The sequence below is a fragment of the Bradyrhizobium oligotrophicum genome (assembly GCF_051168495.1).
GTDB lineage: Bacteria > Pseudomonadota > Alphaproteobacteria > Rhizobiales > Xanthobacteraceae > Bradyrhizobium > Bradyrhizobium oligotrophicum_A.
In genome coordinates, this window is record NZ_JBNPVB010000014.1 from 1 (window position 1) to 56,084 (window position 56,084).

53 protein-coding genes and 2 pseudogenes (1 of these 55 running past the window's edge) are annotated in these 56,084 nt (G+C 66.0%); 38 read left to right on the forward strand and 17 right to left on the reverse strand.

All coding sequences use genetic code 11. The annotated features are described in order from the left end of the window. The first annotated feature begins 433 nt into the window (after positions 1-433). From ACQR1B_RS24110 to ACQR1B_RS24125, 4 genes are all read left to right on the forward strand, one after another. Positions 434-1,042, forward strand: coding sequence for a nuclear transport factor 2 family protein (locus ACQR1B_RS24110; protein WP_434836460.1), 609 nt, complete (start codon positions 434-436; stop codon positions 1,040-1,042). 192 nt (positions 1,043-1,234) lie between these two features. After that, on the forward strand, positions 1,235-2,278 hold the full coding sequence (locus ACQR1B_RS24115; protein WP_434836459.1) for a Rieske 2Fe-2S domain-containing protein: 1,044 nt from the start codon (positions 1,235-1,237) through the stop codon (positions 2,276-2,278). A gap of 5 nt (positions 2,279-2,283) precedes the next feature. After that, the gene (locus tag ACQR1B_RS24120; RefSeq protein WP_434836458.1) at positions 2,284-3,039 is read left to right on the forward strand and encodes a GntR family transcriptional regulator; all 756 of its coding nucleotides are present in this window, start codon (positions 2,284-2,286) and stop codon (positions 3,037-3,039) included. Between the two features lie 11 nt (positions 3,040-3,050). After that, positions 3,051-4,031: a PDR/VanB family oxidoreductase gene (locus ACQR1B_RS24125; RefSeq protein WP_434836457.1), complete on the forward strand. Its 981-nt coding sequence runs from the start codon at positions 3,051-3,053 to the stop codon at positions 4,029-4,031. Positions 4,032-4,043: 12 nt separating this feature from the next. On the opposite strand, the gene ACQR1B_RS24130 is transcribed toward ACQR1B_RS24125, so the two are convergent. Further along, complete coding sequence (locus tag ACQR1B_RS24130) at positions 4,044-4,676, reverse strand: hypothetical protein (RefSeq protein WP_434836456.1); 633 nt, start codon at positions 4,674-4,676, stop codon at positions 4,044-4,046. Positions 4,677-4,815: 139 nt separating this feature from the next. Beyond that, positions 4,816-5,850, reverse strand: a complete 1,035-nt coding sequence (locus ACQR1B_RS24135; RefSeq protein ID WP_434836473.1) for a 5-methyltetrahydropteroyltriglutamate--homocysteine methyltransferase — start codon at positions 5,848-5,850, stop codon at positions 4,816-4,818. A gap of 254 nt (positions 5,851-6,104) precedes the next feature. On the opposite strand from ACQR1B_RS24135, the gene ACQR1B_RS24140 reads away from it, so the two are divergent. The 3 genes from ACQR1B_RS24140 to hemC all read left to right on the forward strand — a co-directional run bounded on the left by ACQR1B_RS24140 (position 6,105) and on the right by hemC (position 10,010). Next, the gene (locus tag ACQR1B_RS24140; RefSeq protein ID WP_434836455.1) at positions 6,105-7,298 is read left to right on the forward strand and encodes an acetate/propionate family kinase; all 1,194 of its coding nucleotides are present in this window, start codon (positions 6,105-6,107) and stop codon (positions 7,296-7,298) included. Positions 7,299-7,391: 93 nt separating this feature from the next. Next, positions 7,392-9,017 carry a GMC family oxidoreductase gene (locus ACQR1B_RS24145; RefSeq protein ID WP_434836454.1) on the forward strand — a complete coding sequence of 542 codons (1,626 nt, stop codon included), beginning with the start codon at positions 7,392-7,394 and terminating at the stop codon, positions 9,015-9,017. Positions 9,018-9,032: 15 nt separating this feature from the next. Then, on the forward strand, positions 9,033-10,010 hold the full coding sequence (gene hemC, locus ACQR1B_RS24150) for a hydroxymethylbilane synthase (protein ID WP_434836453.1): 978 nt from the start codon (positions 9,033-9,035) through the stop codon (positions 10,008-10,010). Here the strand turns inward: hemC and hemE are convergent. Beyond that, positions 10,007-11,038: a uroporphyrinogen decarboxylase gene (gene hemE, locus ACQR1B_RS24155; protein ID WP_434836452.1), complete on the reverse strand. Its 1,032-nt coding sequence runs from the start codon at positions 11,036-11,038 to the stop codon at positions 10,007-10,009. The genes hemC and hemE overlap by 4 nt on opposite strands. Before the next feature lie 196 nt (positions 11,039-11,234). Between hemE and ACQR1B_RS24160 the strand changes: the two genes are divergently transcribed. Together ACQR1B_RS24160 and ACQR1B_RS24165 are read left to right on the forward strand one after the other, a co-directional pair. After that, entirely contained in the window at positions 11,235-11,471 is a 237-nt protein-coding gene (locus ACQR1B_RS24160; RefSeq protein ID WP_434836451.1) for a hypothetical protein, read from the forward strand. Positions 11,472-11,632: 161 nt separating this feature from the next. After that, entirely contained in the window at positions 11,633-13,543 is a 1,911-nt protein-coding gene (locus ACQR1B_RS24165) for a diguanylate cyclase (RefSeq protein WP_434836450.1), read from the forward strand. A gap of 13 nt (positions 13,544-13,556) precedes the next feature. On the opposite strand, the gene ACQR1B_RS24170 is transcribed toward ACQR1B_RS24165, so the two are convergent. Together ACQR1B_RS24170 and ACQR1B_RS24175 are read right to left on the reverse strand one after the other, a co-directional pair. Continuing rightward, on the reverse strand, positions 13,557-13,784 hold the full coding sequence (locus tag ACQR1B_RS24170) for a SlyX family protein (RefSeq protein ID WP_434836449.1): 228 nt from the start codon (positions 13,782-13,784) through the stop codon (positions 13,557-13,559). Next, complete coding sequence (locus tag ACQR1B_RS24175; protein ID WP_434836448.1) at positions 13,771-14,550, reverse strand: rhodanese-related sulfurtransferase; 780 nt, start codon at positions 14,548-14,550, stop codon at positions 13,771-13,773. The genes ACQR1B_RS24170 and ACQR1B_RS24175 overlap by 14 nt, the downstream gene beginning before the upstream one ends. 132 nt (positions 14,551-14,682) lie before the next feature. On the opposite strand from ACQR1B_RS24175, the gene ggt reads away from it, so the two are divergent. The 3 genes and pseudogenes from ggt to ACQR1B_RS24190 all read left to right on the forward strand — a co-directional run bounded on the left by ggt (position 14,683) and on the right by ACQR1B_RS24190 (position 18,186). Next, complete coding sequence (gene ggt, locus ACQR1B_RS24180) at positions 14,683-16,269, forward strand: gamma-glutamyltransferase (protein ID WP_434836447.1); 1,587 nt, start codon at positions 14,683-14,685, stop codon at positions 16,267-16,269. A 948-nt stretch (positions 16,270-17,217) separates the two neighbouring features. Next, positions 17,218-17,642: pseudogene (locus ACQR1B_RS24185) on the forward strand (molybdopterin cofactor-binding domain-containing protein); the annotation flags it as partial. Positions 17,643-17,709: 67 nt separating this feature from the next. Next, complete coding sequence (locus ACQR1B_RS24190) at positions 17,710-18,186, forward strand: FKBP-type peptidyl-prolyl cis-trans isomerase (protein ID WP_434836446.1); 477 nt, start codon at positions 17,710-17,712, stop codon at positions 18,184-18,186. 269 nt (positions 18,187-18,455) lie between these two features. On the opposite strand, the gene ACQR1B_RS24195 is transcribed toward ACQR1B_RS24190, so the two are convergent. After that, a complete protein-coding gene (locus tag ACQR1B_RS24195; RefSeq protein ID WP_434836472.1) occupies positions 18,456-18,671 on the reverse strand; it encodes a CsbD family protein in 216 nt (71 codons plus the stop codon). A gap of 148 nt (positions 18,672-18,819) precedes the next feature. Here ACQR1B_RS24195 and ACQR1B_RS24200 point away from each other — a divergent pair, with 148 nt between their 5' ends. Continuing rightward, positions 18,820-19,338, forward strand: coding sequence for a cupin domain-containing protein (locus ACQR1B_RS24200; RefSeq protein ID WP_434836445.1), 519 nt, complete (start codon positions 18,820-18,822; stop codon positions 19,336-19,338). Between the two features lie 147 nt (positions 19,339-19,485). On the opposite strand, the gene zigA is transcribed toward ACQR1B_RS24200, so the two are convergent. The 7 genes from zigA to ACQR1B_RS24235 all read right to left on the reverse strand — a co-directional run bounded on the left by zigA (position 19,486) and on the right by ACQR1B_RS24235 (position 26,809). Continuing rightward, positions 19,486-20,691 (reverse strand): zinc metallochaperone GTPase ZigA, encoded by a 1,206-nt coding sequence (gene zigA / locus ACQR1B_RS24205; protein WP_434836444.1) that lies wholly within the window; start codon positions 20,689-20,691, stop codon positions 19,486-19,488. Positions 20,692-21,150: 459 nt separating this feature from the next. Beyond that, the gene (locus ACQR1B_RS24210; protein ID WP_434836443.1) at positions 21,151-22,377 is read right to left on the reverse strand and encodes a pilus assembly protein TadG-related protein; all 1,227 of its coding nucleotides are present in this window, start codon (positions 22,375-22,377) and stop codon (positions 21,151-21,153) included. 299 nt (positions 22,378-22,676) lie between these two features. Further along, a complete protein-coding gene (locus ACQR1B_RS24215; RefSeq protein ID WP_434836471.1) occupies positions 22,677-24,119 on the reverse strand; it encodes an MATE family efflux transporter in 1,443 nt (480 codons plus the stop codon). 132 nt (positions 24,120-24,251) lie between these two features. Beyond that, the gene (locus ACQR1B_RS24220; protein ID WP_434871377.1) at positions 24,252-24,680 is read right to left on the reverse strand and encodes a DsbA family protein; all 429 of its coding nucleotides are present in this window, start codon (positions 24,678-24,680) and stop codon (positions 24,252-24,254) included. After that, positions 24,616-24,870: a hypothetical protein gene (locus ACQR1B_RS24225; protein WP_434871378.1), complete on the reverse strand. Its 255-nt coding sequence runs from the start codon at positions 24,868-24,870 to the stop codon at positions 24,616-24,618. The genes ACQR1B_RS24220 and ACQR1B_RS24225 overlap by 65 nt, the downstream gene beginning before the upstream one ends. 89 nt (positions 24,871-24,959) lie before the next feature. Then, complete coding sequence (locus ACQR1B_RS24230) at positions 24,960-26,108, reverse strand: hypothetical protein (RefSeq protein WP_434836441.1); 1,149 nt, start codon at positions 26,106-26,108, stop codon at positions 24,960-24,962. Continuing rightward, positions 26,108-26,809, reverse strand: a complete 702-nt coding sequence (locus tag ACQR1B_RS24235; protein ID WP_434836440.1) for a FecR family protein — start codon at positions 26,807-26,809, stop codon at positions 26,108-26,110. Before ACQR1B_RS24235 ends, ACQR1B_RS24230 begins: the two co-directional genes overlap by 1 nt. A gap of 132 nt (positions 26,810-26,941) precedes the next feature. Between ACQR1B_RS24235 and ACQR1B_RS24240 the strand changes: the two genes are divergently transcribed. Together ACQR1B_RS24240 and ACQR1B_RS24245 are read left to right on the forward strand one after the other, a co-directional pair. Continuing rightward, positions 26,942-28,276, forward strand: a complete 1,335-nt coding sequence (locus tag ACQR1B_RS24240; protein ID WP_434836439.1) for a phospholipid carrier-dependent glycosyltransferase — start codon at positions 26,942-26,944, stop codon at positions 28,274-28,276. Between the two features lie 118 nt (positions 28,277-28,394). Continuing rightward, positions 28,395-29,992, forward strand: a pseudogene (locus ACQR1B_RS24245) (ATP-binding protein). A gap of 3 nt (positions 29,993-29,995) precedes the next feature. Here ACQR1B_RS24245 and ACQR1B_RS24250 read toward each other — a convergent pair. Then, on the reverse strand, positions 29,996-30,649 hold the full coding sequence (locus tag ACQR1B_RS24250; RefSeq protein ID WP_434836438.1) for an OmpA family protein: 654 nt from the start codon (positions 30,647-30,649) through the stop codon (positions 29,996-29,998). Between the two features lie 371 nt (positions 30,650-31,020). On the opposite strand from ACQR1B_RS24250, the gene ACQR1B_RS24255 reads away from it, so the two are divergent. The 4 genes from ACQR1B_RS24255 (at position 31,021) to ACQR1B_RS24270 (ending at position 34,182) form a co-directional block, all read left to right on the forward strand. Then, the gene (locus ACQR1B_RS24255) at positions 31,021-31,251 is read left to right on the forward strand and encodes a hypothetical protein (RefSeq protein ID WP_434836437.1); all 231 of its coding nucleotides are present in this window, start codon (positions 31,021-31,023) and stop codon (positions 31,249-31,251) included. 71 nt (positions 31,252-31,322) lie between these two features. After that, positions 31,323-32,495: a winged helix-turn-helix domain-containing protein gene (locus ACQR1B_RS24260; RefSeq protein WP_434836436.1), complete on the forward strand. Its 1,173-nt coding sequence runs from the start codon at positions 31,323-31,325 to the stop codon at positions 32,493-32,495. Positions 32,496-32,621: 126 nt separating this feature from the next. Beyond that, positions 32,622-33,179 carry a TetR/AcrR family transcriptional regulator gene (locus ACQR1B_RS24265; RefSeq protein WP_434836435.1) on the forward strand — a complete coding sequence of 186 codons (558 nt, stop codon included), beginning with the start codon at positions 32,622-32,624 and terminating at the stop codon, positions 33,177-33,179. 49 nt (positions 33,180-33,228) lie between these two features. After that, the gene (locus ACQR1B_RS24270) at positions 33,229-34,182 is read left to right on the forward strand and encodes an alpha/beta fold hydrolase (protein ID WP_434836434.1); all 954 of its coding nucleotides are present in this window, start codon (positions 33,229-33,231) and stop codon (positions 34,180-34,182) included. A 36-nt stretch (positions 34,183-34,218) separates the two neighbouring features. Here the strand turns inward: ACQR1B_RS24270 and ACQR1B_RS24275 are convergent, their stop codons facing one another. After that, complete coding sequence (locus ACQR1B_RS24275) at positions 34,219-34,656, reverse strand: DUF2809 domain-containing protein (RefSeq protein WP_434836433.1); 438 nt, start codon at positions 34,654-34,656, stop codon at positions 34,219-34,221. Positions 34,657-34,783: 127 nt separating this feature from the next. Here ACQR1B_RS24275 and ACQR1B_RS24280 point away from each other — a divergent pair, with 127 nt between their 5' ends. The 19 genes from ACQR1B_RS24280 to ACQR1B_RS24370 all read left to right on the forward strand — a co-directional run bounded on the left by ACQR1B_RS24280 (position 34,784) and on the right by ACQR1B_RS24370 (position 55,224). Next, positions 34,784-36,115 carry an MFS transporter gene (locus ACQR1B_RS24280; protein WP_434836432.1) on the forward strand — a complete coding sequence of 444 codons (1,332 nt, stop codon included), beginning with the start codon at positions 34,784-34,786 and terminating at the stop codon, positions 36,113-36,115. Between the two features lie 257 nt (positions 36,116-36,372). After that, complete coding sequence (locus ACQR1B_RS24285) at positions 36,373-37,479, forward strand: efflux RND transporter periplasmic adaptor subunit (protein ID WP_434836431.1); 1,107 nt, start codon at positions 36,373-36,375, stop codon at positions 37,477-37,479. A 151-nt stretch (positions 37,480-37,630) separates the two neighbouring features. Next, positions 37,631-40,771, forward strand: a complete 3,141-nt coding sequence (locus tag ACQR1B_RS24290) for an efflux RND transporter permease subunit (RefSeq protein ID WP_434836430.1) — start codon at positions 37,631-37,633, stop codon at positions 40,769-40,771. A 30-nt stretch (positions 40,772-40,801) separates the two neighbouring features. Then, the gene (locus ACQR1B_RS24295; protein WP_434836429.1) at positions 40,802-41,410 is read left to right on the forward strand and encodes a TetR/AcrR family transcriptional regulator; all 609 of its coding nucleotides are present in this window, start codon (positions 40,802-40,804) and stop codon (positions 41,408-41,410) included. 40 nt (positions 41,411-41,450) lie between these two features. Next, positions 41,451-42,074 (forward strand): flavin reductase family protein, encoded by a 624-nt coding sequence (locus ACQR1B_RS24300; RefSeq protein WP_434836428.1) that lies wholly within the window; start codon positions 41,451-41,453, stop codon positions 42,072-42,074. Positions 42,075-42,123: 49 nt separating this feature from the next. Further along, positions 42,124-42,543 carry an acyl-CoA thioesterase gene (locus ACQR1B_RS24305; RefSeq protein ID WP_434836427.1) on the forward strand — a complete coding sequence of 140 codons (420 nt, stop codon included), beginning with the start codon at positions 42,124-42,126 and terminating at the stop codon, positions 42,541-42,543. 390 nt (positions 42,544-42,933) lie between these two features. After that, on the forward strand, positions 42,934-43,176 hold the full coding sequence (locus tag ACQR1B_RS24310) for a hypothetical protein (RefSeq protein WP_434836426.1): 243 nt from the start codon (positions 42,934-42,936) through the stop codon (positions 43,174-43,176). 247 nt (positions 43,177-43,423) lie between these two features. Further along, on the forward strand, positions 43,424-43,615 hold the full coding sequence (locus tag ACQR1B_RS24315; RefSeq protein ID WP_434836425.1) for a hypothetical protein: 192 nt from the start codon (positions 43,424-43,426) through the stop codon (positions 43,613-43,615). Positions 43,616-43,761: 146 nt separating this feature from the next. Further along, the gene (locus ACQR1B_RS24320) at positions 43,762-44,595 is read left to right on the forward strand and encodes a DeoR/GlpR family DNA-binding transcription regulator (RefSeq protein WP_434836424.1); all 834 of its coding nucleotides are present in this window, start codon (positions 43,762-43,764) and stop codon (positions 44,593-44,595) included. Positions 44,596-44,748: 153 nt separating this feature from the next. Then, positions 44,749-46,302 carry a glycerol-3-phosphate dehydrogenase gene (gene glpD / locus ACQR1B_RS24325; RefSeq protein ID WP_434836423.1) on the forward strand — a complete coding sequence of 518 codons (1,554 nt, stop codon included), beginning with the start codon at positions 44,749-44,751 and terminating at the stop codon, positions 46,300-46,302. Beyond that, positions 46,299-47,384, forward strand: coding sequence for an ABC transporter ATP-binding protein (locus ACQR1B_RS24330; RefSeq protein WP_434836422.1), 1,086 nt, complete (start codon positions 46,299-46,301; stop codon positions 47,382-47,384). Before glpD ends, ACQR1B_RS24330 begins: the two co-directional genes overlap by 4 nt. Positions 47,385-47,396: 12 nt before the next feature. Continuing rightward, positions 47,397-48,479 (forward strand): ABC transporter ATP-binding protein, encoded by a 1,083-nt coding sequence (locus ACQR1B_RS24335; RefSeq protein WP_434836421.1) that lies wholly within the window; start codon positions 47,397-47,399, stop codon positions 48,477-48,479. 3 nt (positions 48,480-48,482) lie between these two features. Further along, on the forward strand, positions 48,483-49,385 hold the full coding sequence (locus ACQR1B_RS24340; RefSeq protein WP_434836420.1) for a carbohydrate ABC transporter permease: 903 nt from the start codon (positions 48,483-48,485) through the stop codon (positions 49,383-49,385). Then, positions 49,385-50,191, forward strand: coding sequence for a carbohydrate ABC transporter permease (locus ACQR1B_RS24345; protein WP_434836419.1), 807 nt, complete (start codon positions 49,385-49,387; stop codon positions 50,189-50,191). Before ACQR1B_RS24340 ends, ACQR1B_RS24345 begins: the two co-directional genes overlap by 1 nt. Before the next feature lie 190 nt (positions 50,192-50,381). Beyond that, positions 50,382-50,711 carry a DUF2160 domain-containing protein gene (locus ACQR1B_RS24350; RefSeq protein WP_434836418.1) on the forward strand — a complete coding sequence of 110 codons (330 nt, stop codon included), beginning with the start codon at positions 50,382-50,384 and terminating at the stop codon, positions 50,709-50,711. 121 nt (positions 50,712-50,832) lie between these two features. Next, a complete protein-coding gene (locus tag ACQR1B_RS24355) occupies positions 50,833-52,575 on the forward strand; it encodes an ABC transporter substrate-binding protein (RefSeq protein WP_434836470.1) in 1,743 nt (580 codons plus the stop codon). 481 nt (positions 52,576-53,056) lie between these two features. Next, positions 53,057-53,833, forward strand: coding sequence for a tonB-system energizer ExbB (gene exbB / locus ACQR1B_RS24360; protein ID WP_434836417.1), 777 nt, complete (start codon positions 53,057-53,059; stop codon positions 53,831-53,833). A gap of 3 nt (positions 53,834-53,836) precedes the next feature. After that, positions 53,837-54,262 (forward strand): TonB system transport protein ExbD, encoded by a 426-nt coding sequence (gene exbD / locus ACQR1B_RS24365; protein ID WP_434836416.1) that lies wholly within the window; start codon positions 53,837-53,839, stop codon positions 54,260-54,262. Then, entirely contained in the window at positions 54,259-55,224 is a 966-nt protein-coding gene (locus ACQR1B_RS24370; protein ID WP_434836415.1) for a TonB family protein, read from the forward strand. The genes exbD and ACQR1B_RS24370 overlap by 4 nt, the downstream gene beginning before the upstream one ends. Positions 55,225-55,252: 28 nt before the next feature. Here ACQR1B_RS24370 and ACQR1B_RS24375 read toward each other — a convergent pair whose 3' ends face one another. Together ACQR1B_RS24375 and ACQR1B_RS24380 are read right to left on the reverse strand one after the other, a co-directional pair. Continuing rightward, positions 55,253-55,594: a hypothetical protein gene (locus tag ACQR1B_RS24375; RefSeq protein ID WP_434836414.1), complete on the reverse strand. Its 342-nt coding sequence runs from the start codon at positions 55,592-55,594 to the stop codon at positions 55,253-55,255. 56 nt (positions 55,595-55,650) lie between these two features. After that, positions 55,651-56,084, reverse strand: partial view of a hypothetical protein gene (locus ACQR1B_RS24380; protein WP_434836413.1) — the end only. Its footprint extends 466 nt past the window's final position; 434 of the gene's 900 nt are visible here — the last part of the coding sequence; the start codon falls outside the window, past its right edge — the gene reads right to left on this strand; it ends in the stop codon at positions 55,651-55,653.

Below are 56,084 nucleotides of genomic sequence, written 5' to 3' on the forward strand. Positions count from 1 at the left end.
TGCCGCCTGCATTCTTTTGAGCAGGCGGGCCACGGGCCTCAGTCGAGGTCCGGCCTTCCTCGCGCCCTCTCGTATTTTCAAGAGGGACATGACGAACGCATCACCCGGGCATCACCTGCCGCGGGACCGTGAAAGCATGTCTCGATGAGGAAGACCCCACCCACAATCTCGGATGTCGTCCCGGGCAAGCCGAAGCCGCACTCGCGCGGCATCGGCGCCGACCCGGGACCCATACCCCCAGGGAGACGTGCGAGGCACGATGTCAACCATCTTCGCCCAGCCACATCCGCCGCCAACGTGCGCGCGTCGGCAGGCTTGCCCGGGACGACAGCGAATGTGTGGCGCGCTTGAAGCGCTATCGGCAGCAACGGGAGTTTTGCCGCGCTCGCTCGATCGATGTATCCAGCAGCTCTGCAACGAAAGGGAAATGCGCATGACCAGGACCGCCGCCGAGATCGAGGACGATCGTGTGATCCGCGAACTGCTGCAGAACTGGGCGATCTGGCGCGACGCCGGCGACTGGGAGCGCTTCCGCACCGTGTGGCATCCGGACGGACGGATGATGGCGACATGGACGCAAGGCACCGGCGACGAGTTCATCGAGATCAGCAAGAAGGCCTGGGCGAAGGGCGTCAACATCCTGCACTTTCTCGGCGGCATCTCCGTCGATCTCGCAGGGGACCGTGCGATCTCGCAGACCAAGATGACGATCTCGCAGCGGGCCGAGGTCGAAGGCGTTGTTTGCGACGTGCTCTGCACCGGCCGCTTCTACGACTTTCTCGAAAAGCGCGCGGGCCGATGGGGCATCGTGCTGCGCCAGCCGATCTACGAGAAGGACCGCATGGATCCGGTGACGCCCGGCGCCGTGCCGGCGCTCGACCGCGCGCTGCTGGAGCAGTTTCCCGTGGGGTATCGGCATCTCGCCTATTTGCAGACCCGGATCGGCTACACGGTCAAACGCGACATGCCGGGTCTGAAAGGGCCGGAGGTCGAGGCGCTCTATGCTCGCGGCGCAACATGGCTGCGCGGCGAGCCGCTGTGAGCCAGGTTTCATCCGCCGGAATACTGGATTCAGGAATTCGCGATGTTGGACGGAATAAATAGAGGCGGGGTTGGTCTGTATACAGGAAATTTAATCCGATGCCGAAACATCGGGATCTTGCGCTCCTAGTGCCCAGCGTTGTATACATTTTTTGCAGATAAGTATACCAATGAATTGCTGCGAGGACACGCCATGGTTGCTGCCTTTCCGATGAGCGCTTGGTATGCCGCCGCATGGGATGCCGAAGTCAGGCAGGCTCTGTTACCTCGGACCATCTGCGGCAAACACGTCGTGATGTATCGCAAGGCCGACGGCACGATCGCCGCGCTGGAGGATGCCTGTTGGCACCGGCTGGTGCCGCTGTCCAAGGGCCGGCTCGAAGGCGATACCGTGGTGTGCGGCTATCACGGGCTGAAGTTCAATCCGCAGGGCCGCTGCACCTTCATGCCCTCGCAGGAGACCATCAACCCCTCCGCCTGCGTGCGCGCCTATCCGGCGGTCGAGCGCCATAGGTTCATCTGGCTGTGGATGGGCGATCCGGCGCTGGCCGATCCCGCCACCATTCCGGACATGCACTGGAATCACGATCCGGCCTGGGCCGGCGACGGCAAGACCATTCACGTCAAATGCGATTACCGGCTGGTGGTCGACAATCTGATGGACCTGACGCACGAGACCTTCGTGCACGGTTCGTCGATCGGCAATGATGCGGTGGCGGAAGCGCCGTTCGACGTCACTCATGGCGAGCGCACCGCGACGGTGACGCGCTGGATGCGCGGCATCGAGCCGCCGCCGTTCTGGGCCAGGCAGCTCGGAAAGGAGGGGCTGGTCGACCGCTGGCAGATCATCCGCTTCGAGGCGCCGTGCACGGTGACGATCGACGTCGGCGTCGCGCCGGCAGGAACCGGCGCGACGGAAGGCGACCGCTCGCAGGGCGTCAACGGCATGGTGCTCAACACCATCACGCCCGAGACCGACAAGACCTGTCACTATTTCTGGGCCTTCGCCCGCAACTACAAGCTCTCCGAGCAGCGGCTGACGACCGAGATCCGCGAGGGTGTGTCGGGAATCTTCCGCGAGGATGAGTTGATCCTGGAAGCGCAGCAGCGCGCGATGGACGAGAACCCGGGACGCGTTTTCTACAATCTCAACATCGATGCAGGCGCAATGTGGGCGCGGCGGATCATCGACCGGATGATCGCACGCGAAACCCCGCTGCGCGAAGCTGCGGAGTAGGGGCAATGGCGGAGCGTGACGGCGATCGCTCGATCTCGCAGACGGTGCGGGCGCAGCTCACTCTGCGCGACCTGATCCTGACCGGCGGCCTACGGCCGGGCGAGCGGATTTCGGAGCTGCAGGCCGTGGAGGCGGCCGGCGTTTCGCGCACGCCGGTGCGCATGGCGCTGGTGCGGCTGGAGGAGGAAGGTCTGCTGGAGGCCATTCCCTCCGGCGGCTTCATGGTGAAGTCGTTCTCCGAGCGTGACGTGCTCGATTCCATCGAGGTCCGCGGCACGCTGGAAGGCCTGGCGGCGCGGCTCGCGGCCGAGCGCGGCGTCTCCGTGCGCGACACCGAGCCGATGCGGGAATGCCTCGCCCAGATCGACGACCTGATCGCGCCGGCCGAACTGTCCTTCGACGGGTTCTCGGCCTATGTTGCGCTCAATGCGCGCTTCCACGCCCTGCTCGCCGAGCTGTCGCGCAGCCCGCCGGTGATCCGCCAGGTCGATCGTGCCAGCGCGCTGCCGTTCGCCTCGCCGAGCGGCTTCGTGATGGCGCAGTCGGCCCTTCCCGAGGCGCGGCACATCCTGGTGATCGCGCAGGAGCATCATCGCATCGTCATCGACGCCATCGAGAACCGCGAGGGCGCGCGTGCCGAGGGGATCATGCGCGAACATGCCCGCCTCGCCGCCCGCAATCTGCGGCTGGCGGTCAGGGCGCGCGGTCCGATGGATCTCGTGCCGGCTGCCGTGCTGATCAAATCGCCGATCGTGAACTGACGGAGACGATCATGCGTTTTCTGGACCATTGGTCGCCTGCGACGCTGGTGTCGACGCGCGATCTCGCGCCGGGAATTCGCGAGTTCATGCTGCGCCCCGACGACTATGTGTGTACGCCCTACGCGGTCGGCAGCCACATCAAGGTGAGCGTTCTGATCGGCGGTCAGCCGGACGTGCGCTCCTATTCGCTGGTCGGCGAGGCGGACCCGCGGGGCTATCGGATCGCCGTGCGCTTCGCCGAGGAGTCACGCGGCGGCTCGCGCTATCTGTGGTCGCTGCAACCGGGCGCGCGGCTCGACGTCGCCAGTCCGACTTCGCTGCTGCAGGTCGACTGGCAGTATCAGCATTATTGTCTGGTCGCCGGCGGCATCGGTATCACGCCGCTGGTCGGCGCGGCGCAGGCGCTGCTCCGCAAGACACCGAACGTGTCGCTGCATTATGCGGTGCGGTCGCGGGACGATGCGGCCTATGTCGCCGAGCTCTCGGCGCTGCTCGGCGACCGGCTTGTCGTCTATGCCGCCGACCAGGCGCAGCGCCTCGATCTGTCGAGCCTCTTTGCCACGCTGCCGGCGGGAGCGGCGGTGCTGTTCTGCGGCCCGATGCGGATGCTGGATGCGGCACGCAGCGCGTGGGCGGCATGTGGCCGTCAACCTGCCGATCTCAGCTACGAGACGTTCGGATCATCTGGCCGGCTGACCACTGAGCCGTTCAAGGTCCGCCTGCGCGGCAGCGGCGAGGAGATCGTCGTGCCGCGCGATCGCTCGATGCTGGATGTGCTGAACGCCGCCGGCCACGAAGTGATGGCCGATTGCCGGCGTGGCGAGTGCGGCGTCTGCGCGATCGATGTGGTCGAGGTCGAGGGCGAGATCGATCATCGCGACGTGTTCTTCAGCGCCGAGCAGAAGCACGACAGCCGCAAGCTCTGCGCCTGCGTTTCGCGCGTTCATGGCGTGGTCACGATCGATACGATGGAGCGCGCCGACGCGCTATGAGGTGAGGGCAGGCTATTTGTCGGCGACGCTCACCGGCATCGGTGCCTGCGGTCTCGCCGACGACCTCCTGGCGGTCTGCTCGGCCGCAGCTGCCTCCCGCGCGGCATTCAGCCGTGCATCGGCGTCCTTGTCGGCTAGCAGCGCGTCGGTGAGGTTCGCTTCGGCCTCGTGGGCGGCTTCGGCCGCTGCCTTGGCCGCTGCGATGTTGGCTGGCGTGGGATTGGCTTTCGCCTGCGCCTCCGCGGCGCCCCGGTCGGACACCGCCTTCTCGTTGGCCGCCAGCGCGGCATCGAGATTGGCATCGGCGATGGTCTCGGCGGCGGTGGCCGTGGCCAGTGCCGCGGCCACCGGGCTGAGCGGCGGCCGGGTCTTTGCCGCCCGCTCCGGAGCAGGCGGCCTCGTGCTCGGCTGCGGAACGGGGCGCGCCGCGGTGGGCTGCGGCTGCGGGATGGGGGGCGGCTGAAGCGATGGCATGGCCGGTACCAGCTCCAGCGGCACCATGCGCGCAAACGAGCTGCGCGCGTCGCGGAGAAGACCGCCCATGACGTCCTCGATGGGATCGGCGCATGCTGTCCCGCTCAAAGCCGTGCAGCCGAGCAGCGCGATCGCGCCGCCGACATTCTTCGAGGTGATGCAAACGGCCATCGCAGCCTCCCTCCCGACACGATCGGCCCAGCCGATCCTCGGCGTTCACCCGCCTGCCTTATTCCGGGAATGGGGTCGCAGGGTGGCGCCGCCGTGGATGCGGCCGCCCGACATGCGCCGCGTCCGCCACATTTGTCCTTCAGGCGAGTTCCTCGCGCACCCGCGCCGCCGCCGCGCACATCGCCTTCAGCTTGCCGAAGGCGGTCGCGCGCGGCAGATATTTCATGCCGCAATCCGGCGCGACGACGAGCCGCTCCGGCGCCACGACTTTGAGGCCGTTGCGAATGCGCTCCGTGACGACCGCGACCGGCTCGACCTCGGGATCGCCGAGATCGAGGACGCCGAGCACGATGGTCTTGGCCGAGAGATCCTTGAGAATGCCGAGGTCCAGCCGCGGCTGCGCCGCCTCGATCGCGATCTGGGTCGCGATGCAGTCGGCGAGTTCGGTCAGAAAGGCGTAGCCGCTCGGCTTGCTCGCGCCCGGCACGATGGCAGCATAGCCGAAGCAGACGTGTACGATGGTCGGCACCGTGATATGATGGAGCGCGCGGTTGATCGCCTTCACGGCATGGCGCCGCGCCGCCTGCGGATTGTTGCGCAGCCAGGGTTCGTCGAGTTGGATGACGTCGGCGCCCGCCCGCTGCAGGTCGCGGGCCTCGGCATTGACGACCTCGGCGAAGGCCATCGCGAGCGCCTCGTCATCGCGGTAGTAGTCGTCCTGCGCCTGCTGGCTCAGGGTGAACGGTCCCGGCAGGGTGATCTTGGCTGCGCGTCGCGTGTTGCGGCGGAGGAACTCCATGTCGCGCAGCTCGATCGGATGCTTTCGCCTGATCGGGCCGACGACGCGCGGCACCGGCGTCTTGATGCCGGAGGGCGAAACGACGATCGAGGGATTGTCGGCATCGATGCCGTCGAGCGCGGTGGCGAAGCGGTTGGAGTAGCTCTCGCGGCGGATCTCGCCATCGGACACGATGTCGATGCCGGCCTGCTCCATGTCGTGGATCGCGACGATCGTGGCATCGTCCTGGGCCTCGTCGAGCAGCGGCCGCTGGATCCGCCACATGCCCTGCAGCCGAATGCGCGGAACGGATTTGGCGAGCATGGCGCGGTCGACCAGCCAGTCCGGCTGCGGATAGCTTCCGACAACGGTGGTCGGCAGGAGATGTCGAGGCATGTTCACCGCAATGGTCCTCCCGCGATCCGACTCGGACCTGATCGTATCCCAGCAGGCGACGTCGCGCAGGCCGCGCGAAAGAATTTCGCCGACATATCTGGTTGCCAGCGGCCTGTGTGCGTGTGCATCTTCTTCGCCATAGCGCGGTCATCGGCATAGCCGAAACGAGGCTAGCGTTTCGCGCGTCTTCGGATCGTCATGAAAATGCGTCGTATTTTCTACAGTTTGCAAGTTCGTCATCGTCACGAGGCAGCATGAACGTGCAACACATCCTGACGCTGAATGCCGGCTCGTCCTCGATCAAGTTTGCACTGTTCGAAGCGGATGCGGATCTGATCGAGACCATGCGTGGACAGATCGAGGGGCTCGGCAGCGCGGCGCCACATCTCGAAGCCAAGCTGCGCGGCGACACGCTTGCCGACGAGCGGCTTGGCTCCGCGAGGGCCGCCGATCACGAGACGGCGCTCGACGTGGTGCTCGAACTCCTGCAACGCGCCATCGGTCGGACCGCGGTCGACGCCGTCGGTCACCGCATCGTTCATGGTGGACTGGAATTCGCTCGGCCAGCCATCATCGATGAGGATGTCGTCAGGCGGCTGGAGGCGCTCGATCCGTTGGCGCCGCTGCACCAGCCGCACAATCTTTCCGGCGTTCGCGCTGCCCACCGCGCCTTTCCTGCTGCGCTTCAGGTCGCGTGCTTCGATACCGCATTCCATCGCGCGCATCCCTGGGTGAACGATACCTATGCCTTGCCGCGCGCGTTCTACGACCAGGGTGTGCGACGCTACGGCTTTCACGGCCTGTCCTACGAGTACGTGATCTCGCGATTGAAGGAGATCGCGCCGCAGGACGAGAAGGGCAGGGTGGTCGTCATGCATCTCGGCAACGGCGCCTCGATGTGTGCGATCCGCGACGGACGCAGCATCGGTTCGTCGATGGGATTCACCGCGCTCGATGGCCTGCCGATGGGGACGCGCTGCGGTCAGTTGGATCCTGGCGTCGTTCTCTATCTGCTGCAGCAGAAACGGATGACGGCCGAGGCGGTCACGGATCTCCTGTACAATCATTCCGGCCTCAAGGGCCTGTCGGGGCTGTCGCAGGACATCCGTGAACTGGAGGCTGCCGCCACGCCGGAGGCCCGGAAGGCGATCGACTATTTCGTCGACCGCATCAGGCGCGAGCTCGGCGCCATGGCCGCGATCCTCTCGGGCATCGACACGATCGTGTTCTGCGGCGGCATCGGCGAGCACGCCTGGCGCATCCGTGAACGTGTCTGCCAAGACTTCGACTGGCTCGGCATCGCGCTGGACGGCAGCAGGAATCGCGCAAGCGAGTCCGTGATCTCTGCGGACGACTCCCGCGTCTGCGTGCGCGTCATCAACACCGATGAAGAAATGATGATCGCGCGGCACACGGCACGGCTGCTGGCCGAGCGCGGCAACGACTGACACGGCCGGCCAGGCCTGCGGATTTGCGGCTTGCATGTCCACGCGTTTTGGTATCTCCAGGATGCAAGAACGAGAGAACCAGACGGGGAAACGATGGAAGGCAGTGTGGCGTTGCGTGATCCAGATTTGGAGTTCGACTACGTCGTGGTCGGTGCCGGCTCGGCCGGCTGCGTTCTCGCCAATCGGCTCAGCAGCGACGGCAAGCACAAGGTGCTGCTGCTGGAAGCGGGTCCGAAGGATACCAACATCTGGATCCACGTCCCGCTCGGCTACGGCAAGCTGTTCAAGGAAAAAACCGTCAACTGGATGTACCAGACCGAGCCGGAGCCCGGGCTCGACGGGCGCTCGGTGTTCCAGCCGCGCGGCAAGGTGCTGGGAGGCTCGAGCTCGATCAACGGCCTGCTCTACGTCCGCGGTCAGCACGAGGACTATGACCGCTGGCGGCAGCGCGGCAATGTCGGCTGGGGCCATGACGACGTGCTGCCCTATTTCAAGCGCGCGGAAAATCAGGCCCGCGGCGCCGATGACTATCATGGCGTTGGCGGCCCGCTGCCGGTGTCCGACTGGCGGCACGAGGATCCCCTGTCCGAAGCCTTCGTCGCGGCGGCGGTCGAGGCCGGACTGCCGTTCAATGCCGACTTCAACGGCGCGAGCCAGGAAGGCGCAGGCTTCTTCCAGACCACGACGCACCGTGGCCGGCGCGCCAGCAGCGCGGTGTCCTATCTGAGGCCGGCGCTCGGCCGCAGCGGTCTTCATGTCGAGACCGATGCGCTGGCCCAGCGCATCCTGTTCGAGGGACGTCGCGCGTGCGGTGTCACGTTCAGCCAGCGCGGCCGGCTGCGGACCGCGCGCGCCCGCAAGGAAATCCTGGTGTCGAGCGGGGCCTACAATTCGCCGCAGCTTCTGCAGCTCTCCGGTGTCGGTCCGGGTGACCTGCTCAAGCAGCATGGCCTGGATGTGGTGCTCGATGCGCCCGGCGTCGGAAGCGACCTGCAGGACCATCTGCAGGTGCGCATCGTGATGCGCTGCAGCCAGCGCATCACGCTCAACGACATCGTCAATCATCCCGTGCGCAGGGTGCTCGCAGGCGCGCGTTACGCCGCCTTGCGCAACGGCCCGCTGACGATCGCGGCCGGCACGGCCGGCGCGTTCTTCAGGACCGATCCGCGGCTCGCGAGCCCGGATATCCAGATCCATTTCATCCCGTTCTCGACCGACAAGATGGGCGAGAAGCTGCATTCCTTTTCCGGCTTCACCGCCTCGGTCTGCCAGCTCAGGCCCGAAAGCCGCGGCTCGCTCCGCATCAGGAGCGCCGACCCGGCGGTGCCGCCGGAAATCCGCATCAATTATCTCGCCAGCGAAACCGACCGGCGCGCCAATGTCGACGGGCTCCGGATCCTGCGGAAAATCCTGGCGGCACCGGCCTTGAAGCCGTATGTCTCGGATGAAGCCTATCCGGGGTCCAAGATCGTGAGTGACGACGACATCCTGGCCTATTGCCGGCAGACCGGCAGCACGATCTATCATCCGACCTCGACCTGCCGGATGGGGACCGACGCGCTGGCCGTGGTCGATCAACGCCTGCGCGTCCGCGGTATCGACGGCCTGCGGGTGGTCGATGCCTCGATCATGCCGGATCTGGTTTCGGGCAACACCAATGCGCCGGTCATCATGATCGCGGAGAAGGCCTCCGACATGATCTTGCAGGACGCGCGCTGACGCAGGAATGAGCTCGTGACACGTTTCCGGATCGGCACCCGCAAGAGCACGATGGCCCTGGCCCAGACGGAGGAGATCGCGCGCCGTCTGCAGGCCGCCAGACCGTCGCTGGACATCGAGATCGTCAAGTTCGAGACGACGGGGGATTCCGACCAGACCAGCAAACTGCTGACCCACGGCGGCAAGGGCGGGGCGTTCGTCGCCGAGATCCGCCGCGCCATGCTGGACGGAAAGCTGCATGCGGCGATGCACTCACTGAAGGACATGCCGGGCAACGAGGAGACGCCCGGCCTCGTGATTGCGGCGCTGCTGTCGCGCGATCCGCCCGGGGACGTGCTGGTGCTGCGGCGGGGGCTGGCGCTGGAGGATTTCCGCAACGATAGCGGGCGCGGCTTCAAGATCGGCACCAATGCCGTACGCCGGGCGGCCTATGCCCGTCGGCTGTTTCCGCATGCGGAGCTGATCCATTTCCGCGGCGCGGCCGACACCCGTATCCGCAAGCTCGACAATGGCGAGCTGCAGCGGCTGCCGGGCGGCGGCGCGGTGGGACCGGCCGATGCGCTGATCATGGCGCGGTCCGGGCTGGAGCGGGTCGGCCTGTCCGACCGCGCCTCGTTCGATTTTCCGGTCGCCGACATGCTGCCGGCGGTCGGGCAGGGCATCGTGGCCGTCGAATGCCCGGCAGCCGATTTCGACACAAGGCGCATCCTGGCGACCATCGACGACGCCGCGGCGCGGGCCTGCGCCGACGCCGAGCGCGAGGTGCTGTGGGTGCTCAACGGCCACTGCAACTCGCCGATCGCCGGCTTTTCGACCATCGACGGCGGGCAGATGACCTTGACCGCCGCGGTGCTCGACGAGGACGGCGGCCGGTTCATAGAGGCGCAGCGCACTGCGTCCGCGGATCGGCCGCGCGAGCTCGGCCGGGCGGTCGGACTCGAACTGCTGGCCAACGGCGCGGCCGCACTGATCGAGCGCAGCCGGCCGCGTTAGCCGGTGTAGGCGCGCACGCGCGCCAGCATCTGCTCGACATGGGCGATCGGGGTTTCCGGCAGAATGCCGTGGCCGAGATTGAAGATGTGCCGCCCGCCGGCATAGCTCGCCAGCACGTCGTCGACCGCCTGGTCGAGCGCCGCGCCGCCGGTGATCAGCGCCAGCGGATCGAGATTGCCCTGAACCGCGACTTTGCTCTGCACCCGCTCGCGCACCAGTCCAGGCTCCGCCGTCCAGTCGATGCTGACGGCATCGACGCCGGTTTCGGTCACATAGCCTGGCAGCAACGCGCCGGCGCCGCGCGGGAAACCGATGATCCTGGCATCCGGCCGCACCTTGCGCACGCCCTCGACGATGCGCTTCGTCGGTGCGACCGACCAGCGCGCGAACTCGCGCGGGGACAGCACGCCGGCCCAGGTGTCGAAGATCTGCAAGGCGTCGGCGCCGGCCTCGAGCTGCTTCAAGAGATAGGCGATCGAGCTCTCGACCAGCGCGTCGATGATCTTGCTGAACGCTTGGGGATGGCGATAGGCGAGCAGCCGCGCCGGCGCCTGGTCCGGCGTGCCTTGGCCCGCAACCATGTAGGTCGCGACCGTCCACGGTGCGCCGCAAAAGCCGATCAGCGCGGTGCTCTGCGGCAACTCGCTGCGCACGCGGCGCAGCGCCTCGAACACCGCATCGAGCTTGGAGAGATCTGCCTGCCCGGACAGCGTTGCGATCTTCTCGGGCGTATCCATCGGATCGAGCCGCGGCCCTTCGCCGACCTCGAAGCGCACGCTGCGGCCGAGCGCATGCGGGATCACCAGAATATCGGAGAAGATGATCGCCGCATCGAAGCCGAAGCGCCGGATCGGCTGCAGCGTTACTTCCGCCGCCAGCTCCGGGTTGAAGCAGAGATCGAGAAAGCCGCCGGCCTTGGCGCGCACCTCGCGATATTCCGGCAGGTAGCGGCCGGCCTGCCGCATCATCCAGATCGGAGGCACGCTCTGCAGCTGTCCGGCCAGCACGTCGATGAAAGGCTTGTTCACGGCAGTCTCTCTCACGCTCGGGGCTCCGTCCGGTCGGGAACGGCTTACCGCCCGTGATACATGGCGAAGCGGTTCCGGCCAAGATCATATCGGCTTCCGCGCTGCGATCGAAGCAAAGCGCGATGGGCTGCTGCCGATCAAGGCCAACGGAACCGGTGTTCCTTCACCGCGTTGACACCCCACAGGGAGACAGACCATGGCCGACAAATTCAATCCCGCGCCCCACGACAAGCACGCGGCCGACCCGCGTGAAGCCTCTCGCCTCGACCGCGAGACGGCGACCCGGCTCGACGAGGGACTGATGGACACGTTTCCCGCGTCGGATCCGTTGAGCATCCAACAGCCCTCGACCACGCGCGTGAAGGCCGGCGCGGATGACGACCAGCATGCATCATCGCTGTGGCAGAAGGTGCGATCGGTCTTCGCGCGCTGAGCAACTAATAGCTTCGCGCGTCGCGCAGGCAGGTGATGTCCGTAGGAATACGGTCTCTGCCGTAGTCTTACGGGGCCCTCCAAGCAACGGCGAACGGCCGTCATTTCAGAGATAAATAAGATGTCCGTGTGAAGCTTTCCGCGTCCGGAGAGTCCCGCGGAATGGACGTTGGTGCGACCAGAATTGATCGAAGCCGCCCGCCGACGTGGGCGGCTATTGTTCTTACGATCGTGTGCGGCGCCATTCTCGCTTTCAGCGGCTGGGGCGAATGGACATCGCGCAATGCGGAGATTCAGAATGTCGAAATCGATCTCGGCAATCTCGCGCATTCCCTGACGCAACACGTCGAGGATACATTCGAACTTGCCGATTCCCTCATTCGCGGCGTGGTGACCGCGCTCGAAACGGACGATGGCAAGCCCGAAGCCTTCGCGCGTCTGCGGACGATTCTGAAAGCGAGAAAGGCGAGCCTCGGCCGCATCAGGGGCATATTCGCCTACGACGAGAGAGGCGACTGGCTCGCGACGACGGAGGACGTCGTTCTCTCCAACTACAACAACGCCGATCGCGACTACTTCTCCCATCACAGGAATTCGGCCGACCGTTCGTTGCTGATCGGGCGTCCCGTGCAGAGCAAGGCCGGTGGCCAATGGGTGATCACTCTGTCGCGGCGCTGGAATCATGCCGACGGCCGTTTCGGCGGCGTGGTCGTGGCCACCATCGACGTCGCCTATTTCGCCCAGTTCTACCGGCAGTTCGACGTCGGCCCGGGCGGCACGATCAGCCTCATGAGCCGCGACGGGGCCGTGCTCGCCGACAATGCCGAGCCGGGTCCGCGGGCGGTGGGACGCCCGATCCTCGACGCGATACCCTATCATCCGACGTCGGGCGCGATGCATTTTCGCCGTGACGGCGAGGCGTACGACCGGATCGGATTCTATCAGCATGCCCCGCGCTATCCGTTTCTCGTGCTGGCAACGCGGACGGAGACGGACATTCTGGCGGCGTGGAAGCGCGATGCGTTCGTCCGCATCACGGTGCTGGTCGGTCTCGTCGCACTCGTGATCGCGATCGGCATCTTCCTGGTGAAGCAGTTGCTGCAGCGGCAGCAACTGGCCTTGGCGCTGGCGGCCAAGGAAGAAAACTTCCGGCTGCTGGCCGAAGGCTCCAGCGATATCGTGACGCGCGTCGAGCTCGACGAGTGCATCGGCTACGTCTCGCCGTCGACGATGCGCGTGCTGGGCTGGCATCCGTCGCAGCTGCTCGGCAAGCGCGCGCTCTCCGGCGTGCATCCGCTCGATCGTCCGCAGCTTCAGGAAATCCTCGATCAGCTCAGGAAGGGCATCGTGGACGAGGCGCGCGCGACCTATCGCATGCGCCGCCGCGACAAATCCGAAATCTGGGTCGAGGCCACCATCCGCTCCACCCGCAGGCCGGATGGCGAACTCGACGGCTTCGTCGCGGTGACGCGTGACGTCACGCAGCAGAAGACGCTGCAGGGCCGGCTGGAGACGCTGGCGATCGAGGACGGGCTCACCGGGCTTGCCAACCGCCGCCGTTTCGACGAGCGGCTGTTGGAGGAGTGGGGCAGGGCCTATCGCGAGCGGACCTCGCTGGCGCTGCTGATGATCGACATCGATCACTTCAAGTCGTTCAACGACAGCTATGGCCATCCGGCGGGCGACGAGTGCCTGCACACCGTCGCCGGCATCCTGGCCGACGAGGCGCAGCGCAGCTCCGACCTTGCCGCCCGCTACGGCGGCGAGGAGTTCGCCATCCTGCTGCCCAACACCGACTCTGCAGGATGCACGCGGCTCGGCGAGCGGATCATGCGCGCGCTTCGCAAGGCCGGCATCGCCCACGAGCACAACCCGCCGGGCATCGTCACGGCGAGCATCGGCGGCGCCGTCTGCCGTCCCGGCTTCGAGCGCTCCGCCGGTCCGGCCTCGCTGATCGAGGCGGCCGACCGTGCGCTCTATGCCGCCAAGGACGGCGGCCGCGACCGCATGGTGATGGCGGGCGAAGTGATCGACCTGCCGGCCGGCAAGGCACCGGCGACCGTTCCGGCCTGAGATCGCCGCGCGCTCAGTAGTGCGGCGGCGGCTCATGGCGCGGCCCCTCGGTGTTGCCTTGCACGTCCGCGAGCCGCTCGATGAGCAGGGCGATCTGCCGCTTGAGCGCATCGATCTCGCGCCACTGCGCCGTGATGGTCTGGTTCAGCGTCTCGATCGTGTCGTCCTGGAACGTCAGGCGCATCTCCAGCGCGTCGATGCGGTCGCTCAGGTCCTGGTTCGACTGGTCAGAGCTGCTCATCGTTGCCGTCCTCCGCGCTGTCCCGGCGCGCCGCGCCGGCGTGCTCCCGCAATCCGTGACCAAGCGCCACACGGTCGTCGAACACGAAACAGCCGCCGCGCCAGCGGCTCTCGGCTGCCGGAATCTCCTCGAGATATTTCAGGATGCCGCCCTTGAGGTGATAGACCTCGGAGAAGCCGCGGGTGAGCAGCAGCGCGCTTGCCTTTTCGCAGCGGATGCCGCCGGTGCAGAACATCGCGATCCGCTTGTTCCTGGCCGGGTCGAGCGCCCGTGCGGCAAAATCCTTGAACTGCCCGAAGCTCCGCAGGCCGGGATCGACGGCGCCTTCGAACGTGCCCATCGCGACCTCGAACGCATTGCGGGTATCGAGCAGGAGCGTATCCGGCGAGGCGATCAGCGCGTTCCAATCGGCGGGACTGACATAGGTTCCGACCTGCCGGGTCGGGTCGGCGGCGGCATCGCCGAGCGTCACGATCTCCCGTTTCAGCCTGACCTTGAGGCGCTGGAACGGCATGGCGGCCGCCTGCGAAAATTTCAGCTCCAGATTGTCCAGCCGGCCCGAGAACAGCGGTCCCCGGCGAAACGCCTCCACCAGCGCGGCGATCGCCTGCGCGGTGCCGGCGACGGTGCCGTTGATGCCCTCCTCGGCGAGGAGAATGCTCCCTTTGATACCGCGCTCCGCGCAGAAGCTCTTGAGCGGCGCGCGCAGGTCGCGGAAGTCGGGCAGTGCAACGAACTGATAGAAGGCGGCGACGGTCAGGGGCATGCGGCCGTTTAGCAGCAGACCTGACCATAGAAAAGCTGGTATCCCCGGGCATTGCCGAGCCGGGAAGGAATGTGCCATGTAGCCGGCCAGCGAGGGCATTCCGGCCTCCACGAGATCACGCAGCGAGCAACGATGAGAAGCTTCCATTTCCCCGGCAGGTCCACCGTCCACGCCCAGAACGGAATGATCGCCACCTCGCATCCGCAGGCCGCGCTGGCCGGCATCGAGGTGCTGCGCGCCGGCGGCACCGCGGCGGACGCGGCGGTGGCCGCCTGTGCCCTGCTCGGGGTGATCGAGCCGCAATCGACCGGCATCGGCGGCGACTGTTTCGCGCTGGTACAGCCCAAGGGTGAGGGCCGGATCACGGCCTACAACGGCTCCGGCCGGGCCCCGGCCGCCGCCAATGTCGATTGGTATCTCGAGCGCAAGATCCATTCGGTGCCGCTGACCTCCGCGCACGCCGTCTCGGTGCCCGGCGCCATCGACGCCTGGGACCGTATCCTGCGCGACCACGGCCGGCTCGGCCTCGACCGCCTGCTGCAGCCCGCGATCCGCGCCGCCGAGGACGGCTACGTGGTGGCGCCGCGTGTTGCGTTCGACTGGAACAACCAGTTCGAGAAGCTCAAGAACGGCACCAACACGGCGCGCTACTTCCTGCCGCGCGGCAAGGCGGCCGTCGCCGGCGACGTGATCCGCCAGCCGGAACTGGCGCAGACCTTGCGGGTCATCGCCAAGGAGGGCCCGAAGGGCTTCTACACCGGCGCCGTCGCCGAGGACATGGTGCAGACCCTGCGCGGCATCGGCGGCCTGCACACGCTGGAGGATTTCGCCAACCACCAGACCGACGTCACGGCGCCGATCGGCACCACCTACAAGGACCACGACGTCTGGCAGTGCCCGCCGAACGGCCCGGGCATCACCATGCTGGTGATGCTCAACATCCTGTCGCGCTTCGACCTGACCCGGATCGCGCCGCTCAGCATCGAACGCTTCCATCTCGAGGCCGAGGCGGCGCGTATCGCCTACATGATGCGCGAGCAGCACATCGGCGATCCCGCGCACATGACGACCGAAGTCGCGACCATCCTCGCCAAGGAGTTCGCCGACGAGTACATCTCGCAGATCAGCCTCGACAAGCTGCTCGATCTGCCCAACGTCGCGCCGCCGATGAATCCGGAGACCGTGTACATCACGGTGGTCGACCGCGACCGCAACGTCTGCTCCTTCATCAACTCGATCGCGCATTCGTTCGGCTCGGCGATCGTCTCCAACGAGACCGGCGTGCTGCTGCAGAACCGCGCCGGCGGCTTCCGCATCCAGCCCGGACATCCGAACTGCATCGCCCCTAGCAAGCGTCCGCTGCACACCATCATCCCGGCACTCGCCACCAAGGCCGGCCGCGCCCAGATGTCGTTCGGCGTGATGGGCGGCCAGTACCAGCCGGTCGGCCAGACCCGCGTGCTGACAAACATCCTGGACTATGGCTGCGACGTGCAGGAAGCGATCGATATGGCCAGGGGTCTGCACTACGAGGGCGTCTATCAACTCGAGGACGGCGTGCCGGCCGAGGTGGTCGAAGGGCTGCAGAAGATCGGCCACAAGACCACCAAGCTGGTGTCCCCGCTCGGCGGCGGCCAGGCGATCTGGATCGACTGGGACAAGGGCACGCTCACCGGCGGCTCCGACCCGCGCAAGGACGGCTGCGCGCTGGGCTACTGAGGCGGGAGTAGCGCGCCGACCTGTAGGGTGGGCAAAGGCGCGCCACGATCTATCAGTTTTGACTTGCTCTCTCCCGCGCCGTGCCCACCATCCGTACGGCTTGCTCGCCGACAGACGGTGGGCACGCAGCCGCCCCGCGGGCGTCCGCTTTGCCCACCCTACGGCAGCTCCACACTCCGCTGTCGTGTTGTGGGCGTCACTTGTTTTTGGCGTGACTTGCATCGACACACTCTGGCGTCGTCCCCGCGAACGCGGGGACCCATACCCCCAGGGAGCGGTTTGAGGCGGGCTGGTCATTGGCTCTTGTGCCCTTCACGACTGCTGCGGCGTATGGGTCCCGGATCGGCGCATCGCCGCGCTGGCGCGCGTCGATGCTTGTCCGGGACGACGGCGGTGGTTTTGGCGGCGATACGGGTCGAGCAGCGATGAGCATGGCATCACGTTCTCGCAGCGCATCGCGCCCGAGGCCTGCCATCAGTCCGTCCCTCGCAATCATGCAGAGGGCGCAGGGAATGCCGGGTGACAGCCTCACCCATGGCCCGCCTGCGTGAAAGAATGCAGGCGGCAGGTACCACAGGCAAAGCCGAAACACTCCGGCATTCCCTGCGCGATGGTCTTCACGCTTATACGCAGTCTCCCTGGTGCGCCGGCTTGTTGGCCACCATCCCCAGCGCGATCATGGCGCCAGGTTGACACCAGCGACGGGGTGTCAGGACGCTGCGACTTCACGTCCGCAAGCGATCGTTCGTCCGCGCCCTCGTCAAGAAGACGCTGCGACCTCTCGCGGCCATCGCATCCCCGCCTCGCGTGTCGTGACGATCGCGCGCAACGCCCCTTCTGCGGTGAGGCGGGATGACCGTAGACAACCATGAATTCCGAAAAATAGCAAGTGAATTATTTTTTTCGGAAGTGTGAGGGCCGGCGCGGCCGATGACCTTCGCCACCGCGTCGGCGTTCGTCGAGGTGCGGATCAACTGCTTCACGCGCGAAATTCGTGCGCCGCGCCTCGTCGGCAGCCCTCGCTGCCGGGCGCATCATGAACCCGCGCACGGCGCGCAGACAGCTGATGGGCGGCCTGATCTGAGGCATGTCGTCGGCGCTGCTCGAGGCCACCGAAATCGATCCGCGCAATGCGCGCTACACCAACCAACGACCACCTCGCCGACGATCTGATGCCGGTCAATGCCGATGGGCCACAGGTCGAGATCATCCTGCTGTCCGAACAGGACGATCAGATCAATTTCGCTGGTATCAAGGGCCTCGGCGAGCTCGGCAATGTCGGCACCAATGCGGCGATCTGCAACGCCATCTTCCACGCCACGGGGCAGCGCATCCGCCGGCTCCCGGTGCGTCTCGAAGATCTGGCGATCTGACCGGCTGGAAACCGGCGCGGCGTTGGGCTAAAGAGGCCGCCTCTCGAACCAGCGAAGGCAGCCAAGGATGCAGCGTCTCAGCACTGCGAAGATCATGATGACGGCGGCGGCGCTCGTGCTTGCGGGCACGGCCATCGCGTCGCTGTCTCGTCCGGCCTTGGCCCAGAGCAGCTCAGCCAAACCGACAGGAAAAACCATGACCACGGCATCCGGACTGCAGATCATCGACACCCAGGAAGGCACCGGCGCGTCGCCGGCGCGCGGTCAGACCTGCGTGATGCACTACACGGGCTGGCTCTATGAGAACGGCCAGAAGGGCAAGAAATTCGACTCGTCGGTCGATCGCAACGAGCCGTTCGAATTCCCGATCGGCATGAAGCGCGTCATCGCCGGCTGGGACGAGGGCGTCGCCACCATGAAGGTCGGCGGCAAGCGCACGCTGATCATTCCGCCGGAACTCGGCTACGGCGCGCGTGGCGCCGGCGGCGTCATCCCGCCGAACGCGACCTTGATGTTCGACGTCGAACTGCTGGGCGTGAAGTAGGCGGCATGTGAGCAGTCGCGACCACCGGCTTTGTCCTGGTAGACGACTGCGATGCGCATGATGCGCACTCTCCCGCAAGGAGGCTATATTGAACGGCATTGCTCGGCTGATGGCCGAAAATATGCTGCGCTTTTCAGAAGTGCTCACAATCGTGCTCAGAAAATTGCGTGCTCAGATAACTAACAGACACGACAAAACCGGCCCCGTGAGGGGCCGGTCCTGCCTAATGGTCGTCGCGTGATCGGCAGTGCCGTATCGACGGCGCGCGCTCAGAGATTCTTGTTGGCGGCGCCGGCGGCGGTGTTCACCGCGTCCTTGGTCGCCTGCTTGGCATCGCCGAGCGCCTTCTGGCCCTTGCCCTTGATTTCCTGCGCGACGCCTTCGCCCTCAAGGCGCTCGGAACCGGTGGCTTCGCCGATGCCCTGCTTCGCCTTGCCGATGATCTCGTTGGCGGTGCCCTTGATCTTGTCCGTGGTTGCACCCATGACTTCATCCTCCGTTGTGAATTTTGACGCGTGGACAACGCGGTCGATGGGAAAAGGTTCGTTGGAACCCGCGTGGCATCGCCAGGGCATTTGCACTAAGGTCGCTGCCGGTTCCCTCCCGAGATAGCAATCCGAGAAGACGAAAATCATGTCAGGTTCTCACGATCACGCGCACGGCCACTCCCATGATGATGCCGGTCAGCGCTGGAAGCACGATGGCGTGCGGGTCATCCCCGGCAATCAGCTCGATTCCAACGTGCCGTCGACACCCGGCATGGACCGCAAGGCCGCGATCAATTTCGCGCGCGTCGGCGCCCAGAAGCTGTGGGCCGGCACGGTGACGATCAGGCCGGATGCCAAGACCGGCGCGCATCATCACGGCCATCTCGAAAGCGTGATCTATGTCGTGAAGGGCAAGGCGCGGATGCGGTGGGGCGAGCAGTTGCAGTTCACCGCCGAAGCCGGCCCCGGCGACTTCATCTTCGTGCCGCCCTACGTGCCGCACCAGGAGATCAACGCCAGCCCCGACGAGGTGCTGGAATGCGTGCTGGTGCGCAGCGACGGCGAGGCGGTCGCGATCAACATCGACATCGAGCCGGTCGAGAAGCCGGAGACCGTGCTGTGGATCGACCCGGTGCACCGCGATCCGGCGGAGACGAAGTCCTGACCTCGCTGCGACCGTCAGAAAATGGCGAGGCCATCGTGCGACGGCCTCGCCATGGCGGGAGCGGCTATACCGCCCCCTCGGCGCGTGCGGCAGGGGCGACCGTCGCGCGCGCTGTTCGTCAGCCACGGCTGCGGCCGTGTTCTCGTCTCAAGCCGCCTCGTCGCCACGCCGCCAGACCGGAAACGGATCGGACAGCCGGGCCCATGCGGCGACATCCATCGCAGGCTTGCCCGGCAGCAGACACGCGTCGAGCCGCGCGCGCAGGCCGGCCTCTTCCATGTTGCTGCCGATGAACACGATCTCCTGGCGGCGGTCGCCATAGATCTCGTCCCAGCGCTCGACCATGCGCGCGCGCCAGGCCGGGTCCTCCGGCCACAGCTTGTGCGGCACCGCCACCCACCAGAAGCCGAGCGCGCTGGTACGCACCAGGGCGCCGGCCTGGCTGATCTCGCCGAGCCATTGCGGCCGCGTCGCCAGCCAGAAATGGCCCTTGGCGCGGATCACGCCCGGCCATGGCTCGCGCAGGAACTGGTCGAAACGAGCCGGAATGAACGGACGCCTGGCGCGATAGACGAAGCTCGTCACGCCATAGGCCTCGGTCTCCGGCGCATGATCGGCGAAGCCGTAGAGCTCGTTGTACCACAGCGGGTGCTGCTGGGCGCGTTCGAAGTCGAAGCGGCCGGTGGCGAGCACGCGGTCCAGCGGCACGCGGCTGTGGCTGGTCTCGACGATTTCGGCATCGGGGTTGAGCGAGCGGATGATTTTTCGCGCGGCATCGCGCTGCTCGGCGCTGGCGTCGTCGATCTTGTTCAGCACCACCACGTCGGCGAACTCGATCTGCTCGACCAGCAGGTCGACCAGCGCGCGCTTGTCGCCGTCCAGCGCCTCGCCGCGCTGTGCCAGGAAGTCGGATGATGCGTAGTCATGGAGCAGGTTCACCGCGTCGACCACCGTCACCATCGTGTCGAGCCGGGCGACATCCGACAGGCTCATGCCGTGTTCGTCGCGAAAGTCGAAGGTCGCGGCCACCGGCAGCGGCTCGGAGATGCCGGTCGATTCGATCACGAGATAGTCGAAGCGGCTGCTCTCGGCCAGCGCGCGGACCTCCTTCAGGAGATCGTCGCGCAGCGTGCAGCAGATGCAGCCATTGGTCATCTCGACCAGTTGCTCATCCGTCCGCGACAGATTGGCACCGCCATCGCGAACGAGGTCCGCATCGATGTTCACCTCGCTCATGTCGTTGACGATCACCGCCACCTTCAGGCCCTGGCGGTTGTTCAGGATGTGGTTCAGCAAAGTGGTCTTCCCAGCCCCGAGGAAGCCGGACAAGACCGTGACGGGGAGTTTGCGCATCGAGATCGAACAGCCTCTTGAGGGGGAGGGGGCGGTGCCGGCGGGCGGACATGCGGTCTCTTATGTAATGTTATAACGTAACAATTCTGGAATTGGTTGGTGAAGTCAAGGTGGGAGTGGTGACGAAAGCGTGAGCCCTCGCGAATGCGGCGTCATGAAAGGGCGCGGTCGTTCGCCGACGCGTTGCAGCCACGGGCGTGCCAGTGGGGGCGTGGCGACTCGCCGGAGCGACGCGTTCGGTCGGGCTCCAAGCTGCGGATGCTGACCGATTCGCATGATAAATCTCAGCCGCCACCATGCGCGCGGCCGCCTCTCCCCGTGACGAACGGGGAGAGGGGGGCGCAGTGGGGCTGTGGCGGGCGCTGAGATCACCGATCTCGCGCTCGTCGTCGAGGCGAGCTGCGCGTTCCGGCGACGAAGACCAGAACGTCACGCGTGAAGCGTCAGGAGGAAAGGCTGCTATCTCGACAGATGCGCCGTTCCCGCCGGGCCGTTCGCCACCGACATCGACAGCGCGCCGGGCGCGATGGTCCAGTTGGTCTGGTTGAGGATCAGCGTGTTGAACACCATGGTCACGCTGTTGCTGGCCATGGTCGATACGGAATTGATGGTGACGTTGCGGCTCGGCAGATACATCAGGCCGGTGTAGGACGAACTGCTGGTGCCGTTGATCGGCAGGTTGGTGGTCGACAGGCCGTTCGGTTCGTACATCAGGATGTTGGCGTAGGTGCCGGAGGTCGGCGCCGACAGCGTCGCGTTGACGTTGCCGTTGAAGGTCAGCGTCGCGTTCTGATCGACGAGATAGAAGGTGACGCCGTTGCCGGTGACCGTCCAGCCGGAGTTGAAGGTCATCGTGCCCTTGATGACGTACAGGCCGGGATTGAGCGTCAGCGTGCCGGAGCCGTTGAAATTGGTCGAGCCGCAATAGACGCCGGGACCGAGCGTGACCGAGCCGGGATCGTAGACCTTGTTGTTGGTGGTGCACGCCCCGACCGTGACCGCCGGCAGCGTGCCCGCGAACGGATCGGAGATCGCCGCGCAACCGGTCTCGGCCGGCGGGGTGACGCCGCCGTTCTTGATGATGGTCGATCCCTTGATGCAGACGCGCTTGACGTTCAGCGTGGCGTTGAAGATGGCCGCCGGGTTCTGCGTCGACAGCACGTGCACCTCGCAGCTCGGGGCCTTGAGCTGCGCACCGGAATTGACCAGCAGCGACTGCGAGTTCAACGTGCTGACGAGCAGGATGCAGACCGGCGTCCTGCTCTGCGCGCCGGCCTTGGCGGTGGCCGAGACCGCCACCCCGAGCGATGAGGTGCCCATCACGTTCAGGAACGAGGTTCGCACGGTGGCCGTCGCGGTGCCGGTGAGCGAACCGTCAGTGTTGGACGTGAAGGTGGCTTTCACGTCCGTGCCGAAGCGCCCGGCGAAATCGCCCTTGAAAACCGAGCCCGCCGTCGCGCTCTGCTGCGCGCCGGGTTGGACCACCGCGGCCAGAACGGCGGCATCGACCGCCTTCTGCAGCTGGGTCTTGGTGTCGCTCGACTTGGCGAAGTCGATGGCGGCGCCGATCGAAACGATGATCGGGATGATGGAAATGGCGAAGATCATGCTGATCTGGCCGCCATCCGCCCGCCGGAAACGGCGGACCTGGGAGCGGAGGAGTCCGGGCGAAGTCGATGCGGTCATGTGCCACGCTTTCTGCTTCTGTGTCCGGAGCTTCGCGCCGACGCTCGCGAGCCCCGCTGCAGGAAGTGGCCGCGAGACATTACCGCCGTCTGAATCCGGTTCCACAAAGCAGGCCGCAAGCGCGGGCGCTGGAACCCAAGGTTATTAGTCTGTTCTGACGATCGCCGACGATCGCCTGGTCATGCGTCGCGTTGGTAGCAACCGATTCGAATGCGCACGAGAGTAGTAGAGGCGAAATTGCCTGCAGGTTGCAGTCGAAACGATTTCGCGTCACTGACAATGCGCGGAGCAGCGCCCAACTAACCGGATGTCGACGTCCAGATCCGGCCGGACAGCACGCGGCTGCAGAGCAGCGCATAGGCGACGAGCGACAGCGTGATCATCGCGGCCAGCGATGCCATGCCGCCGCCCAGCCACACCACCGCGACCGCGCCGCCGCCGGCTGCAATCAGGACGCGCAGGATCGAGGCCAGGAACGGCCACAGCACGTGACCGGCGCCCTGGCCGGCAAAGGCGAGCACGAAGCCGAAGCCGAGCGCGGCATAGGCCGGCGCCACGATGCGCAGATAGGTCGCCCCCTCGCGCAGCACGTCGGCATCGTGGCTGAACAGCGCGAGCCAGAGCGGCGGATGCAGCGCGACCACGGCTCCGATCACGCCGACCAGCGCCGCGCCGGTCAGCGCGCTGGTCACGGCGATGCGGCGGGCCCGGGCGCCCTGGCCGGCGCCGACATTGATGCCGACCATGGTCAGGGTGGCCGTGCAGAGCCCGAACAGGAGCGGGATCATGATGTAGTCGAGCCGTGAAGCGATGCCGTAGGCCGCGAGCTCCGAGGTGCCGAAGCGGGCGGCGAGCGCGGTCACCAGGATCACGGTGAGGTTGACCATGACGGCATTGAATGCCGTGGGCAGGCCGACCTTGAGAATGTCGGCGAACAGCCGCAGTTGCAGCGGCGCGACGCGGACATGCAGGCTGGAGCGGCCCGAGGCCATGTAGCGGACGAGCACCAGCATGGCGCCGCAGTAGTAGAGGCCGAAGGCGATGCCGGCACCGGCGATGCCGAGCGCCGGCATCGGCCCGAGACCGAAGATCAGGATCGGCGAGGCCGGGATCATCACCAGCGCGCCGATCAGCGTGACCAGCGCCGGCACCCGCACGTTGCCGGCGCCGCGCAGTGCCGCCGCCTGCAGGTTGACGATCCACACGGCAATGGCGCCGGCGAACAGATAGTTGGAATAGCGCACCGCCGCCTCCAGCGCGCCGGCGCGGCCGCCGAGCGCGTGATACAGCGCCGGGCCGAGCAGCAGGGTCGCCAGCGTGAACAGGCTGCCGGCGATCACCGCGAGCACGATGGCATGGAAGGCGACCGCGTCGGCATCGGCGGTCCGCCCCGCGCCAACGGCGCGGGCCACGGCCGAGGACACGCCGCTGCCGATGCCGCCGTTCGACATCATCGTCATCAGCATGAAGAGCGGGAACACCAGCGCGGCGCCGGCGAGCGCGTCGGTGCCGAGCAGGCCGACATAATAGGCCTCGGCGACGTTGACCGCGGTCTGCGCCACCAGCACCGACATCGTCGGCAGCGCCAGGCGGACCAGCGCGGGCAGGATCGGACCGTTGAGCAGCGCGGCGCGGGTGTCGCCTCCGGATCTGCCTGTGGACGGCCTCGCGCGCTGGCTGCCGGGGGGCGTTTCAGCCGCGCCCGGCGCAGCGCGACGGGAGATGGGATCGTCGAGCGCCATGGTGCGGAAGCTCCGGTGCTGCTCCATCGGCGCAAGTGCCATTGGATGACGATCATCATATAAAAGGAGGCGGCGCCAATGCAACAGCCGCGTGCGGGAAGGCAGTCCGGAACGGCGCCTGCAGCGGGAGCCTCAGGCGCGATTGCGGCCGAGCGCGAGGTCGGCGGTCGAGGGATCGCGAATGCGCTCGATCAACTGCGGAATGCGATCGCCGCCCCAGAACAGCTCGCCGTTGAACACCATGGTCGGCACGCCGAACACGCCGAGGCTCTCGGCCTCGTCGATGATGCGGTCGTGCTCGGCCCGTGCCGGGCCTTCGACATAGGCCTCGAAGTCGCCGGCCGAACCGCCGAACTCGGTGACGATGCCGCTGATCGCCGCGAGGTCGTCGAGCTCGATGTCGTGATTCCAGAAGCGGCGGAACACGGCGTCGTGATAGGGACGGAAGAAACCGCCCCGCTGCGCGAACAGCATGCCGGCGCTGGAATAGAAGGCGTCATAGATCCGCCGCGTCCCCTTGATGGTCAGCCCCTGCACGTTGCCGAAGCGCCGCGCATCCATGTAGAGGTAGCGCACCTTGCGCCAGAAATGCGGCGTGCGTTCCGCCCATGAATTCCGGGATCCTCAGCGTGTAGGGCAGCCATTCCAGCTCGACGCCCTCGTTCTCTTCCAGCGCGAACAGCGGCGCGCTGGCCACGAAGGCGTAAGGACTCTTATAGTCGATGTAGACGCGAACGCGGGGCTTGGGCACGGCATCGTCCTCCCTTCTTTTGCTCAGGGATGGTGCACCCGCGTCCCGCGCCGAATCAACTGGAGATTGTCGGTGTCGCGGCCTCGGCGCTAGTAATTGATCCGCAGCCCGACGCCGCCGTGGATGGTGTTGCCGACCGGCTGCGGCCCCAGAGTGCCGTTGACGAACAGGTCGGCGATCCACCCTTTGGAGAGGCGGAAGCCGAGCCGGCCGCCGAGTTCGAACCAGCCCTGGTTGCCCATGGCGGGCGTCACCGTGCCGTTGCCGGTGACGGTCGCGACGATACCGGACCTGGCGGCGAACGACTGCACATAGCCGCCATTGACGTTGGCCTCGACGCTCGTGCCGAACAGATGGGTCCACTGGCCGCCGATCTTCACCAGGCTGGTGCGGTCGGTTCCGGCGGCGATCGACGCGTCGAACGGGTTGAATGCCACGGTGGGATCGCGATAGCCGGCCACTCGTTGCCATAGTTGCCACACCTCGACCGAGGCTGCGACCTCGTCGCGCGCCGACACCCGGCCGATCCAGCCGGCGCGGCCGTAGACCGCGTAGTTCGACGCGGTGGTCGTGCCGTCGACCGTCACGTTGCCGAGGCTGGTCGAGTAGCTGCGTCCGTAGCGCACCTTCTCATACGGGGTCAGGATGGTGCCGATGTCGAAGAACGGCCGCGACGAGCCCCAGTCGGCGAAATCGTAGCGCAGCGCGAAGGCGCCGATCGGCGCCGACGTCACGTGATAGCCGTTCTCGTCATAGTGCGTATAGGCGAGGCCGGCGAGTAGCGCGAGATTGCTGGTGAGCTGTTTGCGGCCGTGGATGCCGGCCGAGAACGAGCCGGCCGAGCCGAACGCGCTGATGCAGTCGTTGCAATTGACCTGCTCGTTGACGCCGAGCAGGACCAGGCCCAGCACGCGGTTGGTGATCATCTGGTTGAAGCGCTGGTCGGCGAGGCCGTTGATCGCGTTCGCGCTGTTTCCGGCGCCGGTCGGGGTCGGCGAAGGCGTCGGCGAAACCGTGGGAGAGGGCGTGGGCGTCGCCGTTGGCGACGGGGTCGGCGACGGCGACGAGGTCGGTGATGGTGAAGAGGTCGGCGAAGACGTCGGGCATGGCGAGGCGTTGAAATTATCCACGCTGCAACTGCTCTGCGCTGCCGCCGGCGCGGCTTGTAAAGCGACCGCGAGCAGCCCGCCGGCGATGGCGGTCAGCAAAGCGAGTCGTTGACGGCGCGGTTCCATCATCACCGCCCGCACAGAATGCCGGTGAAGTCCTGCGGCGGCGCGTTGCTGGCGAGATCGGTGACGGTGCAAAGGCCGGTCGTCGACGTACAGGTCGCCGCGAAGCTCCAGGACGGATTGTTGGTCTTGCCGATCGTGCTCCTGCCCTGGCCGGTCGCGGTGATGATCGCGGTATCGCCCGGCTGGGTGAGCTCGATGCATTGGAAGGTGAGGGTACAGACGCGCGACGCGCCTTCCTGCAGTACGACCATCGTCTGGCCGCGCTGCGAGCGGATGTCGAGGATGGTGCCGCGCACGCCGATCGTCGCCAGCGGCGTGTTGATCTTGTAGGCCGCCTTGTCGGAATGGCCGGTGACGAAGCGGAAGGCGCCGGTGCCGAGACGGATCGCGATGTCGCGGTAGCTGGTCTCGTCGTTGAACACGGTGCGGTCGAGCGTCAGGCTGGCATTGGCACCGAGCGACAGATTGGTGCTGTCGATCATCACGAGCCGCGCGGCGCTGTCGCTGCCGGTGCGCACCGTCTCGTTGCGGACGACGCCATCGCCGACGCTGAGCGGGCTCGTCGCCGCGCCCGCTATGCGCAGCACGTCCTTCTGCACCAGCACCGCCTCGCCGATACGGCCGTCCGCACGAGCTCCCGCCGCCACGCCCAGCAGGGGCACGACGGACAGCGCAATGACGAATATTCGGCGACGCAAACTCATCTCAACACCGGCGCTCATCACCCGACCAATCTAGCGAAAGACCGACGTCGAGGTTGTTGTAAAATGGACACAAGTCTGCCTTGATACATGTCCGTTGATGAGTTGCGCCGATCGTGACATCAGTTCAATCGCATGCCCACAAAGGTATCTGATGCACGTTGCATCGATGACGACGACACCGGCGATGCGGCTCAGGATGATGCCGTCTCGCTGCGACGCGGTGCGCTGACGGCGTTCGCGATCTTCGTGATCGCCCATGTCGCGCTGATGATCGGGCTGGCGTCGCCGCCCCGCTTCGTCTTCGACGAGGTCCACTACGTGCCGGCGGCACGGCAGATGCTGGGACTGGCGCCGGCGGCGCCGCAGCTCAATCCAATGCATCCGCCGCTCGCCAAGGAGCTGATCGCGCTGTCGATCAGGACGTTCGGCGACAATGCCTTCGCCTGGCGCTATCCCGGTACCGTGCTCGGCGCCCTCGCCGTGACCGCGATCTATCTGTGCGGCCTCGCGCTGTTCGCCGCGCAATGGGCCGCGATCGCCGCGGCGCTGCTTGCCTTCTTCAACCAGATGCTGTTCGTGCAGGCGCGCATGGCGATGCTCGACATCGGCGCGCTCGGCTTCAGCCTGCTCGCGATCGCGGCGTTTCTCTTCGGCTTCCGGACACGGCGGCCGCAGTTCCTGTTCGCACTGGCCGGCGCGCTGTTCGGCCTTGCCGTCGCCTGCAAATGGAGCGGGTTGTTTCCGCTGCTGACCGCGCTTCTGATCGTGGCGCTGATCAAGCTCCTACAGCATTGGCAGACCTCGTTCGGCGACGGCGAGCCGACGGACTGGTATCAGCCGGAGCAGTGGCCGGGGCTGAGATGGACGCACATCCTGCTCTGCCTCGTCGTGATGCCGGCTCTCTCCTATCTCGCGACCTTCATTCCGCTGCACGGCCTGTCGGTCACGGCGATCTTCGAGGCGCAACGTCGCATCTTCGCCGACAGTATTACGACGGCAATTGCGGGTCATACCTATATGAGCGCGTGGCCGAGCTGGCCGTTGCTCGTGCGTCCGGTCTGGTTCCTGTTCGATAGGGCGAGCGATACCGACATCGCCGCGGTGGTGCTGCTCGGCAATCCGCTGGTGCTGTGGCCGGCGCTTCCGGCGCTCGCCGTCTGCGTCAGGGATTTCATCGCAACCCGCAGCGCAACCGCGTTCCTGATCCTGGCGTTCTATCTCGGCTGCTGGCTGCCCTGGGCGCTGCTACCGCGCGCGCTGAGCTTTCTCTATTACTATCTGCCGTCGGCGACGCTGGCGAGCCTCGCGCTGGTCCACGTGCTGATGCGCATGCCGCGCTGGGCGATGTGGAGCTACGTCGCGGTCGCGGTCGCCGGCTTCGTCGCGATGCTGCCCGTCAGCGCGGCCTTCATCGGCACGACGATGCGGACCTTCACGCGGCTGATGCTGTTCCAGAGCTGGATCTGACCGTCGCTATGGATGCAGTCTCGATGTTCCCTCGGGTTCCCCACCTCTGTTGCTTGACGCGCCGATCACGCACGGCCAGTTTCGCACAGCCTCGAGACGAGGCCGGGGGCACAGCGCGATGTTGGGATGGTTTCAGCGGCTGCTCGATTCGTCGACGTTCTCTCCACACGGGATCTGTCTGCTGTGGGAACCCGAACTGATCTGGCTTCATGTCGCGTCCGATGCCGTGATTGCTGCGGCCTACTTTTCGATCCCGGTGGCGCTGACATTGTTCGTCTCCAAGCGGAGAGATGTCGACTTCGGATTCCTCTTCTGGGCCTTCGCATTGTTCATCATGGCGTGCGGCGTGACCCACGTCCTGTCGATCGTCACGCTGTGGGTTCCGATCTACGGCATCGAAGGCATGGTCAAGGCAGCGACCGCGCTGGCGTCGATCCTCACCGCAGCGATTCTGTGGCCGCTGCTGCCGAAGCTCCTGGCCATCCCGTCTCCGGCGCAGTTGCGGGCCGCCGAGGCGGCGCTCATCGTCGAGAGCCGGCAGCGGCGGGAGGCGGAGGACATGCTGCGCCATGCCCAGAAGATGGAGGCGGTCGGTCAACTGACAGGAGGCGTGGCTCATGATTTCAACAACCTGCTCACCATCATCAGCGGCAATCTGGAGATCGCCGAGCGCGCTCTACGCATGCAGGGCGACGCCACGCGCGACCGTCTGGGACGGGCCATCGCCCACGCGGCGAGCGGCGCGCAGCGCGCCGCGACCCTGACGCAGCGGCTGCTGGCCTTCGCCCGTCGCCAGCCGCTCGATCCCAGGCTGACCAACGTCAACAAGCTTCTCGCGGGCATGTCCGACTTCTTCAGGCGCACCCTCGGCGAGACCATCCATGTCGAGATCGTCGAGAGCGCCGGGCTGTGGCAGGTCGAGGTCGATCCGAGCCAGATGGAGGCCGCAATCCTCAACCTCGTCGTCAACGCCAAGGACGCCATGCACGGCCAGGGCAAGCTGACGATCGAAACGTCGAACAGCTTCATCGACGAAAGCTATGCGCGCCAGCACGGCGATATCCAGGTCGGCCAATATGTCCAGATCGCGATCACCGACACGGGAGTGGGCATGCCGCGCGACGTGATGGAAAAGGCCTTCGATCCGTTCTTCACGACCAAGGAGCCGGGGCAGGGCACCGGCCTCGGTCTCAGCCAGGTCTATGGCTTCGTCAAGCAGTCAGGCGGTCATGTGAACATCTACAGCGAGGTCGGCGAGGGCACGACGGTGAAGATCTATCTGCCACGGGCCCGCAATGCGGCGGCCGACGTGCCGGAGAGCAAAGCCGCGATCGTCGGCAGCCGCGGGAGTGAGACCGTGCTCGTGGTGGAGGACGAACCCCAGGTGCGCAGCTATATCGCCGAGACGCTGGTGGAGCCGGCTATTCCGTGCATGAGGCGCCGGACGCACCCGCCGCGCTGGCCCTGCTCGCGCGCGTGTCCCTGGAGGTCGATCTCCTGCTGACCGACATCGTGATGCCCGGCATGAATGGGCGTCAGCTGGCGGAAGATCTGCGCAGCGCCAATCCCAAGCTGAAGGTGCTGTTCATGACAGGATATTCGCGCAACGCCATCGTCCATCAGGGACGGCTCGATCCCGGCGTTGCGCTGCTGCAGAAGCCGCTCAACCGGACGATGCTCAGCACCAAGATCCGCGAGGTGCTGGACACGCCGTGACGTTCACTTCGCCGCGGCGGTCTTGGTGTCCATGTTGACGACCTGGACCCGGCGGTTCAGCGGATCGGCGGGGTTGGCCGCGTCCTTCAGCTTGGACTTGCCATAACCCACGGTGACGAGGTCCGGGCCGGCGAGGGCGAACTTCTCGACCAGATAGCGCTTGATGGTATCGGCGCGGCGCTCGGACAGATCCTGGTTGAAACTGTCGCCGCCGATGCCGTCGGTGTGGCCGGCGACCACGAAGGTCGAGCCCTTCAGGGTCGGATCGGACAAGGCCTTGCCGAGTTCCTGCACCGCAGGCATCGAGGTCTTGCTGATCTCGGCGGAGTTGTAGTCGAACTGGATCTCGAGATCGATCTTGGGCTTGGTCGCGGCGAGCTCGGCGATCTGCGCGCGCTCGCCGAGCGACAGCGAGCGCGTCTTGCGGTTGCGCATGCTGTCGAGGAAGGCCGATTGCTTGGCCTGCGCCGCCGCATCGACCGGCGGCGCAGCCTGCGCTCCGACCGACAGGCCGCGCGTCGCCGATTTCGGCTTCAGCGCGTTCAGGATCTGGTCGGCGGACACGGCCTCCCCGGCGAGAGCGGCGCCTGCGCTCATCGCCAGCACGGCGGAAAATGCCGCCGCCCGAACTGTAAAACGTCCAAAATAACCGGTCATCGTCATCATCCTCGGGTGTCATGGCTCATGGCCATTGGATGCTTGGACGATAAAACCGGTTCAATGCGTTCGAATGTGATCGAGGTCACGCATTGCGGAACCCCACTTGAGCCGCGCAAGACGCCACATGGCGGAACGTTGTCGCAACGCCATCGGCGCCCGGCCGTCTGCGAACAACAAATCGGCCAGATGCGGTTCTACCGGATATCCATCGCCGGAAAAAAATCGCAAACGGGAGGAGCGACGCAGGCGACGGGCGAATTGAGTTCAAGAAACGCAAACAGAAAAGCAAGGCCGTGTTCAACTCACCGAGGCGCGACTACCAGTCCCACCGGACGGGCAGCCAGGATCCGCCGGGGTCCGCGAGTTCCATGTCGACCCTGATCGGGGCGGGAATCATCGCGGCCGCCATCCTGCTATCCACACTGATCACCGCCGTCGGCAATCGCTACGTCGGCCTGGAAAGTCCCTCCGATGATACGGCCTGGCTGGTCGACCGCCTGACCGGCCGCATCTACAAGTGCCGCGCGGCGGATCCGGGCCGTGCGAGCTGCAAGGCCGAGATCGCCACCGGCAGCAACCCGGACAAGCCGAAGCAGTAGGTCGGCTCGCGCGTCTCCGCGGCTGATTGCCGTTGCGGGAGCAGGGCCGAATCTCGCACGATCGCGCGGTCATGCCCGCCATTCCCGCTCCCATCCCGTTGTCGAAGATCGCCGCCCGCCGTCTCTGGCTGCGCGCCCAGCGTCTCGATGCCGAGGCGCCGTTCGGTGCAGGTCCCGAAGCGGTCGCCGCGGCGATCGCTCATCTCGGCTATGTGCAGATCGACACCATCAACGTGATCGAGCGCTGCCATCACCACATCCTGTTCAGCCGCATCCCGGCCTATCGGCGCGCCGATCTCAGGCAGGCGCAGAGCGGCGACAAGACCGTGTTCGAATATTGGACCCACGCGCTGTCCTATGTGCCGCTGCAGGACTTCCGCTATTTCGTGCCGGCGATGCGGCGCTATCGCCGCGAGGGGCATCGCTGGCTGCAGACCGTCAAGCCCGAGGACACGCGCAAGGTGATGCGGCTGATCCGCCAGGGCGGCGCGCTGACCATCCGCGACATCGACGACGACGAACTGCGCGAGAAGGACCACGCCTGGGCCAGCCGCAAGCCGTCGAAGCGGGCGCTGCAGCTCGGCTTCTACGAGGGCCTGCTGACGGTGGCCGGTCGTGACGGCATGCTCAAGACCTACGATCTCACCACCCGGCATTTCGGCTGGGAGCGGCTGCCGAAGGGGGCGACCGAGCGCGAGATCGCGGCCTATCTGGTCGACCGCGGCCTGCGCGCACAAGGCGTGGTCAGCCTCGATTCGCTGTGCCATCTCAGCGCGGCACGAAAGGCGGACGTCCGCCGCGTCATCGCGAGCCGGGTCAGGCGCGGCGAGCTGCTGCCGGTCGCGCTCGAAGGCGCCGGCAGGCAGGAGCATTGGGCCACGCCCGCGGCGCTGGCGGAGACGATCGAGATCGATCCCGCGCGCGTGCACATCCTGTCGCCGTTCGATCCGCTGATCATCCAGCGCAAGCGGACGCAGGCGATCTTCGACTACGACCATCGGTTCGAGGCCTATGTCCCGAAGGACAAGCGTCTGTTCGGCTACTTCGCGCTGCCGGTCCTGGTCGGCGACGAGATCGTCGCAGCGCTCGATCTCAAGACCGACCGCCAGAACGGCAGGCTCCTGATGCAGAAATGGAGCTGGGTCGGCACGGGCAAGGCGGCGCGTGGCGAGCACCGCAAGGCGCTGAAGCGGGTCATCGAGGACGAATTGCACCGGTTCCAGCGGTTTCAGCTCGGCGATTGACCTCCTCGTCGAAGAAGCGTTCAAGGCTCTTGATTAGGAAACGAATGTTTCCTAAAAGGGGGAATGACGAGGTCGCAAAAGCATTCTGTTGAGTACCGCGGGCCCGGTCGGCCGCGCGAGTTCGACATGGACACCGCCCTGAACAGGGCTCTGGTGGTCTTCAGCGAGCGCGGCTACCACGGCGCATCGCTGGCCGAATTGCGCGCCGCCATGAAGCTCGCCACCGGCAGCCTCTACAAGGCCTTCGCGGACAAGCGCGCGATCTTCCTGGCGACGCTCGACCACTATATCGCGCGCCGCGACCGACAGGTCCGCGAACGCCTCGACGCGCAGCATAGCGGCCGCGGCAAGCTCGAGGCCCTGCTGCAATTCTACGCCGATTCCGCCAGCGACGGTGAGGGCCGGCGCGGCTGTCTCGTCGTCACCAGCGCGACCGAACTCGCCACCTTGGACGCGGAGGCCGCCGCCAAGGTCCGCGGATCATTGCGCCGGGTCGAGACCGCGTTGCGCGACCTGATCAGGCTTGGTCAGGCCGATGGATCGATCCGGCCGGAGCTCGATCCGGACGCCGTCGCCGGCGCTCTGTTCTGCGTGATCCAGGGCTTGCGGGTGGTCGGCAAGACCGGGCGCGCGAAGAGCGAGATGATGCGCGTCGCAAACCAGGCCGCGGCCCTGTTTGCATGAAGCCGTGTCAAATTAGGAAACGTTTATTCTATAATTAGGAGAAGGAAATATGCCTGCGTTGATGAATGCCAAGAGTCCGTCGCGGCTGGTCGCGGCGGAGCCGTTCGGTTGCGACGATTCGTCGTTGCCGGGATTCACCCACCGCTTCGAGACCGTCGACGGCGTCAGGCTGCATTATGTCAGCGGCGGGCCGCCGGATGGCGAGGTCGTGGTGCTGCTCGCCGGCTTCCCCGAAAGCTGGTTTGCCTGGCGCAAGGTCATGCCGCTGCTCGCGTCGCGCTATCGGGTCATTGCGCCGGATCTCCCGGGGCAGGGGGACTCGGACCGGCCAGCCGATGGCTACGACACTCAGACCCTGGCCACCGCAGTGCATGGCCTGCTGCAGCAACTCGGCGTCACCCATTATCATCTGGTGGCTCACGATATCGGTGCGTGGGTCGCCTATCCCTTTGCTGCGCTGTTCGAAGCCGAGCTGCGCAGCCTGGCGCTGCTCGATGCGGGAATTCCCGGCGTCACGCTGCCCGAGGCGCTGCCGTTCGCGCCGGATCGCGCGTGGCGCACCTGGCACTTCGCGTTCCACGCCGTCGCGGATCTCCCGGAGATGCTGATCCAAGGCCGCGAGCGCGACTATCTCGCCTGGTTCCTGCGCCGGAAGTGCGCCAGTCCCGAAGCGTTCTCGGAACGCGATCTCGACGAATACGCCCGCGTGCTGACCAAGGCCGGCGGCTTGCGCGCGGGGCTCGCCTACTACCGTGCCGCCGAACTGTCGGCGCGCCAGAACCGCCAGCTGAAGGCCAAGGGCAAGCTGAAGCCGCCGGTGCTGGCCATCGGCGCCGACCAGGGATCGATCGTGGACATGGCCGCGCCGCTCAGGGAGGTCGCCGAGCACGTGGAGGGCATCACCATTTCCTCGTGCGGCCACTACATTCCGGAAGAGCAGCCTGCGGTCCTGGCCGAGGAACTGAACGCCTTCTTCAGCCGTGCCGGTGCCCGGCCGATCTAAGCCATCGGTGGAGATCGCGCCTCGCCGCTGGCGGCCCTATGTCGAACCGGGCCGCCTCACGATGCGCTCGATCCCGATCCCGATGAGGATGCCGACCGCATAGGCCGCGATGTTCCATGCAGAGAAGATCCGCCCGAGCAGCAGCGCGCCTGCCAGCGTCAGGCGGAAGCTATCGAGCCAGGGCGTGTGGATCAGCCGGGAGGCTTCGACGGTTACGGCGACGGCGAGCGCGAGCCCGCCGATCTGCCGCGGCGACCGCCGTGGCAGGAGTGCAACGAGCAGCAGATAGACCATCATCGCCCAGAGGATGGAGCCACCGTATTTGACGATCAAGGCGGGAAGGCCGAGACCGAGACCATAGAACCGCAGGGCGAGCCCCAGCGCGATCACGATCAGCGCCGTGGCAAGCGCGCTCGCAGCACGGAGGCGCTCGTCCGCGCGGCTCGGACTATCGGGGGATGAGGGCGGCGTCATGCGCGCGCCGCGCCCCGGCGATGCGTCGCGCGGCTGTGGGAGATCAGGTTTTCCGATTGACTTGCCACGACCGATGCTCAACACCGCCATCAACTACCAATTCCGCAAAGCTCCGGGGAGGAGATCAATGAGTCTGTCCGCCACCATGCCGGCCGCTTCCGGCCGCTCCGACATCGAGGCCGCGACCATTCGCGCCATCTCGTGGCGCCTGATCCCGTTCCTGGTGCTCGCCTATTTCTTCTCCTATCTCGACCGCGTCAATCTCAGCTTCGCCGCGCTGACCATGAACGCGGAGCTCAAGTTCTCGCCGCTGGTGTTCGCCTGGGGCGCCGGCATCTTCTTCATCGGCTATTTCATCTTCGAGGTGCCGAGCAACCTGGCGCTGGAGAGGTTCGGCGCCAGCCGCTGGATCGCGCGCATCATGGTGACCTGGGGCATCATCTCGGCGCTGATGGCGCTGGTCTCGGGCCCCTGGAGCTTCTACACGTTGCGCTTCCTGCTCGGCGTCGCCGAGGCGGGCTTCTTTCCCGGCATCATCCTCTATCTCACCTATTGGTACCCGGCGCAGTATCGCGCGCGCTTCCTCGCCGCCTTCGCGGTCGCCGTTCCGGTCTCGACCGTGATCGGCGCGCCGGTCTCGAGCCTGCTGCTCGGGCTCGACGGCACCATGGGTCTGAGGGGCTGGCAGTGGCTGTTCATCGTCGAGGGAATCCCGTCCGTCGTGCTCGGCCTCGTCACCTGGTTCTACCTGACCAACCGGCCGGAGCATGCGAGCTGGCTGTCGGCGGAGCAGAAGGCCTGGCTTGCCGCGCGGCTCGAGGCCGAGACCGCGGCCAAACAGGCCGCCGGCCACATGACGCTCGGCGAGGCGCTGTCCTCGCCGAAGGTGATCATGCTCAGCCTCATCTATTTCGGCTTCGTCGGGGCGCTCTACGGCATGCAGTTCTGGCTGCCGCAGATCGTCAAGGCGTTCGGGCTGAGCAATGTCCAGACCGGCTTCGTCACGGCGATTCCCTATGCCTTCGGCACCGCCGCCATGATCCTGTGGGCGCGGCATTCGGATGCGACGCGCGAGCGCGTGATGCATGTCGGCGCGCCGCTGATCCTGATCGCGGTGGCGCTGGCGGCGTCCAGCGTCATCGGCGATCCGACACTCACGATGGTCGCGCTCACGGTGGCGGCGATCGGCGTGTTCTGCGTGTTCGGCGTGTTCTGGACGTTGCCGACGGCGTGGCTGTCGGGCACGGCCGCAGCCGGCGCGATCGCGCTGATCAATTCGGTCGGCAATCTCGCCGGCTTCGGCGGGCCCTATCTGGTCGGCTGGATCAAGGACACGACGGGCTCTGCGACCCACGGCCTGCTCGCGCTATCGCTGTTGCCGCTGATCGCGGGGCTGCTGGTGTTCTTCGGCGGCCATGAGAGCAAGGTCGAATTCGCCGGTGGGGCGCCGGCGGAATAGCGACCACGCAATCGGCCGACGATTGCAGACCTAAAATCACCCATCGGCTGATCGTGCCAACCACCTCGGTATCTCGGGTTCGCCCGCGGGTGCCGTCGCCCCGGAATGACCAGGGCTGCCCGGAAGGCTGTCTGCCCGATCGACTAAGCACCTGCGGCAACATGTCAGGATGTTCACGAAGTCATTATTGCTGACGAATATTGACAATCGTCACTCGACAATCGACACTTCCTCGCAACTGCAGCGAGGGTGCCCCCATGTTGATCCGCCTGATTTTCGCGAGCTATTCCAAGCTGTTGACTGGTCTCGCGTTGGCCACGATGGCCGCCGCTCTGGCCGGGTGCAATGAAACCGTCGCCCAGAAGGCCGAGCCGGTCCGGCCGGTTCTGGTCGCGCCCGTGCATTACGAGGCCGAGACGCCCGAGCGCAGCTTCGTCGGCACCATCCGGCCGCGAATCGAGGCCGATATCGGCTTCCGCGTCGCCGGCAAGGTCGCCAAGCGCCTGGTCGAGGTCGGTCAGGCCGTCGAGATCGGCCAGCCGCTCGCCACGCTCGACGAGGTCGACCTGAAGCTCCAGGCCGAGCAGGCCGAAGCCGAATTCCGCGCCGCCACCGGCGTGCTGGCGCAGGCCTCCGCCGCTGAGACCCGCGCCAGGGAGCTGCGAACCAAGGGCTGGACCACCGATGCCCAGATGGACCAGGCCAGGGCGTCCGCTGACGAGGCGAGGGCGCGCCTCAACCGTGCCGAACGCTCGGTCGAGCTGACCCGCAACTCGCTATCCTACGCGACGCTCGTTGCGGACGCGCACGGCGTCGTGACCGCGAGCATGATCGAGCCCGGCATGGTCGTTGCCGCCGGCCAGGCCGCGATCCGTGTCGCGCGTTTCGCCGAGAAGGAGGCCGTGGTCGCAATCCCGGAGACACTGCTCGAACGCGCCAAGACCGGCAGCGCCTACGTCACCTTGTGGTCGGTGGCCAACAAGAAATATGCAGCGAAGCTGCGCGAGATCGCGCCCACCGCCGATTCCGCGACCCGCACCTATCTCGCCAAGTTCTCGCTGCCGGACGCCGGCGACGCCGTCTCGCTCGGCATGACTGCGACGTTGACCCTCGCCGATCCCGCCACCACGCGCGTCGCGCGGCTGCCGCTGTCGGCGCTGTTCAGCGACGGCCGCGATCCATCGCTCTATGTCGTTGGCGACAAGGGCGAGGTGACGCTGAAGCCGGTGAAGGTGAAGGCCTATGACAGCAAGGACGTGCTCGTCACGTCAGGCGTCGACGAAGGCGAGAAGGTCGTGGCGCTCGGCGTGCAGAAGATCGATCCCACCCAGAACGTGCGCGTCGTCTCGGCGCTGACGTTCTGATGGCGTGACGGCCTCATGGTTCGAGACGCGCGGCGCTGCCGCGCTCCTCACCATGAGGAGCTAAATCCTCATCCTGAGGAGGCGCGCAGCGCCGTCTCGAAGGATGAGGCCACCGAAGCGCGAAGCAATTAGGTCCTCATCGGAGAGTGCCATGAAGCGGTTCAACCTGTCGGCCTGGGCGGTCAATCATCCGCCGCTGGTGCTGTTTCTGATCGTCGCGCTCGGTGTCGCCGGCTTCTTCTCCTATCAGAAGCTCGGCCGCGCCGAAGATCCGTTCTTCACCGTCAAGGTCGTCAACGTCTCGGTGGTGTGGCCGGGCGCGACCGCCATGGAGATGCAGAGCCAGGTCGCCGATCCCATCGAGAAGAAACTGCAGGAGCTGCCCTACTTCGAGAAGGTGCAGACCTATTCGAAGCCGGCCTTCGCCGCGATGCAGGTGACCTTCCGCGACTCGACGCCGCCGGCCGAGGTGCCGCATCTGTTCTATCTGATCCGCAAGAAGCTCGACGACGTGCAGTCCGCGCTGCCGTCGGGCATCGTTGGACCGTTCGTCAATGACGAGTTCTCCGACGTCGATTCCATCCTGTTCATGATGACAGGCGACGGCGCCGACTACGCGCAGCTGAAGAAGGCCGCCGAAGGCCTGCGCCAGCGCCTGCTCAAGGTCCCCGGTGTCACCAAGGTCAATCTCTACGGCACCCAGGACGAGCGCATCTATGTCGAGTTCAGCCATGCCAAGCTCGCCACTCTCGGCATCACGCCGCAGGCGCTGTTCGATTCGCTTGCCAAGCAGAACAATGTGACCCCGGCCGGCACCGTCGAGACCTCGTCGCAGCGCGTGCCGCTGCGCGTCACCGGCGCGCTCGACGGCGCCAAGGCGGTCGCGGAAACGCCGGTCGAAAGCAACGGACGCGTGTTCCGGCTCGGCGACATCGCCACGGTCACCCACGGCTTCGTCGATCCGCCGACTTTCAAGGTGCGGCAGGAGAGCAAGCCCGCGCTCGGCATCGGCGTCGTCACGGCCAAGGAGGCCAACATCCTGGATCTCGGCAAGGAGGTCCACGCGGCTGCCGACGATTTCATGAAGGCCGTGCCGCAGGGCATCGAGATCGAGCAGATCGCCGACCAGCCCAAGGTGGTCGAGCATGCCGTCAGCGAGTTCGTGCACTCGTTCGTCGAGGCGCTGGTGATCGTGCTGTTCGTGTCGTTCCTGGCGCTCGGCTGGCGCACCGGCATCGTCGTGGCGCTGTCGGTGCCGCTGGTGCTCGGGCTCGTCTTCATCGTCATGAACATCATGGGGCTCAACCTGCACCGCATTTCGCTTGGTGCCCTCATCATTGCGCTCGGGCTCCTGGTCGACGATGCCATCATCGCGGTCGAGATGATGGTGGTGAAGATGGAGCAGGGCTGGGACCGGATGCGCGCGGCATCCTTTGCCTGGGACTCCACCGCATTCCCGATGCTGACCGGAACCCTGGTCACGGCCGCCGGCTTCCTGCCGATCGGCTTCGCCAATTCGGCGGTCGGCGAATATGCCGGCAGCATCTTCTGGATCGTCGCCATCGCGCTGGTGGCGTCATGGTTCGTCGCCGTGATCTTCACGCCCTATATCGGCGTCAAGCTGCTGCCCGACATGAAGGCCCATCACGGCCATGACGAGCACGCGGTCTACAACACGCGCATGTATCGCGGCCTGCGCGCCATCGTGCGCTGGTGCGTCACGCATCGCATCACCACCGTCGCCGCGACGGTTGGCGCCTTCGCGGCATCGATCGTGGCCTTCGGCCACGTCCAGCAGCAGTTCTTTCCGCTGTCGGAGCGGCCGGAGCTGTTCCTGCAGCTGCGGCTGCCGGAGGGCACCGCGTTCGGAATCACCGAGAAGGCGGCGCGCGAGGCCGAGGCGCTGTTGAAGGACGACAAGGACATCGAGACCTACACCGCCTATGTCGGGCAGGGCTCGCCGCGCTTCTGGCTCGGCCTCAACCCGCAACTGCCGAACGAGGCCTTCGCCGAGATCGTGATCGTCGCCAAGGACGTCGCCGCGCGCGAGCGCATCAAGGCCAAGATCGAGACCGCGGCCGCGAATGGCGCGCTGAACGAAGCGCGCGTCCGCGTCGATCGTTTCAATTTCGGTCCGCCGGTCGGCTTCCCCGTCCAGTTCCGCGTCATCGGTCCCGATGCGGCCAAGGTGCGCGCCATCGCCTATCAGGTGCGCGACGTCATGCGCCATAACCCGAACGTCAGGGATCCGCAGCTCGACTGGAACGAGCAGTCGCCCTACCTCAAGCTGGTCGTCGACCAGGATCGCGCCCGCGCGCTCGGCCTCACTCCGCAGGACGTCTCCCAGTCGCTGGCGATGCTGATCTCCGGCGTGCAGGTCACGACCATTCGCGACGGCATCGAGAAGGTCGGCGTCGTCGCCCGTGCGGCGCCGTCCGAACGGCTGGATCTCGCCCATGTCGGCGACCTCACCATCACCTCGAAGAACGGCGTGGCGGTGCCGCTGCAGCAGATCGCCAAGATCGAGTATTCCCACGAGGAGCCGATCCTGTGGCGTCGCAACCGCGACATGGCGATCACGGTGCGTGCCGACGTGGCGGATGGCGTCCAGGCGCCCGATGTCACCAGCCAGATCTCGCCGAAGCTGCAGGACATCCGCAACCGCCTCGAGCCTGCCTACCGGATCGAGGCCGGCGGCGCGTTCGAGGAATCGGCCAAGGGCAATGCCTCGATCTTCGTGCTGTTTCCGCTGATGGTCATCGTGATGCTGACGCTCTTGATGATCCAGCTGCAGAGCTTCTCGCGGCTGTTCCTGGTGTTTCTGACCGCGCCGCTCGGCATCATCGGTGCCTCGCTCGGGCTCAACGTCGCCAACGCCCCGTTCGGCTTCGTGGCGCTGCTCGGCTTGATCGCGCTGGCCGGCATGATCATGCGCAACGCGGTGATCCTGGTCGACCAGATCGAGGCCGACGTGACCTCCGGCCTGACCCGCCGCGAGGCGATCATCGAGGCCACCGTGCGCCGCGCCCGGCCGGTGGTGCTGACGGCGCTGGCGGCGATCCTGGCCATGATCCCGCTGTCGCGCTCCGCCTTCTGGGGACCGATGGCGATCACCATCATGGGCGGTTTGTTCGTTGCAACCTTCCTCACGCTGCTGTACTTGCCGGGATTGTACGCCCTATGGTTCCGCAAGAGTCTGGATGAGCGCGGGGCAGCTGCGCGGGATCATTCTGCAGCGCAGCACGTTGATCGGCCGGCACCGGCGCTTCCTCTCGCCGAGGCTGCCGAATGAAACTTCGAAGGATAGACGATCGCAGCCAAGATGACGCTGGTTTCTGAACACATCGAACCCGACACCCGCGAACGCATCCTCGTCGTTGCCGAACGCCTGTTCCGGCAGATCGGCTACCAGAAGACGACCGTCGCCGACATCGCCAAGGAGCTCCGCATGAGCCCGGCGAACGTCTACCGGTTCTTCGACTCCAAGAAGGCGATCCACGAAGGCGTCGCGCGGACGCTGATGGGACAGGTGGAGGCGGCGGCGATGGCGATCGCCGAGCGCGGCGGGCCGGCCGCGCCGCGGCTGCGCGAACTGCTCGGCACCATCTTCCGCATGAACACCGAGCGCTATGTCGGCGACAACAAGCTGCACGAGATGGTCGCAGTGGCGATGGAGCAGAGTTGGGAGGTGTGCGAGGCCCACATGCTGCTGGTCACCGAGATCATCGGCCGCGTGATCGGGCAGGGGGCCGCGTCCGGCGAGTTCGCGGTCAACGACCTGCCGCTGGCGGCAAAATGCGCCTGCACCGCGATGATGCGCTTCTTCCATCCGCAGATGATCGCGCAATGCGCGACCAAGCCCGGCCCCACGGTCGACGAGATGATCGATTTCGTGCTGGTGGGGCTTGGTTCGAACCGCGCTGCACGATAAGTTCTTCCGCATTGCGAGCAATGACGGAAAGGACCACAGCGTGACCGAGCGCGACCTGCACTTCTATGAGCCGAAGAACGGCCATGGCCTCCGTCACGATCCCTTCAATGCCATCGTCGCGCCGCGTCCGATCGGCTGGATCTCCTCGCGCGATCCGGATGGTCACGTCAACCTCGCGCCCTACAGCTTCTTCAACGCCTTCAACTATACCCCGCCGATCATCGGCTTCTCCTCGACGCAGCGGAAGGACTCGGTCGCCAACATCGAGGACACCGGCGAATTCGTCTGGAACCTGGTGACGCGCGATCTCGCCACCCAGATGAATGCGACCGCCGCGCATGTCGCGCGCGACGTCGACGAGTTCGAACTCGCTGGCGTCACGCCGGTGCCGTGCAGGTTCGTCAACGTGCCGCGCGTCGGCGAGAGCCCCGTCGCGTTCGAGTGCAAGGTCACGCAGATCATCCAGCTGCAGGGCGCCGACGGCAGGAAGGCCCAGGCCTGGCTGACGCTCGGCGAAGTCGTCGCCGTCCACATCGACAAGGCGCTGATCAAGGACGGCGTCTATCAGACCGCGCTGGCGCATCCGATCGTGCGTGCCGGCCGCCGCGGTGATTATTTCGAGATCAAGGCGGAAGACATGTTCGAGATGATCCGGCCGGACTGAGGCCCGACCATCTTCAACTCAGAGCCGGCTTCATGGGAGACCTCCTGACGTGACTGAACCGACCGCCCACGCCGCGCCGACCGAACCGCGCGGCGATCTCTGCATCCGCACCCTGGCGATGCCGGCCGACACCAATGCCAATGGTGACATCTTCGGCGGCTGGCTGCTCAGCCAGATGGACGTCGGCGGCGGCGTGTTCGCCGCCAAGGTCGCGAAGTCGCGCACGGTCACGGTCGCGATCGAGGCGATGAACTTCCGCAAGGCGGTGTATGTCGGCGACCTCGTCTCGGTCTATGCGCATCTCGTGCGCGTCGGCCGCACCTCGATGACCGTGCGTCTCGAGGCCTGGGTGCTGCGCCGGAAGGAGGAGCAGCCGATCCTCGTCACCGACGGCAACTTCACCTACGTCTCGATCGACGACGACGGCCGGCCACAGCCGATCAAGCGCGACGGTGTGATCACGACGTGATCGCACGGGCGGCTCGACTGCAGCCGTCAATAACCTCCGTTAATTCCCATCACATATGACGTGACGTTGATCGGGGAACTGTGGACTGACGGTGCGTGTTCATTGAGACCGCGCGCTGCAAAGGCTATTGCCGTGTGCGTTCGCAGCGTGCGGACGGCCTCAGTCACTAAACTTGGCCCGACACGTTTACGATGATTGCAAGTTGGGATTGCGTTGGCAGGCACGGCCGCGTCTCTGCCGTAATACGAGTCTTCGTTATGAGTTCGCAAACGCGACAACAAGTTCGCTGCAAACAGCGACAAGCCGGAAAAAACGACAGGCCGGAAGAAACGGCCGACATGGTCAGGAAGCGGTCGGAGGAATGGTACGCGAACAGGGTGGAGTGGGTCGATGTCGGATGTCGACGGGAAGCTGACGTTGGAAGTCCTCAAGAAGCTGCAGCAGCGGCTTCTCCATGCCGAGCAGCGTATCGGGGTCTATGAGGTTCAACTGAGTGCGTTTCGCCAGCATCAGGTCGAAGTGCTGAGTGATCTCCGTACGATCTACCAGTTGCTCGGCCATCATAACGACCGTCTCGGCGGAGCCGACGCGTCGCTCTGCAAGGTCGCGCTGGTGCCGGAGGATCCGCACTGACTCGAGATTGCCCGAATTCGGAGTCGTCGCCGCGCTCGGCATGCGGCGTCCGAGCCTGCGGCACTGATTCGTTGGCGCTGCGATACCACTCAATCTGCAACACGTCTCCATCAGCAGGGCACCGATCCAACATCAGATCGACCGAATCGCCTGCCGACATCCGCGGGAAGATCGAGGCTGCGCGCGCCCGGGAACATTCCTCCGGGCACTCCGTTATCTGCCCCGGAATGAACGACGGGATTTCGCAATGTCCGATACCTACATCATCGAGGTCAGCTCCCATGCGGCGGGGATCGTGATTCGCGATCGCGGCGGCTTCCGCTTCTTCGCGGCGTCGCACCGTTTCAATGCGCTCGAGGGCCAGGTGTTTCGGAGTGCCCGCGAGGCCGAGCGCGCCGCGATCCGCCTCGTCTCCGGAGAGTTCAGCGCAGCAGCCTGAGCCCGCCAATGCGCGGGTCCGGCCTGAGGACGGGGCGCTGTTGAACATGCCCTGAGCCGATGCTTGCTGCGGTGCGTCGGTGTCTCGCGCATTGACCATCGATTGGATCGGCATCACCATGGCACAGCTCATGCTGAAAGCTTGCCATGGCCGTCCTCTCCCAACGCCAGACCGACATTCTCAACATCGCCCGCGCCTCGGGGCGCGTCATGGTGGACGATCTGTCGCGCCGGTTCGACGTGTCGGCGCAAACCATCCGCAAGGACCTCAATGACCTCTGCGAGCAGCGCGCGCTGACGCGCATCCATGGCGGCGCCATCATCGCCTCAGGGGTCGAGAATCTCGCCTACGAGGCGCGGCGCTTCGTCGCCGCCGACGAGAAGAAGGCGATCGGCGCGGCCGCGGCCGCGCGCATTTCCAACGGCTCCTCGCTGTTCATCAATATCGGCACCACCACCGAGGAGGTTGCGAGCGCGCTGACCTCGCATCAGGACCTGCTCGTCATCACCAACAACCTCAACGTCGCGATGCTGCTCTACCCGCATCCGCGCATCGAGGTGATCGTCGCGGGCGGCAGCGTGCGGCGCTCGGATGGCGGCGTGGTCGGCTCGACTGCGACGCAGTTGATCGGCCAGTTCAAGGTCGACCATGCGATCATCGGCGCCTCGGCGATCGACGAGGAGGGCGCGTTGCTCGACTTCGACTATCGCGAGGTGCAGGTGGCGCAGGCGATCATCGCCAACGCGCGCAGCGTGATGCTGGTCGCGGATTCCACCAAGCTCCACCGCAGCGCTCCGGTGCGCATCGCCCATCTCAGCCAGATCCAGACCTTCGTCACCGACCGGCCGCTGCCCGACGGGCTTGCCAGCCTCTGCCACAGCCGGGGCATCGAGGTGATTTCGGCCATGCCCGCTGACGAGACCGAGGACGCCGCCGAGGCAAACGAAACCGCCGGGTCCTCAGTGCTCCGCCGCGCCTGATCTTTCGCCGCCATTGCATGCCGTTTGATCCCGGATTGGGCAGGCTCTGCCCAATCCCGGTCCAACATGCGTTTTTCGATTTGCTTTCACTTTCGTTTGTGATTAACTCGAAATCGAAAGTGAAATCGCTGGTTTGAAGGCGATTGCTGGGGGATGCGTCTGTTGGAGCGAATCTACGACCTCGCCATTGTCGGAGGCGGCGTGAACGGTTGCGGCATCGCGCGCGATGCGGCCGGACGCGGAAATTCCGTTTTTCTCTGCGAAATGAACGATCTTGCGAGCGGGACGTCGTCCTGGTCGACCAAGCTCGTGCATGGCGGCCTGCGTTATCTCGAATATTACGAGTTCCGCCTGGTCCGCGAAGCGCTGATCGAGCGCGAGATCCTCTGGAAGATCGCGCCTCACATCATTCGCCCGCTGCGGTTCGTGCTGCCGCACCATTCCGGCCTGCGCCCGGCCTGGCTGCTCCGGCTCGGCCTGTTCCTGTATGACCATCTCGGCGGCCGCAAGCTGCTGCCGCCGACCCGCTCGGTCAATCTGCGCAGCGACGAAGTCGGCCGTCCCCTGATTGCCGGACGCTACGGCAAGGGCTTCGAATATTCCGACTGCTTCGTCGACGACGCCCGCCTCGTCGTGCTGAGCGCACGCGATGCCGCGGATCGCGGCGCCGTCATCCGCACCCGGACGCGTGCGACCGAAATCCGGCAGGATGGCGACCATTGGCTGGTCACCACCGAGAATACGCAGACAGGAGAGCGTGAGACCATCAAGGCGCGCGCGCTGGTCAATGCGGCCGGGCCATGGGTCGAGCAGGTGCTGGCGACAGGGGCGGGCGTCAATGCGAAAGCGAAGGTGCGTCTGGTGCAGGGCTCGCACATCGTGGTGCGCAAACTCTATGATCACGATCGCGCCTACATCTTCCAGAACGCCGACGGCCGCATCATTTTCGCGATCCCCTATCAGCAGGACTTCACGCTGATCGGCACCACCGACCGCGACTACCAGGGCGATCCGGCCAAGGTGAAGGCGAGCGACGAGGAGATCGCCTATCTGTGCGCGGCGCTCGGGGAATATCTCGCCAAGCCGGTGACGCCGGCCGATGTGGTGTGGAGCTATTCCGGGGTGCGCCCGCTCTATGACGACGGCGCTAGCGAGGCCAAGGCGGCAACGCGCGATTATGTGTTCGAGCTCGATACACCGGGCGGCCTGCCGCTGCTGTCGATCTATGGCGGCAAGATCACGACGTACCGGCGTCTGGCGGAAGAGGCGCTCGAGCGCCTCGGGCCGTATCTGAAGGGCACCAAGGCGGACGAAGGCTGGACCGGCAAGGCGCCGCTGCCCGGTGGCGACATGGAGGTCCGGGCCGTGGCGGCGCTGATCGCCGGCCTTCGCAAGACCTATCCGTTCCTGACCGACGCGCATGCGACGCGGATTGCCCATGCCTACGGCACGCGGGCAGCCACCATGCTCGCGGGTGCGACATCTTCTGCGGATCTCGGCCAGGACTTCGGCGGCACCTTGACGGAGCGCGAAGTCAGGTACCTGATGACGAACGAATGGGCGTTGACGGCCGAGGACATCGTGTGGCGGCGATCGAAGCTGGGGTTGCGGATGTCGGCGGCCGAGATTGCCGCGCTCGATGCGTGGATCGTCGCCGACCACGCCCGCGCCGCCGTGCCGCCGCGTGAAGCGGGGGGACGCGCATGAGCGTGACGCTCGATCACGTCTCCCGAATCGTCGACGGCGTCATCACCATTCGCGACGTCTCGCTGACCTTGCAGCGCGGCACGCTGAGCGTGCTGCTCGGCCCGACGCTGTCGGGCAAGACCTCCATCATGCGGCTGCTTGCCGGCCTCGACCGTCCGACCACGGGGCGGGTGCTGGTCGACGGCAAAGATGTCACGGGCGCCGACGTGCGCAAGCGCTCGGTCGCGATGGTCTATCAGCAGTTCATCAACTATCCCTCGCTTTCGGTGTATGAGAACATCGCCTCGCCCCTGCGGGTGCAGGGCAAGTCGCGCGAGGAGATCGAGAAGCGGGTGGCCGAGGCGGCCAGGCTGCTGCGGCTCGAGCCCTATCTGAAGCGCACGCCGTTGCAGCTTTCCGGCGGCCAGCAGCAGCGCACCGCGATTGCGCGCGCGCTGGTGAAGGGCGCCGATCTCGTGCTGCTCGATGAGCCCCTGGCCAATCTCGACTACAAGCTGCGCGAGGAGCTGCGCACGGAACTGCCGCGCATCTTCGAGGCGTCCGGCGCGGTGTTCGTCTATGCGACCACCGAGCCGTCGGAAGCGCTGCTGCTCGGCGGCCGTACCATCTGCATGTGGGAAGGCGAGGTGCTGCAGGCGGGCGATACCGCCTCGGTGTATCGCCGTCCCGACACGCTGCGTGTCGGCCAGGTGTTTTCGGACCCGCCCATGAATACGGTCGACATCGAGAAGCGCGGCGACAGCGTACACTACGCCGGTGGCGTCAGCGCGCCGGCGGTCGGTCTCTATGCGGATCTGCCCGATGGCACTTACCGCGCCGGCTTTCGGCCGCATCAGCTCGGGCTCGCCAAGGGCAACGGCAGCCATGGAAGCCACGCATTCCGAGCGACGGTCTCCGTCACCGAAATCACCGGATCGGAGAGCTTCGTGCACCTGACGCGCGACGGCATGAACTGGGTCGCCGTGCTGCACGGTGTGCACGACTACGAGCCGGGCGACGTGCTCGACGCCGTGCTCGATCCCGCCAACGTCTTCGTGTTCGACGCCGGCGACCGCCTGGTCGCGGCGCCGGGCAGTATGTGAGGGAGATGCCGCATGGCCCGCATTGACCTCGTCGATCTCGCCCAGTCCTACCACGGCAACGCCGCCGACATCGAAAGCTTCGCGCTGAAGCCGGTGACGATGACCTGGCGCCAGGGTGGCGCCTACGCGCTGCTCGGCCCCTCCGGCTGCGGCAAGACCACGCTGCTCAACCTGATCTCCGGCATCCTGACGCCGTCCCGCGGAAAAATCCTGTTCGACGGCAAGGATATCACGCAGGCCTCGACGCGGGAGCGCAACATCGCCCAGGTGTTCCAATTCCCGGTGATCTACGACACCATGACGGTCGGGGAGAATCTCGCCTTTCCGCTCAAGAACCGCGGCGTGCCCCGGGCGGAGATCGACAAGCGCGTCGCCGAGATCGCCCGGCTCCTGGATCTCACGCCGGATCTCAATCGCAAGGCGACGCGGCTCACCGCCGATGCCAAGCAGAAGATCTCGCTCGGCCGCGGCCTGGTCCGCTCCGACGTCGCCGCCGTGCTGTTCGACGAGCCGCTGACGGTGATCGATCCCGAGCTGAAATGGCAGCTCCGCTCGAAGCTGAAGGCGCTGCATCGCGAGCTCGACCTGACGATGATCTATGTGACGCACGATCAGACGGAGGCGCTGACCTTTGCCGACACGGTGGTGGTCATGCATGATGGCCGCGTCGTTCAGAGCGGCACGCCGGCCGAACTGTTCGACAAGCCCGCGCACACCTTCGTCGGCTATTTCATCGGCTCGCCCGGCATGAACATCCTCTCAGCCGAGGTCAGGGGGCGCGAGGCCCGGATCGACGGCCACACGCTGACGCTGGCGCGCAGCTACGATGCGCTGCCGGCCGCGGCCAAGATCGAGATCGGCGTGCGGCCCGAATTCGTCGACGTCGCAGCGCCGGGACCGGGACTGCTCGATGCCAATATCGAGCGCATCGATGATCTCGGCCGCATCCGTTTCGCGCGCGTCCGCGTCGGGGACGTCAAGTTTGCCGCACGCCTGCCGTCCGGCTTCTCGCCGCAGGGCTCGGCCATCGGACTGAAATTCGATCCGTCGCACGTCCACGTCTATGCCGACAGCCGTCTCGTCGAGGGAGCCTGACTGATGGACAAGACCATCAACAACAAGGCCTGGTTCCTGGTACTCCCCGTCTTCCTGCTGGTCGCGTTCTCCGCGATCCTGCCGCTGATGACGGTGGTGAACTATTCGATGCAGGACACCTTCGGCAACAACCAGTTCTTCTGGAACGGCGTCGGCTGGTTCAAGGAGCTGCTCGATCCCTCCACCGATCTCGGTGGCCGCTTCCTGGCCTCGCTCGGCCGCAATCTGATCTTCTCGCTCGCCATCCTCGCCATCGAGGTGCCGCTCGGCATCGTCGTGGCGCTGTCGATGCCGCGGGCCGGGTGGACCGTGGCGTTCTGCCTCGTCGTGCTGGCGCTGCCGCTGCTGATTCCATGGAACGTGGTCGGCACGATCTGGCAGATCTTCGGCCGCTCCGACATCGGCCTGCTCGGCTACACGCTCAACGCCGTCGGGTTCGACTACAACTACGTGTCGAACGAGGCCGATGCCTGGTTCACCGTCATCGTCATGGACGTCTGGCACTGGACCAGCCTGGTGGCGCTGCTGTGCTATGCCGGCCTGAAGTCGATCCCCGACGCCTATTACCAGGCGGCGCAGATCGACGGCGCGTCGCGCTGGGCGGTGTTCACCGCGATCCAGCTGCCGAAGATGCATCGCGTGCTCCTCATCGCCGTGCTGCTGCGCTTCATGGACAGCTTCATGATCTATACCGAGCCGTTCGTGGTGACCGGCGGCGGGCCGGGCAATTCGACGACCTTCATCTCGATCGAGCTCGTCAAGATCGCACTCGGCCAGTTCGACCTCGGCAAGGCGGCCGCCCTGTCGCTGGTCTACAATCTGATCATCCTGATCGTCTGCTGGGTGTTCTACACCATCATGACCAATGCCGGCGCCGAGCGCCGGCCGGTGGAAGGGGGCGCGTGATGAACACCATTCCGGGCCGCCGTATCATCATCTCGCTGTTCCTGGTCTTCCTGCTGTTGCCGATCTACTGGCTCGTCAACATGAGCTTCAAGACCAACAACGAGATCGTCACGACGATGACGCTGTGGCCGCATCAGCCGACGCTGGCCAATTACGTCAGGATCTTCACCGACGAGAGCTGGTATTCCGGCTACATCAACTCGCTGAAGTACGTCATCATCAACACCGTGATCTCGATCCTGGTGGCGCTGCCGGCGGCCTACGCGTTCTCGCGCTACCGCTTCCTCGGCGACAAGCACCTGTTCTTCTGGCTGCTGTCGAACCGCATGGCGCCGGCCGCGGTCTATGCGCTGCCGTTCTTCAATCTGTATTCGGCGATCGGCCTGTTCGATACGCCCTGGGCGGTGGCGCTGGCGCACTGCATCTTCAACATTCCGCTGGCGGTGTGGATCCTCGAGGGCTTCGTCTCGTCGGTGCCGCGCGAGATCGACGAGACCGCCTTTCTCGACGGTTATTCGTTCCCGCGCTTCTTCGTGAAGATCCTGGTGCCCCTGATCGCGAGCGGCATCGGCGTCGCCGCCTTCTTCTGCTTCATGTTCTCCTGGGTCGAGCTCCTGCTCGCGCGCACCCTGACCTCGGTCGATGCCAAGCCGATTTCGGCGGTGATGACCCGCACCGTCTCGGCGTCCGGCATGGATTGGGGCTTGCTTGCGGCTGCCGGCGTGCTCACGATCATTCCCGGCGCGCTCGTCATCTGGTTCGTCCGCAACTACATCGCGCGCGGCTTCGCGCTGGGACGGGTGTGATGATGGGGCAAGCTCTTCGCCACGGCCTCCGTTCCGCCTCCCCCGCTCGCGGGGGAGGCCGTATCGCATCGCTAGATGCGATACGGGCGGGGGCATCTCTCCTCTCGGGCAGTCGAACTCGCGGCGCCCCCACCCCAACCCTCCCCCGCAAGCGGGGGAGGGGGTCCATTATCGCCTGGAGCTGATAGCCATGGACAGCATCGCATGGATGGCCTGGACCGCGCCGACGGCGATCTTCTTCGCCGCGCTGGCCTGTACGCTCGGGATCATGACTCTGCTTGCCGCGCGCTATCCGGAAGCCGAGCGGGTCGGCGTGCTGCGCATCCCGACCACGCGCGGCGACCGGCTGTTCATTTCGCTGATCTCGGCCGCCGTCATCCACCTCGTCTGGATCGGGCTCGTCGGCACCGATACGATTGCGACCTTGCCGATCGGCGAGGAAGGTTTTGAGGTTTCGAGCCTGTGGCTCGCGACCGCAATTTCGCTGGCATCTGCCGTTGCGATCTTTCGCACCGTCTGACGCGAGCGAAGAAGGGCAGATCCGGGGCCAACCCGGACCTGGATACGTCTGTCGCTGCAAGGAGGAAACCATGCGACACTTGAAACGGAAGCATCACCCAGGCAAGGCCAGCTATCTCGCGATGACCAGCGCGGTGGCGCTGTTTGCCGCGACCATGACGTTGTCCATCCCGGCGCTCGCCGACGACGCCACGATCCAGAAGTGGATCGACAGCGAATTCCAGCCGTCGACCCTGTCGAAGGAGCAGCAGCTCAAGGAGCTGCAGTGGTTCGCGAAGGCGGCCGAGCCCTTCAAGGGCATGGAGATCAACGTCGTCTCCGAGACCATCACGACGCACGAGTACGAGGCCAAGACCCTGGCCAAGGCCTTCAGCGAGATCACCGGCATCAAGCTGAAGCACGACCTGATCCAGGAAGGCGACGTCGTCGAGAAGCTGCAGACCCAGATGCAGTCCGGCAAAAACGTCTATGACGGCTGGATCAACGACTCCGACCTGATCGGCACCCACTTCCGTTACGGCCAGACCGTCGCGCTCTCGGACTACATGAAGGGCGAGGGCAAGGACGTCACCAATCCCGGTCTCGACGTCGACGACTTCATCGGCAAGTCGTTCACGACCGCGCCGGACGGCAAGCTCTATCAGCTCCCCGTCCAGCAGTTCGCAAACCTCTATTGGTTCCGCTACGACTGGTTCACCAACCCGGACTACAAGGCCAAGTTCAAGGCCAAGTATGGCTATGAGCTCGGCGTTCCCGTGAACTGGTCGGCCTATGAGGACATCGCCGAGTTCTTCACGAACGACATCAAGGAGATCAACGGCGTCAAGGTCTATGGTCACATGGACTACGGCAAGAAGGATCCCTCGCTCGGCTGGCGCTTCACCGACGCCTGGCTGTCGATGGCCGGCAACGGCGACAAGGGCATCCCGAACGGCCTGCCGGTCGACGAATGGGGCATCCGCATGGAAGGCTGCCGTCCGGTCGGCTCCTCGATCGAGCGTGGCGGCGACACCAACGGTCCCGCGGCCGTCTACTCGATCACCAAATATCTCGACTGGATGAAGAAGTACGCGCCGCCGCAGGCGCAGGGCATGACCTTCTCCGAGGCCGGTCCGGTCCCGGCGCAGGGCAACGTCGCCCAGCAGATCTTCTGGTACACCGCCTTCACCGCCGACATGGTGAAGCCCGGCCTGCCGGTGGTGAATGCGGACGGCTCGCCGAAGTGGCGCATGGCGCCGTCGCCGCATGGCTCGTACTGGAAGGAGGGCATGAAGCTCGGCTACCAGGACGCCGGTTCGGCGACGCTGCTGAAGTCGACCCCGCCGGATCGCCGCAAGGCCGCCTGGCTGTACCTGCAGTTCATCGTCTCGAAGTCGGTCAGCTTGAAGAAGAGCCATGTCGGCCTCACCTTCATTCGTGAATCCGACATCTGGGACAAGTCCTTCACCGAGCGTGCGCCGAAGCTCGGCGGCCTGATCGAGTTCTACCGCTCGCCCGCGCGCGTGCAGTGGACCCCGACCGGCAACAACGTGCCTGACTATCCGAAGCTGGCGCAGCTGTGGTGGCAGAACATCGGCGATGCGTCGTCCGGTGCGAAGACCCCGCAAGCGGCGATGGACGCGCTCGCAGCCGCCCAGGACTCCGTCCTCGAGCGTCTGGAGAAGTCCAAGGTCCAGGGTGACTGCGGTCCGAAGCTGAACAAGAAGGAATCGGCCGAGTTCTGGTTCAACAAGTCAGCCAAGGACGGCAACATCGCTCCGCAGCGCAAGCTCGCGAACGAGAAGCCGAAGGGCGAGACCGTCGACTACGACACGCTGATCAAGTCGTGGCCGGCCAGCCCGCCGAAGCGCGCCGAGGCGAAGTGAGCCTACGCTTCGATGTCATCGCCCGGGTCGACCGGGCGATCCAGTACACCGCAGCGTTTTGGCTCTAGCTCGATCGCCTGCGTGTACTGGATGCCCCGCCTGCGCGGGGGATGACAGTGGAGCATAAGGTCAGAAGGATGCGAAAGGCCGGGAGCGATCCCGGCCTTTTTCTCGTGATGACCTCGTGAGCGACTCCCCCGTTCCATCCGGGAATTATTCCCGGATCATGTGGGACATATTCCACACGGCAAGTGCCTTGAAGCCGATGATGACAGGCGGCACTCTTTCCTGAAACGGGAGGAGTGCGGCCTCCGCCGCGACTTTGCCCCAAGGACACGAAACAACAAGGCCCTGAGACGATCTCGCGGCACGGTCGATTCCACTGCGGGCGTTCAGTGATTCTGAAGCGCGCGGTCGGCGAGCCGAGACGGGCGCCGGGATCGCGATCATCAATCTCATGGGGCCACGAGGGAGTACGACAATGGACCAGGCAAATATCGCCAGTCTCGCGGGCCCGCTGCCGGAGGCCTTGTCGCCCTGGACCATGTTCATGAAGGCCGACATCGTCGTCCAGGCGGTCATGATCGGGCTGTTGCTGGCCTCGGTCGCCACCTGGACCGTGCTGGTGGTCAAGACCATCCAACTGCGTTCGGCACTGCACAAAGGGCGAGGGGCCCTGAGTGTGGCGGTTGCGGCGCGGTCGTTGTCGGATGCGATGGGACGCATGTCCGTACAGGATGGTGTGGTCGGACGTCTGCTCGCCGTCGCCGAGGACGAGATCGACAAGTCACGCGGGCTGCCGGCCGACGGCATCAAGGAGCGCGTGGCCTGGCAGTTCGAGCGCATCGAGGCTGCGGCCATCGCACGGATCGGGCGGGGCATCGGCATTCTCGCCACGGTCGGCGCCGTAGCGCCGTTCGTCGGCCTGTTCGGCACCGTCTGGGGCATCATGAACAGCTTCATCGGCATCTCGCACGCCCACACCACCAATCTCGCCGTGGTCGCACCGGGCATTGCGGAAGCGCTGCTCGCCACCGCCTTCGGCCTCGCTGCCGCGATTCCAGCCGTCGTCATCTACAATCTGTTCGCGCGTGCCACCGGGGGCTATCGCGCCGTCATCGCCGATGCATCGGTGGCGGTGATGCGCCTGCTCAGCCGCGATCTCGACCGCCAGCACGCAGGTTCGGCCGAGGCGCGGCGCAGTGCCATTCGCGCCGTCGATGCGCCGCTGCTCTCGATCGCCAATCCGGCGGAGTGAGCCATGGCCGTCAAGCTCGCCCGGCGTCCCGACGAATTCGAGGAGACTCACGACATCAACGTGACGCCGTTCATCGACGTCATGCTGGTGCTCTTGATCATCTTCATGGTGGCGGCGCCGCTCGCCACCGTCGACATTCCGGTCAACCTGCCGGCGATCTCGGCCGAGCCGCAGCCGCGCGCGGAGACGCCGGTGTTCGTGACCTTCAAGGCCGACCGCTCACTCGCGGTCGGCGACCAGAGCGTCGCGCAGTCTGATATTGCCGCTTCGCTCGACGCTGCGACCAGGTCGGATCGGGGCCAGCGCGTGCTGCTGCGCGCCGACCAGACGCTGCCCTATGGCGAGGTGATGGCGCTGATGAACGTGCTGCGCCGCGCCGGCTATGTGAAGGTGGCGCTGGTCGCATTGGAAGACCGGGGCGCGCCGTGAGCGTCCTGACGCTCGATCCATTCGAGCAGGACGAGCGCCGCGAGCGGACGCTGTGGACCGTCGCCGCGCTGGTCGTGGCCGCGCTGCATGTCGGGATTGCGGTGGGCTATCTGTTGCTGCGTCCTGCGCCGCAGGGGCGTGCCGAAGCGCCGGCGTTCGACGTCGTGTTCACGCCCGCCGTCGTGAGCGAGCCGACGCCCGCCGCCCAAGACGCGCCGGCGGCCGAGCCGAATCCGCCGGTCGAACCGCCGAAGGAAGAGCCTGTCAGGGACGAGCCGCAAAAGGACGAGCCCGTCGCGCGCGAAGCCGTCGCCGAGCCGGTGCCACCGCCCCAGCCTGACCCTGAGCCGCAGGTCATGGCGCAGCCTGAGCCGGTGCCCGAAGTCATGCCCTCTCCGGAGCCTGCGCCGCAGGTCGCGCTCGCGCCGGAGCCGCCGCGCGCCGACGACATCGTGCTGCCGCCTCCACCGCCGCCGAAGCCGATCGAGGCGAAGCCGCCGGAAGCGAAGCCGGCCCCGGTGCCCGAGCGCGTCGAGCGCAAGCCGGTCGACAAGAAGGACGCGAAGGACAAGGCCGAGAGGAAGCCCGCGCCGTCGAAGCCGGCTGCGGCGGCGCCGAGCCGGCCGTCGCGCGTGGCATCCGCGCCCAATCCCGGCGAGGACAGCGTCGGCGCGCGCGAAGGGCAGGCCGCCTGGAATCATCAGGTAGAAGCCCAGATCGCTCGTGCCGCGGCCTATCCATCCGACGGCGGCGGCGCCAGTGGCACGGCCGTCGTCAGCGTCGTCATCGATCGTAACGGCCGGCTGTTGTCGCGCCGGCTGGCCGGCAGTTCGGGCTCACCGGCGCTGGATCGCGCGGCGCTGTCCATCATCGAACGGGCTCAGCCGTTCCCGCGGTTTCCACCGGCCATGACTCAGGCCCAGGTGTCGCGCTCCGTCCCGTTGCGCCTGAGGCCGCGCTGAGCGGCCTCATTGCGTGATCGCATGCCGCTCACTTCGAGCATTCGGTCAGATCGGTGTCGCGCACGACGAACTGCGCGCCTTCCTTGAGCTCGATGTTCTTGGCGATGCAGGTGCGGCCGCCTTGTTCGGACAGCTTGATGTCGTAGCGGCCCGATTTCACGCCGACCAGCGTCATGCGCTCGTTGTGGTCGACCATGCCTTCGTCGTCGTTCTTGCACTGATCGGCGCCCCAGCTCTTGGTGCCGGCTGTCGCCAGGTACATCTTCACGATGGTCTGCCCAGTGCGGTTGAGGAAGCGCGGGCCGTCCTCGGCGGATGCAACCGAGCCGGCCAGCATGAGAAAGGCGCAGGCAGTGACGAGGCGACGCATGACGGGTGTCCTTTTCTTATGGTTGAGCATGGGACGAAGAGGGCATCGTGCGCGGCTCAGAAATCCTTGCCGATGCTGGTCTTGACCGCGAGGCCGCGCGAGGCGTTGGTCAGCCCGTAGCCTATGCCGAAGCTGAACTCGAAGCCCTTGAAGCGGGTGTCGGCGACCGCGTAGAGCGTCTGCATCTGCTGATTCCAGGGTAGGATGTAGCCGAACGGTCCGAGATTGGAGAAATGCTCGATGCCGACGGTCCAGCGGTCGTTGAGGCGCTTGACGAAGCGCACCGAGGGCTCGAAGGCCGAGCCGGCGGCGTCGATGCCGAACGTCATGTTGGCGTTGAAGATCAACTGATAGTCGTTGGGTAAATTGACGCCGATGATCGGCGTGAACATCTGCGCCACCCGCGGCGTGGCCTCCTGCACGAAGCGCGGCGCCCCCGGCTGGCCGGCGCCGGCCTTGTTGGCGACCCACAGATCCGGCGTGAGCCCGC

Bases quoted from the DNA above. Each gene is read 5' to 3' on its own strand.
- ACQR1B_RS24350 (WP_434836418.1), top strand. From the start codon at position 50,382: ATGGACAGCATCGCATGGATGGCCTGGACCGCGCCGACGGCGATCTTC.
- ACQR1B_RS24345 (WP_434836419.1), top strand. From the start codon at position 49,385: ATGAACACCATTCCGGGCCGCCGTATCATCATCTCGCTGTTCCTGGTC.
- ACQR1B_RS24260 (WP_434836436.1), top strand. From the start codon at position 31,323: ATGCCCGCCATTCCCGCTCCCATCCCGTTGTCGAAGATCGCCGCCCGC.
- ACQR1B_RS24285 (WP_434836431.1), top strand. From the start codon at position 36,373: ATGTTGATCCGCCTGATTTTCGCGAGCTATTCCAAGCTGTTGACTGGT.
- ACQR1B_RS24375 (WP_434836414.1), bottom strand. From the start codon at position 55,594: ATGCGTCGCCTCGTCACTGCCTGCGCCTTTCTCATGCTGGCCGGCTCG.
- ACQR1B_RS24270 (WP_434836434.1), top strand. From the start codon at position 33,229: ATGCCTGCGTTGATGAATGCCAAGAGTCCGTCGCGGCTGGTCGCGGCG.
- ACQR1B_RS24230 (WP_434836441.1), bottom strand. From the start codon at position 26,108: ATGATGGAACCGCGCCGTCAACGACTCGCTTTGCTGACCGCCATCGCC.
- ggt (WP_434836447.1), top strand. From the start codon at position 14,683: ATGAGAAGCTTCCATTTCCCCGGCAGGTCCACCGTCCACGCCCAGAAC.
- ACQR1B_RS24140 (WP_434836455.1), top strand. From the start codon at position 6,105: ATGAACGTGCAACACATCCTGACGCTGAATGCCGGCTCGTCCTCGATC.
- ACQR1B_RS24315 (WP_434836425.1), top strand. From the start codon at position 43,424: ATGTCCGATACCTACATCATCGAGGTCAGCTCCCATGCGGCGGGGATC.
- ACQR1B_RS24175 (WP_434836448.1), bottom strand. From the start codon at position 14,550: ATGCCCCTGACCGTCGCCGCCTTCTATCAGTTCGTTGCACTGCCCGAC.
- ACQR1B_RS24195 (WP_434836472.1), bottom strand. From the start codon at position 18,671: ATGGGTGCAACCACGGACAAGATCAAGGGCACCGCCAACGAGATCATC.
- ACQR1B_RS24135 (WP_434836473.1), bottom strand. From the start codon at position 5,850: ATGCCTCGACATCTCCTGCCGACCACCGTTGTCGGAAGCTATCCGCAG.
- ACQR1B_RS24320 (WP_434836424.1), top strand. From the start codon at position 43,762: ATGGCCGTCCTCTCCCAACGCCAGACCGACATTCTCAACATCGCCCGC.
- ACQR1B_RS24250 (WP_434836438.1), bottom strand. From the start codon at position 30,649: ATGACCGGTTATTTTGGACGTTTTACAGTTCGGGCGGCGGCATTTTCC.
- ACQR1B_RS24145 (WP_434836454.1), top strand. From the start codon at position 7,392: ATGGAAGGCAGTGTGGCGTTGCGTGATCCAGATTTGGAGTTCGACTAC.
- exbB (WP_434836417.1), top strand. From the start codon at position 53,057: ATGGACCAGGCAAATATCGCCAGTCTCGCGGGCCCGCTGCCGGAGGCC.
- ACQR1B_RS24280 (WP_434836432.1), top strand. From the start codon at position 34,784: ATGAGTCTGTCCGCCACCATGCCGGCCGCTTCCGGCCGCTCCGACATC.
- ACQR1B_RS24295 (WP_434836429.1), top strand. From the start codon at position 40,802: ATGACGCTGGTTTCTGAACACATCGAACCCGACACCCGCGAACGCATC.
- ACQR1B_RS24190 (WP_434836446.1), top strand. From the start codon at position 17,710: ATGCAGCGTCTCAGCACTGCGAAGATCATGATGACGGCGGCGGCGCTC.
- ACQR1B_RS24170 (WP_434836449.1), bottom strand. From the start codon at position 13,784: ATGAGCAGCTCTGACCAGTCGAACCAGGACCTGAGCGACCGCATCGAC.
- ACQR1B_RS24110 (WP_434836460.1), top strand. From the start codon at position 434: ATGACCAGGACCGCCGCCGAGATCGAGGACGATCGTGTGATCCGCGAA.
- ACQR1B_RS24330 (WP_434836422.1), top strand. From the start codon at position 46,299: ATGAGCGTGACGCTCGATCACGTCTCCCGAATCGTCGACGGCGTCATC.
- exbD (WP_434836416.1), top strand. From the start codon at position 53,837: ATGGCCGTCAAGCTCGCCCGGCGTCCCGACGAATTCGAGGAGACTCAC.
- ACQR1B_RS24240 (WP_434836439.1), top strand. From the start codon at position 26,942: ATGCCCACAAAGGTATCTGATGCACGTTGCATCGATGACGACGACACC.
- ACQR1B_RS24160 (WP_434836451.1), top strand. From the start codon at position 11,235: ATGGCCGACAAATTCAATCCCGCGCCCCACGACAAGCACGCGGCCGAC.
- glpD (WP_434836423.1), top strand. From the start codon at position 44,749: ATGCGTCTGTTGGAGCGAATCTACGACCTCGCCATTGTCGGAGGCGGC.
- ACQR1B_RS24120 (WP_434836458.1), top strand. From the start codon at position 2,284: ATGGCGGAGCGTGACGGCGATCGCTCGATCTCGCAGACGGTGCGGGCG.
- ACQR1B_RS24355 (WP_434836470.1), top strand. From the start codon at position 50,833: ATGACCAGCGCGGTGGCGCTGTTTGCCGCGACCATGACGTTGTCCATC.
- ACQR1B_RS24265 (WP_434836435.1), top strand. From the start codon at position 32,622: ATGGACACCGCCCTGAACAGGGCTCTGGTGGTCTTCAGCGAGCGCGGC.
- ACQR1B_RS24165 (WP_434836450.1), top strand. From the start codon at position 11,633: ATGGACGTTGGTGCGACCAGAATTGATCGAAGCCGCCCGCCGACGTGG.
- ACQR1B_RS24130 (WP_434836456.1), bottom strand. From the start codon at position 4,676: ATGGCCGTTTGCATCACCTCGAAGAATGTCGGCGGCGCGATCGCGCTG.
- ACQR1B_RS24215 (WP_434836471.1), bottom strand. From the start codon at position 24,119: ATGGCGCTCGACGATCCCATCTCCCGTCGCGCTGCGCCGGGCGCGGCT.
- ACQR1B_RS24255 (WP_434836437.1), top strand. From the start codon at position 31,021: ATGTCGACCCTGATCGGGGCGGGAATCATCGCGGCCGCCATCCTGCTA.
- ACQR1B_RS24210 (WP_434836443.1), bottom strand. From the start codon at position 22,377: ATGACCGCATCGACTTCGCCCGGACTCCTCCGCTCCCAGGTCCGCCGT.
- ACQR1B_RS24275 (WP_434836433.1), bottom strand. From the start codon at position 34,656: ATGACGCCGCCCTCATCCCCCGATAGTCCGAGCCGCGCGGACGAGCGC.
- ACQR1B_RS24235 (WP_434836440.1), bottom strand. From the start codon at position 26,809: ATGAGTTTGCGTCGCCGAATATTCGTCATTGCGCTGTCCGTCGTGCCC.
- ACQR1B_RS24335 (WP_434836421.1), top strand. From the start codon at position 47,397: ATGGCCCGCATTGACCTCGTCGATCTCGCCCAGTCCTACCACGGCAAC.
- ACQR1B_RS24200 (WP_434836445.1), top strand. From the start codon at position 18,820: ATGTCAGGTTCTCACGATCACGCGCACGGCCACTCCCATGATGATGCC.
- ACQR1B_RS24115 (WP_434836459.1), top strand. From the start codon at position 1,235: ATGGTTGCTGCCTTTCCGATGAGCGCTTGGTATGCCGCCGCATGGGAT.
- zigA (WP_434836444.1), bottom strand. From the start codon at position 20,691: ATGCGCAAACTCCCCGTCACGGTCTTGTCCGGCTTCCTCGGGGCTGGG.
- ACQR1B_RS24125 (WP_434836457.1), top strand. From the start codon at position 3,051: ATGCGTTTTCTGGACCATTGGTCGCCTGCGACGCTGGTGTCGACGCGC.
- ACQR1B_RS24220 (WP_434871377.1), bottom strand. From the start codon at position 24,680: ATGGATGCGCGGCGCTTCGGCAACGTGCAGGGGCTGACCATCAAGGGG.
- ACQR1B_RS24290 (WP_434836430.1), top strand. From the start codon at position 37,631: ATGAAGCGGTTCAACCTGTCGGCCTGGGCGGTCAATCATCCGCCGCTG.
- ACQR1B_RS24310 (WP_434836426.1), top strand. From the start codon at position 42,934: ATGTCGGATGTCGACGGGAAGCTGACGTTGGAAGTCCTCAAGAAGCTG.
- ACQR1B_RS24340 (WP_434836420.1), top strand. From the start codon at position 48,483: ATGGACAAGACCATCAACAACAAGGCCTGGTTCCTGGTACTCCCCGTC.